General features: G+C 58.3%; 40 protein-coding genes (1 of these 40 only partly in view). 24 read left to right on the top strand and 16 right to left on the bottom strand.

Annotated features, from left to right (window positions below; genetic code table 11):
* The 4 genes from EQV90_RS04135 to EQV90_RS04120 form a co-directional block, all read left to right on the top strand.
* On the top strand, window positions 1-117 hold a 117-nt coding region (locus tag EQV90_RS04135), incomplete at its 5' end, for an IS3 family transposase (RefSeq protein ID WP_139145696.1).
* Between the two features lie 768 nt (window positions 118-885).
* Window positions 886-2,994, top strand: a complete 2,109-nt coding sequence (locus tag EQV90_RS04130) for a mechanosensitive ion channel domain-containing protein (protein WP_010655451.1) — start codon at window positions 886-888, stop codon at window positions 2,992-2,994.
* Window positions 2,995-3,144: 150 nt separating this feature from the next.
* The gene (locus tag EQV90_RS04125; protein ID WP_003444326.1) at window positions 3,145-4,029 is read left to right on the top strand and encodes a sugar nucleotide-binding protein; all 885 of its coding nucleotides are present in this window, start codon (window positions 3,145-3,147) and stop codon (window positions 4,027-4,029) included.
* The gene (locus EQV90_RS04120; protein WP_240877772.1) at window positions 4,022-4,951 is read left to right on the top strand and encodes an NAD-dependent epimerase/dehydratase family protein; all 930 of its coding nucleotides are present in this window, start codon (window positions 4,022-4,024) and stop codon (window positions 4,949-4,951) included. The genes EQV90_RS04125 and EQV90_RS04120 overlap by 8 nt, the downstream gene beginning before the upstream one ends.
* Window positions 4,952-5,011: 60 nt before the next feature.
* Here the strand turns inward: EQV90_RS04120 and EQV90_RS04115 are convergent, their stop codons facing one another.
* The 5 genes from EQV90_RS04115 to EQV90_RS04095 form a co-directional block, all read right to left on the bottom strand.
* Window positions 5,012-5,710, bottom strand: a complete 699-nt coding sequence (locus EQV90_RS04115) for an OmpW family outer membrane protein (RefSeq protein WP_003444322.1) — start codon at window positions 5,708-5,710, stop codon at window positions 5,012-5,014.
* 149 nt (window positions 5,711-5,859) lie between these two features.
* A complete protein-coding gene (locus EQV90_RS04110; protein ID WP_003444320.1) occupies window positions 5,860-6,378 on the bottom strand; it encodes a DUF3299 domain-containing protein in 519 nt (172 codons plus the stop codon).
* 16 nt (window positions 6,379-6,394) lie between these two features.
* Window positions 6,395-7,660 (bottom strand): ABC transporter permease, encoded by a 1,266-nt coding sequence (locus EQV90_RS04105; RefSeq protein WP_003444300.1) that lies wholly within the window; start codon window positions 7,658-7,660, stop codon window positions 6,395-6,397.
* Window position 7,661: 1 nt separating this feature from the next.
* Window positions 7,662-8,372 (bottom strand): ABC transporter ATP-binding protein, encoded by a 711-nt coding sequence (locus EQV90_RS04100; RefSeq protein WP_010655453.1) that lies wholly within the window; start codon window positions 8,370-8,372, stop codon window positions 7,662-7,664.
* An 83-nt stretch (window positions 8,373-8,455) separates the two neighbouring features.
* Complete coding sequence (locus EQV90_RS04095) at window positions 8,456-9,019, bottom strand: DUF2796 domain-containing protein (RefSeq protein WP_003444294.1); 564 nt, start codon at window positions 9,017-9,019, stop codon at window positions 8,456-8,458.
* A 136-nt stretch (window positions 9,020-9,155) separates the two neighbouring features.
* Here EQV90_RS04095 and EQV90_RS04090 point away from each other — a divergent pair, with 136 nt between their 5' ends.
* The gene (locus EQV90_RS04090) at window positions 9,156-9,497 is read left to right on the top strand and encodes a hypothetical protein (protein WP_127196859.1); all 342 of its coding nucleotides are present in this window, start codon (window positions 9,156-9,158) and stop codon (window positions 9,495-9,497) included.
* 45 nt (window positions 9,498-9,542) lie between these two features.
* Here the strand turns inward: EQV90_RS04090 and EQV90_RS04085 are convergent, their stop codons facing one another.
* The 3 genes from EQV90_RS04085 to EQV90_RS04075 are packed head-to-tail and all read right to left on the bottom strand — an operon-like array spanning window position 9,543 to window position 11,588.
* Entirely contained in the window at window positions 9,543-10,421 is an 879-nt protein-coding gene (locus tag EQV90_RS04085) for a co-chaperone YbbN (RefSeq protein WP_003444289.1), read from the bottom strand.
* A 31-nt stretch (window positions 10,422-10,452) separates the two neighbouring features.
* Window positions 10,453-11,142: a 50S ribosomal protein L11 methyltransferase gene (locus EQV90_RS04080; RefSeq protein WP_003444287.1), complete on the bottom strand. Its 690-nt coding sequence runs from the start codon at window positions 11,140-11,142 to the stop codon at window positions 10,453-10,455.
* A complete protein-coding gene (locus EQV90_RS04075; protein WP_003444285.1) occupies window positions 11,139-11,588 on the bottom strand; it encodes a YbaY family lipoprotein in 450 nt (149 codons plus the stop codon). The genes EQV90_RS04080 and EQV90_RS04075 overlap by 4 nt, the downstream gene beginning before the upstream one ends.
* Window positions 11,589-11,726: 138 nt before the next feature.
* Here EQV90_RS04075 and nrdR point away from each other — a divergent pair, with 138 nt between their 5' ends.
* From nrdR to EQV90_RS04025, 10 genes are all read left to right on the top strand, one after another.
* The gene (gene nrdR, locus EQV90_RS04070) at window positions 11,727-12,191 is read left to right on the top strand and encodes a transcriptional regulator NrdR (protein WP_003444283.1); all 465 of its coding nucleotides are present in this window, start codon (window positions 11,727-11,729) and stop codon (window positions 12,189-12,191) included.
* Window positions 12,188-13,321: a bifunctional diaminohydroxyphosphoribosylaminopyrimidine deaminase/5-amino-6-(5-phosphoribosylamino)uracil reductase RibD gene (gene ribD / locus EQV90_RS04065; protein WP_029612150.1), complete on the top strand. Its 1,134-nt coding sequence runs from the start codon at window positions 12,188-12,190 to the stop codon at window positions 13,319-13,321. Before nrdR ends, ribD begins: the two co-directional genes overlap by 4 nt.
* A gap of 46 nt (window positions 13,322-13,367) precedes the next feature.
* Window positions 13,368-14,030 carry a riboflavin synthase gene (locus EQV90_RS04060; protein WP_003444279.1) on the top strand — a complete coding sequence of 221 codons (663 nt, stop codon included), beginning with the start codon at window positions 13,368-13,370 and terminating at the stop codon, window positions 14,028-14,030.
* A gap of 16 nt (window positions 14,031-14,046) precedes the next feature.
* Window positions 14,047-15,138, top strand: a complete 1,092-nt coding sequence (gene ribBA / locus EQV90_RS04055; protein WP_003444277.1) for a bifunctional 3,4-dihydroxy-2-butanone-4-phosphate synthase/GTP cyclohydrolase II — start codon at window positions 14,047-14,049, stop codon at window positions 15,136-15,138.
* Between the two features lie 91 nt (window positions 15,139-15,229).
* On the top strand, window positions 15,230-15,706 hold the full coding sequence (ribE, locus tag EQV90_RS04050) for a 6,7-dimethyl-8-ribityllumazine synthase (protein WP_003444275.1): 477 nt from the start codon (window positions 15,230-15,232) through the stop codon (window positions 15,704-15,706).
* On the top strand, window positions 15,703-16,203 hold the full coding sequence (gene nusB, locus EQV90_RS04045) for a transcription antitermination factor NusB (RefSeq protein ID WP_003444273.1): 501 nt from the start codon (window positions 15,703-15,705) through the stop codon (window positions 16,201-16,203). The genes ribE and nusB overlap by 4 nt, the downstream gene beginning before the upstream one ends.
* A 15-nt stretch (window positions 16,204-16,218) precedes the next feature.
* Entirely contained in the window at window positions 16,219-17,181 is a 963-nt protein-coding gene (gene thiL / locus EQV90_RS04040; protein WP_010655456.1) for a thiamine-phosphate kinase, read from the top strand.
* Between the two features lie 139 nt (window positions 17,182-17,320).
* On the top strand, window positions 17,321-17,938 hold the full coding sequence (gene ribA / locus EQV90_RS04035; RefSeq protein ID WP_003444271.1) for a GTP cyclohydrolase II: 618 nt from the start codon (window positions 17,321-17,323) through the stop codon (window positions 17,936-17,938).
* Entirely contained in the window at window positions 17,935-18,354 is a 420-nt protein-coding gene (locus EQV90_RS04030) for a hypothetical protein (protein ID WP_003444270.1), read from the top strand. Before ribA ends, EQV90_RS04030 begins: the two co-directional genes overlap by 4 nt.
* The gene (locus EQV90_RS04025) at window positions 18,354-19,145 is read left to right on the top strand and encodes a cobalamin-binding protein (protein WP_240877771.1); all 792 of its coding nucleotides are present in this window, start codon (window positions 18,354-18,356) and stop codon (window positions 19,143-19,145) included. Before EQV90_RS04030 ends, EQV90_RS04025 begins: the two co-directional genes overlap by 1 nt.
* A gap of 53 nt (window positions 19,146-19,198) precedes the next feature.
* Here EQV90_RS04025 and EQV90_RS04020 read toward each other — a convergent pair whose 3' ends face one another.
* The 4 genes from EQV90_RS04020 to EQV90_RS04005 form a co-directional block, all read right to left on the bottom strand.
* Window positions 19,199-21,082, bottom strand: a complete 1,884-nt coding sequence (locus tag EQV90_RS04020; protein ID WP_240877770.1) for a TonB-dependent receptor — start codon at window positions 21,080-21,082, stop codon at window positions 19,199-19,201.
* A 92-nt stretch (window positions 21,083-21,174) separates the two neighbouring features.
* The gene (dxs, locus tag EQV90_RS04015; RefSeq protein ID WP_010655459.1) at window positions 21,175-23,073 is read right to left on the bottom strand and encodes a 1-deoxy-D-xylulose-5-phosphate synthase; all 1,899 of its coding nucleotides are present in this window, start codon (window positions 23,071-23,073) and stop codon (window positions 21,175-21,177) included.
* Window positions 23,074-23,202: 129 nt separating this feature from the next.
* Window positions 23,203-24,090 (bottom strand): (2E,6E)-farnesyl diphosphate synthase, encoded by an 888-nt coding sequence (ispA, locus tag EQV90_RS04010; protein ID WP_010655460.1) that lies wholly within the window; start codon window positions 24,088-24,090, stop codon window positions 23,203-23,205.
* Window positions 24,087-24,329 carry an exodeoxyribonuclease VII small subunit gene (locus EQV90_RS04005; RefSeq protein ID WP_003444260.1) on the bottom strand — a complete coding sequence of 81 codons (243 nt, stop codon included), beginning with the start codon at window positions 24,327-24,329 and terminating at the stop codon, window positions 24,087-24,089. Before EQV90_RS04005 ends, ispA begins: the two co-directional genes overlap by 4 nt.
* Window positions 24,330-25,238: 909 nt before the next feature.
* Between EQV90_RS04005 and EQV90_RS04000 the strand changes: the two genes are divergently transcribed.
* From EQV90_RS04000 to EQV90_RS03975, 6 genes are all read left to right on the top strand, one after another.
* Window positions 25,239-26,393, top strand: a complete 1,155-nt coding sequence (locus tag EQV90_RS04000; protein WP_240877769.1) for an efflux RND transporter periplasmic adaptor subunit — start codon at window positions 25,239-25,241, stop codon at window positions 26,391-26,393.
* A complete protein-coding gene (locus EQV90_RS03995) occupies window positions 26,390-29,530 on the top strand; it encodes a multidrug efflux RND transporter permease subunit (RefSeq protein ID WP_240877768.1) in 3,141 nt (1,046 codons plus the stop codon). The genes EQV90_RS04000 and EQV90_RS03995 overlap by 4 nt, the downstream gene beginning before the upstream one ends.
* Window positions 29,527-31,023, top strand: a complete 1,497-nt coding sequence (locus tag EQV90_RS03990) for a TolC family protein (protein ID WP_240877767.1) — start codon at window positions 29,527-29,529, stop codon at window positions 31,021-31,023. Before EQV90_RS03995 ends, EQV90_RS03990 begins: the two co-directional genes overlap by 4 nt.
* Window positions 31,024-31,083: 60 nt before the next feature.
* Window positions 31,084-33,588, top strand: coding sequence for a heavy metal translocating P-type ATPase (locus EQV90_RS03985; protein ID WP_240877766.1), 2,505 nt, complete (start codon window positions 31,084-31,086; stop codon window positions 33,586-33,588).
* 41 nt (window positions 33,589-33,629) lie between these two features.
* On the top strand, window positions 33,630-34,118 hold the full coding sequence (gene cueR, locus EQV90_RS03980; RefSeq protein ID WP_010655462.1) for a Cu(I)-responsive transcriptional regulator: 489 nt from the start codon (window positions 33,630-33,632) through the stop codon (window positions 34,116-34,118).
* A gap of 63 nt (window positions 34,119-34,181) precedes the next feature.
* Window positions 34,182-34,376, top strand: coding sequence for a heavy-metal-associated domain-containing protein (locus EQV90_RS03975; protein ID WP_003444255.1), 195 nt, complete (start codon window positions 34,182-34,184; stop codon window positions 34,374-34,376).
* Between the two features lie 446 nt (window positions 34,377-34,822).
* Here EQV90_RS03975 and EQV90_RS03970 read toward each other — a convergent pair whose 3' ends face one another.
* Entirely contained in the window at window positions 34,823-36,553 is a 1,731-nt protein-coding gene (locus tag EQV90_RS03970; protein ID WP_134327383.1) for a DUF6119 family protein, read from the bottom strand.
* A gap of 601 nt (window positions 36,554-37,154) precedes the next feature.
* Here EQV90_RS03970 and hhe point away from each other — a divergent pair.
* From hhe to EQV90_RS03955, 3 genes are all read left to right on the top strand, one after another.
* Window positions 37,155-42,899, top strand: a complete 5,745-nt coding sequence (hhe, locus tag EQV90_RS03965; protein WP_240877765.1) for a DUF4011 domain-containing anti-phage protein Hhe — start codon at window positions 37,155-37,157, stop codon at window positions 42,897-42,899.
* 18 nt (window positions 42,900-42,917) lie between these two features.
* The gene (locus EQV90_RS03960; RefSeq protein WP_240877764.1) at window positions 42,918-44,027 is read left to right on the top strand and encodes a DUF4236 domain-containing protein; all 1,110 of its coding nucleotides are present in this window, start codon (window positions 42,918-42,920) and stop codon (window positions 44,025-44,027) included.
* A gap of 204 nt (window positions 44,028-44,231) precedes the next feature.
* Entirely contained in the window at window positions 44,232-45,347 is a 1,116-nt protein-coding gene (locus EQV90_RS03955; protein WP_134327381.1) for an endonuclease NucS domain-containing protein, read from the top strand.
* A gap of 55 nt (window positions 45,348-45,402) precedes the next feature.
* Here EQV90_RS03955 and EQV90_RS03950 read toward each other — a convergent pair whose 3' ends face one another.
* The 3 genes in view from EQV90_RS03950 to EQV90_RS03940 are tightly spaced (at most 47 nt apart) and all read right to left on the bottom strand, a layout consistent with a single transcriptional unit that may run on beyond the window.
* Window positions 45,403-46,113: a SprT family zinc-dependent metalloprotease gene (locus EQV90_RS03950; RefSeq protein WP_134327380.1), complete on the bottom strand. Its 711-nt coding sequence runs from the start codon at window positions 46,111-46,113 to the stop codon at window positions 45,403-45,405.
* Window positions 46,114-46,126: 13 nt separating this feature from the next.
* Window positions 46,127-49,408, bottom strand: coding sequence for a type I restriction endonuclease (locus tag EQV90_RS03945; protein WP_134327379.1), 3,282 nt, complete (start codon window positions 49,406-49,408; stop codon window positions 46,127-46,129).
* A gap of 47 nt (window positions 49,409-49,455) precedes the next feature.
* Window positions 49,456-50,556, bottom strand: the 3' portion of a protein-coding gene (locus EQV90_RS03940) for a restriction endonuclease subunit S (RefSeq protein WP_134327378.1). Its footprint extends 177 nt past the window's final position; 1,101 of the gene's 1,278 nt are visible here — the last part of the coding sequence; the start codon falls outside the window, past its right edge — the gene reads right to left on this strand; the stop codon is at window positions 49,456-49,458.

The following is a 50,556-nucleotide window of genomic DNA, read 5'->3' as shown; positions in this document are numbered from 1 at the left end:
GATGTGTTCGATTACATCGAGATGTTTTACAACCCAAAACGACGCCACAGTTTCAACAATCAGCTGTCACCGGTAGAGTTTGAAAAGCGTTACGCAGCGAGCCTGGAGAGTGTCTAGGAAACCCGGGGCGATTCACTCATGCAGAATGACTTTCGCCCACTTCTCTGAGGTTAAGTAGTACAGCTTCAATTTTTCCCTCGCGCTCTCACGCATGTGCTTACACATTGACCCTTGTGGGCGGGCAATTTCCGGAGACTCGACCAACGTAGGTGGCTAATGTCTGCCTGATGGATTCGAGTTCGGTCAATCGCTTCCCAGATTACAGCAAATTTTTTGTTTAAGCGGCTCTGTCTCCCGAGTTGTGCCTACTCAGGGGCGCAGGGCTAGAAACTGCCACCTAGCCGAAATTGACCTCTCCAATATCTCGCAGGTCCTACATTTGTAAATGTCGCGTTTGAAGTGTTTGATATGGGCAAAAAATTGACAGAATACTTTACGTTTTTTTGCTGCGCAGTCAGCAACACATTGAGGCAGAGGTGTTTTTTAAAAAAAGACTGTTGGATAAAGTCACAAGGTGTTCGGAACGGTTTTAGAGACTAGCCTTCGGGCGACATACTCAGAACCAACAAAGGCCCGTCGCTGATTCAGCAACGGGCCTTTTGTTTGGGGCCGGAAATGGCTGCACCGCGCAGGGCGCTGACAACAGTCAGATCCGTCCTGCAAAAAATGGCAACCGGGCTGATCCGGGCAGTCCAGGTCAAAAGCCTGCGTGTTACGCCAGGCGCCTGGCGCTTCATTGACTACGCTGTACTGATCTCAAGTACCGGCGGGCCAATTGGCCAACGTCAGCGGTTCCGTCAAAGATGTCCAGGAGGACTCCCGGGTTTGTTCAATTTCAAAGCAGCGATTGTGCTTCTCATCCTGTTGCTCTCAGGCAACGGCATTCTCCAGGCAGCCCCCACGCTGGCCTCGGTTATCAAGGCAGAAGAGACGGATGGCAAGCCTCCGGTGCTGGTCGATGGCGGCTTGCTGGGTGCCTTGGGCGAGGGTATGGACCAGATCCAGGAACGGCTCGGCCTGAGCGCTCGTCTGCTGGGCTCCTGGAGTTTGCGCTCAGAGCTTGCGGTGGATGAAGTCGGTGAACTGGTCGAACAGGCATCGGCTCATCCCTCATGGGGCGCCTTGGGGGACTTCGTCCTGTTGCCAGCCATCTGGTTCGGGGGGTTTTTCGGGCTGATGCTGACGGGGCGCTTGCTGGTGCGATACCTGGATATGACGCGTGCGATCAACACCAGGCCGCGCATACAGGCACTTGTCGGTTATGTGGTGCAGTACCTTTTGCCGGCAGTGATAAGTCTGGTGCTGACCTTGTATGCCAGTCGTTATCTGCAAGACACCATTGGCCGTTCGCTGGGGATGACCCTGACCTATGCGGGCAGTGCCGGGGTGTTCAGTGTGGCGCTGGTGCTGGCACTCAGTGCGATGTTTGAAGTCGGACACAAGCGGATTGCAGTTCAGATCATTCGCAAGTATTCGCGCCGGCCACTATTCCTGATCGGCTTTTTTGCCGCGCTGAGTGACGGGATGAACAGCCCGCAAATTGCGCTGCAAATTGGCGATAACATTGCGAGCTGTCTGTCGGTTTTTGCCGGGTTGCTGGCGTGCATCATTTTTGCCTTTCTGGCCATACGGTTGCGTCGCCCCGTAGCGCACCTGATTCGGGACCGTGCACTGGCGCAGCGTCTTGGTCAGCCTGCACTGCAGGAGTCGTTGCGTATTTTTTCGGCGTTGTGGTACTGGCCGATACTGCTGATGCTGGTGGTCACGGCGCTCAATTTGCTGGGAATAGGCGAGGGCAGTGAGCGTGCCATGCGCGGTGCGCTGCTGACTTCAGGACTGATCATCGGCGCGGTTTTTTTAAGTACGATTTTGCACCACTCATTTCGTACGCCGACCCGCCGTACAAGCATCTATCGAGAGCGTTTACTGAATGTGCTTTATGCATTGCTGCGTATTGCTCTGGCTGTGACCTTTATCGAACTCCTGTCCCAGATCTGGGGGTTCTCCCTGCTGGCGTTCGCCTCAGACAGCAACACCGGCAAGGTCATCAGCGATTCGCTGGGGCGCATCCTGTTGATCCTGCTGGTGACATGGCTGGCCTGGGTGGTGCTCGATACCGCCATCCAGCAAACGCTGGAACCTACAGTGACCCGACATGGCACCCGCGAGCCGAGCACCCGCGTCAAGACCATCCTGCCGCTGATGCGCAATGCAATAAAAGTAATTCTGGTGGTGGTCTGCACCATCACCACCATGGCCAACCTGGGTGTCAACGTCGCGCCTTTCCTCGCTGGTGCCGGGGTCATAGGGCTGGCAATCGGCTTTGGTTCCCAGCAGCTGGTACAAGACGTCATTACGGGGCTGTTCATTATTATTGAGGACACCATCTCTGTCGGCGACTGGGTGGTGGTCGACTCCAACCATGCGGGTACCGTTGAGGGGCTGACCATTCGCACCTTGCGCCTGAGGGACTCGCGGGGCTTCGTGCATTCGGTGCCCTTTGGTCAGATCAAGGCGGTGATCAACCATTCCCGGCAGTTTGCGTACGCATTTTTCTCGGTTCAGTTCACCTACGACACCGACACCGATCAGGCCATCGACATGATCCGCCAGGCCGGAAGCCAGATCAGTGACGATCCTTTGCTCAGTCTCAGCCTGCAGGGCTCGCTGACGGTATTCGGGGTCGACAGCATGAATCTCGATGGCGTAACCATTACCGCTCAGTTCAGAACCATGTCCGGCGCCCAGAGCTCCGTCAGTCGGGCTTTCAATGACCGGCTCAAAAAGCTTGTGGATAAGTGTGACGATGTCCACTTTGCGCAACATTATCCACAGGGATTCCTGATGCCCGTACGCGATACCGGCGAACCGGCACCGGCTGCCGAGCAGCCGCCTTCCAGGTTGCTGCTCACTGACATGCCGCCGCAGCTGTAGTGAGCCCGTTGACCCGCAGGGGTGCAGTTTGTCAGTGACGGCGGGGCCATAAACCCGCAAAATACGGAGGTCTTGATCATGGCCAGCAGCTTTCACCGTTGGTTTTCTGGTATACATCACCGTTCTGAATAGACTGAGTCTGCACACTCTATGCGAATGCGCCTTATGTTATTGGGCGGCGGAAATGCTCTCGGGCAGGCGCTGATTCGTCAGGGTGCCGAGGAAGACATTAATTTCCTCGCCCCGCGTCCGCCGCAAGACGGCTGGGACGCTGCGAGCCTTACGCAGCTGCTGGATGACACCCGCCCGGATGCGGTCATCAACCTCGCGTATTACTTCGACTGGTTTCAGGCGCCGACAGTCAGCGAGTCCCGACTTGCTGGCCAGGAGCGCTCTGTCGAACGTTTGGCCGAGTTGTGCCAGCACCACAACATCATTTTGCTGCAACCTTCCAGCTATCGGGTTTTCGACGGTTCGCGGGCGACGGCCTACAGCGAAAAGGACGAACCCGTTCCGCTGGGGTTACGCGGTCAGGCACTGTGGCGAATCGAGCAAAGTGTGCGGGCCATCTGCCCGCAGCACGTGCTGCTGCGTTTTGGCTGGCTGCTGGATGACAGCCCGGAAGGTCTGCTCGGGCGGTTTCTGACCCAGGCTGAGAAGCCGGGAGAATTGTTGCTTGCCGATGATCGCCGGGGCAATCCGACACCGGTAGATGACGCCGCACGGGTGATTATCTCAGTGCTCAAGCAGCTGGATTGCGCCGCGCCGCTGTGGGGTACTTATCACTACGCGGGGCACGAGGCGACCACGCCGCTGGCGCTGGGGCAAGCGATCCTGAGCGAAGCGCGCACCCTGCATCCACTGGCTGTCGAAGCACCTGTACCGCAGGCGCATGCGGCATGCCCGGACGCGGCGGAAGAGCCCCAGCATGCTGTGCTGGCCTGCAAGAAAATCTTACACACCTTCGGGATCAAGCCTCGCGCCTGGCGTGCGGCACTCCCGACATTACTGGACAGACTTTATCGTCATGGCTGATTCACCCGTTTTAGTGACCGGCGGCGCCGGATTTATCGGTTCCAATCTGGTTGATGCCTTGTTGGCCAAGGGGCATGCCGTACGCATTCTCGACGACATGTCCACCGGCAAGCGCTGCAATCTGCCAATGGACAACCCCAAGGTCGAGCTGATCGAAGGCGACGTGGCGGATGCTGCCCTGGTTGCCAGGGTCATGGCCGGTTGCAGTGCCGTGGTTCACCTGGCGGCAGTTGCCTCGGTGCAAGCCTCGGTGGACGACCCGGTACGTACCCATCAAAGCAATTTCATCGGCACCCTTAACGTGTGCGAAGCCATGCGTGAATCCGGGGTCAAACGGGTTGTTTTTGCCTCCAGCGCTGCTGTGTATGGCAATAACGGTGAAGGTGAGTCGATTGTCGAAGACACCCCCAAGGCGCCGCTGACGCCTTATGCGTCCGACAAACTGGCCAGTGAATACTATCTGGACTTTTACCGTCGCCAACACGGGCTGGAACCGGCGATTTTCCGTCTGTTTAACGTCTTTGGCCCGCGCCAGGACCCGTCATCGCCGTACTCCGGGGTGATCAGCATCTTCAGCGAACGCGCGGTAAAGGGCCTGCCCATCACCATTTTCGGCGATGGCGAGCAAACCCGTGACTTCATCTACGTCGGTGACCTGGTGAACATCCTGGTTCAGGCTGTCGAAGCCCGGCAGGTTGAAGAAGGCGCGGTCAACGTCGGCCTGAACAAAGCCACCACCCTCAAGCAAATGCTCGAGGCGCTGGGCGATGTGGTCGGTGGACTGCCGCCCATCAGCTACAGTGCGGTCCGCTCCGGCGATATCCGCCATTCACGGGCAGACAACAGCCGCTTGCTGCAACGCTTCAAGCTTGGCGAAACCACACCCATGAGTGTTGGTCTGGCGCGTTTGCTCGGACGCTGACAAGCCCCTGGCTACAAAAAAAGGCGCCACCAGGGCGCCTTTTTTGAAGTTGTTTGTCGCTTAAAACTTGTAACCCAGACCTACCATGTAAACGAACGGATCCACGTCTACATTGACCTTGGCGCGGGTGCCAGGCGCTACTGCGTTGTTTTCCACCGTGGCGCGGGTATCGATATCGATATAGCGTGCCTGGGCGTTGATCATGATGTTATCGGTCAGCATGTAGTCAGCACCGACCTGGAATGCCATGCCCCACGAGTTCTTTGCCTTGAAGTTGTCAAAGCCTGCCGCGCTGGCGCTGCTGCCAACGTGCTCGTCATAGATCCAGGTGTAGTTGATACCGGCACCCACGTAAGGCTGGAACGCCGATTTGGAGTCCAGCGGGTAGTACACAACACTCAGGGTTGGCGGTAAGTGCTTGAGGCTGCCCAACTTGCCGTTTGCCGCAGACAAGGCGGTGCCTTTAAGTTTCACGTCATGCTCAAACGGCGTGGCTGCCAGCAGTTCAATACCGACATGGTCGGTGATCATGTAGGCGAAGTTGAGGCCCAATTGCGTGTCGCTGCTCATGGTCGCCTTGCCACCCAGATCCGCGCCCGCCAGCGGGCCCTGATCAACCTTGACGCTGGAGCTGTCGGCCTTCGGGTTTACCGTGATCGCACCGGCACGCAGAATGATGTCACCTTCAGTGTGGGCGTGGGCAAGCGGGGCGACGACGGCGAGCGCAAGCGCGGCTGCGCTGAGCAAAGACTTGTGCATGGGAGCTCCATTGGGATATTTGAAATTTATATAACCAATGGTAAAGAGCGCCATGCCGCGCTCAGTTGACCCAGCTCAATGAACGGTGAGTTTGTGAAAATTTCGTGAGCTGGCCCGTGCTCATCGTCCCTGCAGGAGCGATGGGGGGGTTACTCCGGCAGTTCGTACACAACGATTTTTTGCGCATCCATCTGGTAGCCCGCATCTGCCAGTTCACTGGTACTGGATTTGACCTGCATCGCGCCTTCGATCCAGTACGGCTGGTACAGCTCATCGACTTGCACCCCGACCTTGCTGGTGACATGCACGATCTGGTTCGACGGCGGTGGCGGCACGTGGATACAGGCGCCGAAGTAGGGCACCAGCAAAAACTCGGTGGTGCGGCCTTCTTCATTGACTTCAAGGGGCACGATATAGCCCGGCAAGCGAATCAACTGACCGTCCAGCGTCGTCACCACCGGCGCATTGGGCAAGTCCTGCCTGGCTGCCGGGGCGGCCTCCATGTCGCCCATCTGTGACAGGTCGTGCAGCGGTGCCATGTCCGGCACTTCAGCCGGCGCGTCGGGCGGAATCATCTCCGACCACGTCAACTCTTTCGGCTCTGCTGCCCACAAAGGAGTAGTGATCAGCACAAGCAGTGCCAGCAGCACGCGTGGCAACACGGACATTGTTATAACCCCGGGTTCATAAACGAATGGACAGACCATCGGCCAGCGATTGTCGGTAGGCGCGCCATGCCGGCACGCAGCCCATCAGCAGGGCGGCCGCAAGAATACCGCCAAGCAGCGCCCATTCATATTCGCTTGGCCAGGCCAGCGGTAAATACAGCCCGTAGTTCGATTGCACATAACCCTGGGCCACGGCGATACACAGGTACAGCAACCCCACGCCGGCCACTACACCGGCCAATGCCAGGGCAAGGGCCTCGAAGACCAGCAAGGTTGCGATATGCCATGGCCGGGCACCGACCGAACGCAGAATGGCCATCTCGCGCCGACGTTCATTGAGGCTGGTCAAAATCGCAGTGAGCATGCCGATCAAGCCGGTCAGCACCACAAACAGCGACACCACGAACAATGCTTTTTCAGCGGTGCTCATCAGGCTCCAGAGTTCCTGCAGCGCCACCCCGGGCAAAATCGCCATCATCGGTTCACCGCGGAAATCATTGATTTCACGCTGCAAGGCAAAGGTCGAGATCTTGCTGTTCAGACCCAGCATAAAGGCGGTGATGGCCTGCGGGGTGAGGTCCATGTTGCGCGCCTGATCGGCACTTACCCGCCCGGCGCCACGGGCCGGAACACCGTTATGCCAATCGACATGTATCGCTTCCATACCGCCCAGGCTGATATGCAGGGTACGGTCAACCGGGGTGCCGGTGCGTTTGAGAATTCCGACCACGGTGAACGGTTTGTCATCATGCTTGACCAGACTGACCGCGGCCACGCCGTGGGCCAGCACCAGCTGGTCACCCAGTTTGTAGTGCAGTGCATCCGCCACTTCGGCGCCCAGCACCACCTCAAAAGGGTCGGTGGCAAACGCCCGGCCGGCAGCCAGTTCCAGGTTCTGCCGACGGCCGTATTGATAGTGCTCGAAATACGCCTCGCTGGTGCCCATCACCCGATAACCGCGATGGGAGTCGCCCAGTGACATGGGAATCGCCCATTTCACTTTCGGGTTGTTGGCGAAGTGCTCAAAGCTGTCCCAGCGAATATTGTTGGTGGCATTGCCAATGCGAAATACCGAGTACAGCAGCAGATTGACCGAGCCGGAGCGGGCGCCCACGATCAGGTCAGTGCCGCTGATGGTGCTGGCAAAGCTGGCGCGGGCTTCGGTGCGTACCCGCTCGACCGCCAGCAACAGGCACACCGACAGGGCGATGGCGAAGGCGGTCAGGATCGCGGTGAAGCGACGGTTAGCCAGGCTGGCCAGGGCTAGTCGAAACAGATACATCTCAGACCTCTGCCGACGTGGCGGCACGATTGAGTTCGGACAACGACAGATTTCGGTCGAAGAGGGGGGCCAGACTTTGATCGTGGCTTACAAACAGCAGGCTGGCGCCCGCCTCGCGGCATTCAGCAAACAGCAACTGGATAAACGCTTCGCGGGCGTCAGCGTCGAGGGCCGAGGTCGGCTCGTCGGCAATTACCAGCTCGGGCTGGCCGATCAGGGCGCGGGCAGCGGCGACCCGTTGCTGCTGGCCAATCGACAGGGAGTCTGCACGTCGCTCCAGCAACGCCGGGTCTTTGAGACCCAGGTGCGCCAGCAGGGTTTGCGCGGCGTTATCCACACTGCCGTGGCGTTGCACGGCGCGGCTGGCGCGCAGTCTGGAAAAGTGGCAAGGCAGTTCAACGTTCTCGCGTACCGATAAAAACGGCAGCAAATTGAATTGCTGAAAGATATAACCGGTGTGATCGACCCGAAAGCGATCGCGGGCGCCCGAGCCGAGTTCGCCCAGTTCTTGGCCGAGTAGACGGATCGTGCCGCTATCGGCTTTTTGCACGCCGCCGAGCAGGCCCAGCAACGTGGTTTTACCGCTGCCGCTGGGGCCCTTGAGGAACAGGGTTTCGCCCGGCTCAAGGCGAAATGCCGGAATATCCAGCAACACGGGCTGCCCCGGCCAACTGAAACTCAGGTCATTGAGTTCGATAAGTGCTTGGGTCATGGGGAAGAGAAATCGCCTGTATGGGGTGCCAATAGCGGGGCGGTATCTGCAGGAGCGAGCTCGTTCCTGCAGGTTTAATCCGGTCAGAACTTGACGGTGGGGGCTTGAGGTGTGGCTTCTACACCTTGCTGACCACTTGCGCCAATCAGTTGTACCTTGATTTTATGGGTGCCCGGGAACGTCTTGAAGAACGTGCTCAGATCCAGCGTCTTCAGCGCCTCGGGTTTGCTGCAGGTAAAGGCATAGTGGGCTTCGATATCGCTGTGATGGTGCTCGCCTTTTGCCACGCCGGCAGCCTCTTCAGGGGCGGCTTCAAATAGTGGGCTCTGCAGGTCCTGGGCTTCAACGCTGCACTCGGCAGCTTTGGGCAGGTTGAACAACACCAGCGGATTGCCCAGCTGGGCCTGGGCTGCCGCGACTTTGGCTTTGTCAGCGTCGGTAGTGGCAAGGTGCTCAAATCCGACCAGGTTCATTGACGGGCCATCCAGGTCAAGTTCCAGAGTCTGGCCATCGAGAGCCACATCGAGGCTGCCTGCGCCATGCTCGTGGGCTCCCAGGCTGGCGTGTTCATGGTCGTGATCATCTGCAGCATGGGCCATGGCCAGCGGCAACAGGGCAAACGGTATAGCAAGAAGCAAACGGCGCATAGCGTGACTCCAGCAGAAGGGGGAGGACCAGTTTGTTATGTGATCTTATAACAATATTTGCGAGAGTTTGCCCGTGTGCTTGGCGTTACGCAATACGCATGGGAGCATGGTTTGATGAAACTTGAGGAGTAGAGCGATGGTGCGCATTCGCGGAACAATCGGCGACTGGCCGGTGGATTTGACGGTGGAACTGGATGCCGGCGACTGGGCTGCACTGGGTGCACAGTTGCAGGTCAGTGACGCGCCTGTCAGCCAGCCGCCTGCCAGACCGGTGAATCATGACGATGCCGTGTGGGAAACGACTAAAGACTTGTTGCGCAAGGCCGGGCAGATCAGCGGGCCTGAGCTGCTCGGGCAGCTGCAAGCCCTGACCGGCAGCACCGGCGCGGGCAAGCGGCTGCTGGTACGCCTGCGTCATTGCCCCGAGGTGAAAGTGGTGAGCGGCACAGACTCACCGATTTACAGCTGGATCGAATAGCAAAGATGACGCAAGACCCGCAAACGCGCTCCTGCAGCCCGATGCCTAGTACAGCGCAGCAAACAATTTGCGGCGGTAGGTGGTCACCAGCGGATGATCATTGCCCAACAAGTCGAAGACCTGCAGCAAGGTCTTGTGGGTGATGCCTTCGTTGTAGCTGCGGTTGCGGGTGAACAGCTTCAGCAACCCGTCCAGAGCACCTTCATATTGCTGGCGCGCCAATTGCTGGATCGCCAGTTGGTAAGCGGCTTCGTCGTCCTGCGGGTTTTGTGCAACGCGGGTTTTCAAATCCGCCACATCCGGCAAATCCGCGGCCTGACCCAGGAACGTCAGTTGCGCCTTGGCCCCGGCCAGTTCGGCTTTGTGCTCGTCACTTTTAACCGCGTCCAGCACGGCTTGTGCTTCGGTGAGTTCACCGCGTTCGGCGAGGCAGCGGGCATACAGAATCAGTGCGCCGGCGTTGCTGTTGTCATCGGTGAGGATGTTTTTCAGCAGGGCTTCGGCGTCAGCAAAGCGGCTTTCGGAAAACAGTGCCCGGGCTTGCAGCATCGGGTCTTCGGCCTCTGGCTCGGGCATCACGACATGGGGCGCGAGCATCGCGCGGATTGCCGATTCGGGTTGCGCTTCCTGGAAGCCATCCACCACTTTGCCGTCTTTAAACAGCACCACTGTGGGCAGGGTTTGAATGCCGATACGGCCCACGATGTCCTGCTCGACTTCGCAATTGACCTTGGCCAGTAACAACTCGCCCTGATAGTCCACCGCGATCTGTTCCAGAATCGGCAGCATCACCTTGCACGGTGCACACCAGTCGGCCCAGAAATCCACCAGAACGGGCTGCTCAAAAGAGGCCTGGACAACCAGTCTGTCGAAGTCCGCGGAGGTTACGTCGAAGCTATGGGAAGAAGGCGTAGGCTGATTCATTAGGTGTCTCGAAACAGGTAAATGAGGGCAACTATAAAGGCTGTACGGGCAGGCCGAAAGCCATAGGCTCGCGTTGCGCGTGATACAGGCTCACGTTACGAAATTCATGGGGTTCGGCCAGATCGGGCAAGGTCAATGCCTTGAGGCTGTCCAGCTGGCGGTACAGCGGATGCTTGAAGTCGCGCACCCGGGAATCGGCGACCAGAACCTGTTGGCCGCGGGTTAAAAACTGATCCAGCAGTGGCAGGTTTTCACGGTCGTAAAGCACGTCCGCCACCAGGATCAGGTCGAAGCGGTCGGCTTCGGCGAAAAAGTCGCTGGAATAATGGAGCTGCACATCATTGAGCTCGGCATTCGCCCTGCAGGCAGCCAGCGCCAGCGGGTCAAGATCGCAAGCCAGCACCTCGAGTGCCCCGGCCCTGGCCGCTGCAATTGCTGCCACTCCGGAACCTGCGCCAAAATCCAGCACGCGCTTGCCTTGCACCCAGTGCGGCTGCTCGGCCAGATAACGTGCCAGAGCCAGACCGCTGGCCCAGCAAAACGCCCAGTACGGTGGCTCGTAAAGAATGCGCCGGGTCTCGTCGGCCGTGAAGCAACGATCCATCCGTTGCGGGTCAAGCAGCCATAACTTGAGTGTCGTGTCCGGCAAATCCGTAATGATCAGCCGGGCATCGCCCACCAACTCGCTCAATGACTGTTGCAGATGCAGCGGTGTATTCATGGTGCCTGGACAAAGGCCAGGGTACCCATGGCCTGGGTCGCAGGCTGGCTGATGATTTTTGAAGGTAGATGCAGGATCAATTGCCCGGACTGGCTGGCGCGTCCGCGCAGTTCAACCCGCGCTCCGGCGGGGAAGGCTTCGGGGTTAAAACGCAGCTTGAACGGCAGCGGCTGGCTATTGCCGATGATCTTGCTGCTGGCCATCAGGCCTTGGGGGCGTCCACGTTCGTCAATGATCAGCATCGCCAGTTCAACCTCGGCCCCTGCGGGTACGCCGGTCAACACGCCGCTGAGTTCACGCTGATAGGCCGGCAGTGGTCCGAGGTCTTTTGGAGCATCAGTTTTTGGCTGTGCCAGCACCTGAGTCTGCACCGGTTTTGGCGGTTCGCTGCTACAGGCGCCCAGGAAACCGGCGAGGCACAACAAAAAAAGCGTTCGTAGCGACATGGAAGGCTCCAGCGGCAGGTCTGTCGATGTATCAGATGGGTGAAACATAGTAGGCGGACTGTATACCGTAAAGGCTATGGCTTGTCTTGCCAGTGGGATGCGCTACCATGGCACTCCCCATTTTTTGTTGCCGCCACCATGCACTGTCCTTTCTGCGGTGCCAACGACACTAAAGTCATCGACTCGCGTCTGGTCGCCGAGGGCGACCAGGTGCGCCGCCGGCGTGAATGCCTGGCCTGTGGTGAGCGTTTCACCACCTTTGAAACAGCCGAGTTGGTGTTACCGCGCCTTATCAAGCAAGACGGCAGTCGTCAGCCTTTCGACGAAGAAAAACTGCGTGCCGGCATGCAGCGGGCGCTGGAAAAGCGCCCGGTCAGCGTCGAGCGACTCGAAGCCGCGCTGGCCCATATCAAGAGCAAGCTGCGCGCCACCGGTGAACGCGAAGTCAAATCGCTGGTTGTCGGTGAGCTGGTCATGGGCGAGCTGCAAAAGCTCGATGAAGTGGCCTATATCCGTTTTGCCTCTGTCTATCGACGCTTCCAGGATCTCAACGAGTTCCGCGAAGAAATCGACCGACTCGCCCGTGAGCCCTCCAAAGAATGACTGTGACTACGCAACAATCAATTTTAGACGCCCATTACATGGCGCGTGCCATCGAACTGGCGCGCAACGGCCTGTATACGACCCATCCCAACCCGCGAGTCGGTTGCGTGATAGTGCGTGACGGACAGATTGTCGGCGAAGGCTGGCACGTGCGCACGGGTGAACCCCACGCCGAAGTCCACGCCTTGCGTGCGGCGGGCGAGCTGGCCCGTGGCGCCACGGCTTACGTCACGCTGGAACCGTGCAGCCACCATGGCCACACTCCGCCCTGTGCCGACGGCTTGCGCCATGCCGGCGTGGCGCGGGTGGTGGCGGCCATGCAGGACCCCAACCCGGAAGTTGCCGGCCGCGGCCTCAAGCGTCTGGCTGACGCCGGGATTGAAGTGTGCAGCGGCGTGCTCGAAAGCGAAGCGCGGGCGCTGAACCCGGGCTTCCTCAAACGTATGGAGCACGGCCTGCCGTTTGTGCGGGTCAAGCTGGCGATGAGTCTTGATGGCCGCACGGCCATGGCCAATGGCGAAAGCCAATGGATCACCGGCCCTGCGGCACGCTCTGCGGTGCAGCGGCTGCGGGCGCAGGCCAGCGTGGTGCTGACCGGTGCCGACACGGTTCTGGCCGATGGCGCGCGCCTGACCGTGCGCGGTCCGGAGCTGGGCCTGAGCCCCGAGCTCACGGCGCTGGCATTGAGCCGTCCTCCGCTGCGGGTATTGATTGACGGGCGTTTGCGGGTGCCGCTGGATGCGCCGTTTTTCAAGGCAGGTCCGGCGCTGGTTGCCACCTGCGTACCTCCCGCCGAGCAATACCGCACGGGGCCGGAATGCCTGGTGATCCACGGTGCCAACGGCCAGGTCGATTTACGCAAGTTGCTGGTTGCACTGGCCGCACGCGGGGTGAACGAAGTATTGGTGGAGGCCGGGCCGCGTCTGGCCGGGGCTTTTGCCGAACAGGGGCTGGTGGATGAATACCAGATTTTCATCGCCGCCAAGTTCCTCGGCTCCACTGCCCGGCCATTGCTTGAGCTGCCGTTGACCCATATGAGCGAAGCGCCTTTGCTCAAAATCATTGAAATGCGCGCGGTGGGTGATGACTGGCGAGTCACCGCCATACCTGTGCCATCCGCGAGCGTATAATTCTCAGCCTCCGTTCTACGCAGGTTCTGTTCTCAAGGGGAACGCCATGTTTACCGGCATCATTGAATCCATCGGCAGCATCCGTGCACTGACCCCCAAAGGCGGCGATGTGCGGGTTTATGTAGACACCGGCAAGCTCGACCTGAGCGACGTCAAACTCGGCGACAGTATTGCAATCAATGGCGTGTGCCTGACTGCCGTGGAACTGCCGGGCAACGGCTTTATGGCTGACGTCAGCCGCGAGACCCTCGACTGCACCGCGTTCAACGATTTGAAAAGCGGCAGCCGGGTCAACCTGGAAAAGGCCCTGACCCCGACCACGCGTCTGGGTGGTCACCTGGTGAGCGGGCACGTTGACGGTGTGGGTGAAGTGATCTCGCGGGAAGAGAACGCCCGGGCTATCGAGTTCCGCATCCGCGCTCCCAAAGAGCTGGCCAAGTACATCGCCCATAAAGGCTCGATCACCGTCGACGGCACCAGCCTGACCGTGAACGCGGTCAATGGCGCCGAGTTCTCGCTGACCATTATTCCCCACACCCTGAGCGAAACCATCATGGACGACTATCGTCCGGGTCGCCGGGTGAACCTCGAAGTGGACCTGCTGGCGCGTTACCTTGAGCGTCTGCTGCTGGGCGATAAAGCCGCCGAGCCGACTTCGGGCGGCATCAGTGAAAGTTTTCTGGCCGCCAACGGCTACCTCAAATCCTGAATTAAGGGGGTGCCGCGTGGCGCTCAACAGCATCGAAGAACTGGTTGAAGACATCCGCCAAGGCAAGATGGTCATCCTGATGGATGACGAAGACCGCGAGAACGAAGGCGACCTGATCATGGCTGCCGAGTGCTGCCAGGCCGAGCACATCAACTTCATGGCGCGCTTTGCCCGTGGCTTGATTTGCATGCCCATGAGCCGCGAGCGTTGCGAGCTGCTGCAACTGCCATTGATGGCGCCGCGCAACGGTTCCGGCTTTGGCACTAAGTTCACTGTCTCGATCGAAGCGGCTACCGGTGTGACCACCGGCATCTCGGCAGCGGACCGTGCGCGCACCGTGCAGGCGGCTGCGGCCAGGGACGCGAAAGCAGAAGACATCGTGAGCCCGGGGCATATTTTCCCGTTGATGGCACAGGCGGGCGGTACTCTGGCCCGCGCCGGTCACACCGAAGCTGCCTGCGATCTGGCACGTATGGCCGGGTTCGAGCCAAGCGGTGTTATCTGTGAGGTGATGAACGACGACGGGACCATGGCCCGCCGTCCGGAACTAGAAACCTTCGCTGCCGAACACGGCATCAAGATCGGCACAATTGCCGACCTGATCCACTACCGCATGATCCATGAACGTACCGTTCAGCGGATTGCCGAACAGCCACTGGACAGCGAGCTGGGCCAATTCAACCTGGTGACCTATCGTGATTCAGTCGAAGGCGATGTGCACATGGCACTGACCCTGGGCAAGATCTGCGCTGAAGAGCCGACCCTGGTGCGTGTGCATAACATGGACCCGCTGCGTGATCTGCTGATGGTCAGGCAACCGGGGCGCTGGAGCCTGCGCGCCGCCATGAGCGCGGTGTCAGCGGCCGGCAGTGGTGTAGTGCTGTTGCTGGGCCATCCGCTGGATGGTGACGTATTGCTGGCCCATATTCGCGAAACTGCTGACCAGGTGCCGGTGAAAAAACCGACCACTTACAGCATCGTGGGTGCCGGTTCGCAGATCCTGCGTGACCTCGGCGTGCGCAAAATGCGCTTGATGAGTTCACCAATGAAGTTCAATGCCATATCCGGTTTCGATCTGGAAGTTGTAGAATACGTGCCCTCCGAATAAAGACCGGTCGTGTCCTGTCCGAATTCGTGGCCCAATATCCTTAAAGAACGCACGCGAGTGCGTTCTGGCTCTTTAATACGAGACATACCGAATGACCCTGAAGACCATCGAAGGTACCTTCATCGCCCCCAAAGGTCGCTACGCTCTGGTAGTTGGCCGCTTCAACAGCTTCGTCGTCGAAAGCCTGGTGAGTGGTGCCGTTGATGCCCTGGTTCGCCACGGTGTGAACGAAAGCGACATCACCATCATCCGTGCTCCGGGTGCGTTCGAAATTCCACTGGTTGCGCAAAAGGTTGCCCAGCGCAACGAATTCGCCGCCATCATCGCCCTGGGCGCCGTGATTCGTGGCGGTACTCCGCACTTTGAATACGTTGCCGGCGAATGCACCAAGGGCTTGTCCCAGGTGTCCATGCAGTTCGGCGTACCGGTTGCATTCGGTGTGTTGACGGTCGATTCGATCGAACAGGCCATTGAGCGCTCCGGCACCAAAGCCGGCAACAAAGGCGCTGAAGCTGCCTTGTCCGCCCTTGAAATGGTCAGCCTGTTGGCACAGTTGGAGGCCAAGTGATTTCCGACGAAAGCGATCGTTTTAACCCGCGCGATCCTAAACCTGCGGACGCCGGCAAACCATCCAAGAGCGCCAAGCGCCGTGAAGCGCGTCAACTCGCGACTCAGGCCTTGTATCAATTGCACATGGCCAAGCAGTCCCTGAACGAAATCGAAGCCCAGTTTCGGGTCGATAACGACTTCACCGACGTTGATGCCGCGTACTTCCGTGAAATTTTGCACGGCGTACCTGCAATCAAGGCTGAAATCGATACCGCCCTGGCACCATGCCTGGACATCACCATCGAAGAGCTCGACCCGGTTGAACTGTGCGTTCTGCGCCTGTCCACCTGGGAGCTGATCAAGCGTGTCGACGTGCCTTACCGCGTTGTGATCAACGAAGGCATCGAGCTGGCGAAAGTGTTTGGTTCTACCGACGGCCACAAGTTCGTCAACGGTGTGCTCGACAAACTGGCGCCACGCCTGCGTGAAGCTGAAGTAAAGGCTTACAAGCGCTGATCAGCGCTGTCGGCCATGGGCGAGTTCGAGCTGATCCGTAACTTCTTCGCTGCCGCGCCTTGTGCGCAAGGCGGCGAAGGTGTTGCTCTGGGCATCGGCGACGACTGCGCCCTGCTGGATGTTCCTTTCGGGGAACAACTGGCGATTTCCACCGACACCCTGGTAGCCGGGGTGCACTTCGCAGATCCATGCGACCCTTTCTTGCTCGGTCAGCGTTCGCTGGCAGTGGCGGCCAGCGATCTGGCGGCCATGGGCGCAACTCCCCTCGCGTTTACCCTTGCCCTGACCTTGCCTGCGGTTGAAGCCGACTGGTTGCAAGCGTTCGCCCGCGGTTTGAACCTGATGGCTCAGGGCTGTGGCTTGCGTCTGATTGGTGGCGACACCACGCGCGGGCCGCTATGCCTGACGCTGACTGTTTTTGGCCGCGTACCTCGGGGCCAGGCATTGACCCGCAGTGCAGCCCGGCCCGGCGACCTGCTGTGTGTTGGCGGCGAGCTGGGCAATGCCGCTGGCGCCTTGCCTCTGGTGCTCGGCCAGCGTAGCGCCACACCCGCCATCGCCGAGCCGTTGCTGGCGCACTACTGGTCGCCGCAACCGCAATTGGCGCTGGGCCAGGCACTGCGCGGCAAGGCCAGCTCGGCGCTGGATATCTCCGATGGCCTGCTGGCCGACTGCGGGCATATTGCCCTGGCGTCGAAAGTCGGCTTGCTGATCGAAAACGACCGCGTGCCGGTTTCCCTCGCCTTGCAGGAATTTCTGGGTGACGCCGCTGCGCAGCAAGCGGCGTTGAGTGGGGGTGACGATTACGTGCTGGCGTTCACTTTGCCGGCCGTTGAGTTGCCGACCCTGCTGGCAGATGGCTGGCCGATTCATGTGATTGGCCGAGTGGTCGAAGGGCAGGGCGTCGGTTTGCTGGACGTCGATGGCCGGGACATCACCCCGGGCATACGCGGTTATCAGCATTTTCGCGGTGAATAACTACGTGGCCAGCTGCTGCAAGAGCGATCAAACTTTTAGATCTTTATCTCCGATAATTCAGCCTAAGCGTCTATAGGAACGTCCTGTTACAATGCCGCCTCTGCGAATTTCCAGTACTCAAACTGATCAGGAGCACACGGTGCCCGTCGTTTTCGTTGCCGCTTGCAAGCTTCCCACCCCCTTTGCCGAATTCACCATGCATGGCTTTCTCGAGAAAGCCACGGGTCGTGAACACGTTGTGCTCAGTTTGGGCGACGTGGCGGACGGCGCTCCGGTACTAGGCCGGGTGCACTCTGAATGCCTGACCGGCGATGCCTTGTTCAGCCAGCGCTGTGACTGCGGTTCGCAGCTCGAAGCCGCCATGCAGGCCATCGCCCGCGAAGGCCGTGGCGTGTTGCTGTACTTGCGTCAGGAAGGCCGGGGCATTGGCTTGCTGAACAAGGTTCGTGCTTACGAACTGCAGGATGGCGGCGCCGACACGGTTGAGGCCAATGAGCGTCTGGGATTTGCCGCCGATCAGCGTGACTACGGGATCTGCCTGCCGATGCTGGAGCACATGGGTGTGAAGTCGTTGCGTCTGATGACCAACAACCCGCGCAAGGTCAAAGCCTTGACCGACATGGGCATCAACGTGGCCGAACGGGTGCCTCTGCACACCGGGCATAACCCGCACAACAAGCTGTACCTGGCGACCAAAGCCAACAAGCTCGGGCACATGATGGGCAACCAGCATCAAAGCGAGGCCGACCCGGCGTGACCCGTGGTCAGATCCGTCGCCGCATGAGCTTCAGCTGGTGGCAGCAATTGGTGCTGACCCTGCTACCGCTGGTATTGGCCAATTGGTTGTTCGGCAAGTCCGAGCCCTTGTTGCCCGGGCTGACGATGCCGTTCTTCATTGCCGGTGTTGCGTCGATGTTTGTCACGCTGCGCTTTTTCGGGCCGTACAAACATGGGCTGATCGCATTGCAAAAAGCCCTTGATACGCCCCAGGAACCCGCTGCCTGGGCCGAGCTTGCCCGTGCCCGCTACCGCGCCTTGCTGGCTGCCGGCCTACCGGTGTGGATCGCTGCGCTGGCGGTGTTTGTCGGGCTTGAAGGCGTGCCGTTGCTGCTGCTTTCAGTGTCGACGCTGGTACTGTTTTACCTCTATCGCATCCCGCGCCAGATCGGCTGATGCGCGCCTGGCTGGCGGTTCTGCTGCTGGCCATCGGCACCCCGGCCGGGGCGGCTACACGGGTGATCAGCCTGTCACCCTCCTTGTCAGAGATGGTTGTCGAACTGGGCGCCGCTGATCTGCTGGTGGGTCGCCTGGAGGCGGGTGAGCCTTTGCCGCAGCTGCGCAGCGTGCCTTCCGTGGGCCGTTACGGCCAGCTGGACATGGAGCGCCTGATCAGCCTGCAACCCGATTTACTTTTGCTCTGGCCGGGTAGCGTTGCCGCTGCCCAGCGCGAACAGCTGCGCCATCTCGACATCCCGACTTACACCGCCGAGCCTGCGAGTCTCGAGCAACTGGCCGATCAGGTTGAAGCCCTGGCCGTGGCGCTGAACCGCCCTGAGCGTGGCAGTGAACTGGCCGCGCAACTGCGTCAGCGTCTGGCCGGGCTGCGTGGGCAATATCGGCGCGACATACCGCTGCGGGTGTTTTACCAGGTGTGGGATCAGCCGCTGTACACCGTTGGCGGTACGCAGATCATCAGTGACGCATTGGCGGTGTGCGGGGCGAGCAATGTATTTGCCGACCTCAAACTGCCTGCGCCGCAGGTCAGCGTGGAGTCGGTATTGCAGCGCAATCCGCAAGTGATCATCGCCAGCAGCCAGGCGCAGCTGGATGCCTGGAAAGCCTGGCCGCAGATTGATGCGGTCAAGCACGGACGTTTACTGTTATTGACCGACAAAGGCCTTGAACGCCCAAGTGCGCAGATGCTTGAAGCAACGGCCCGACTTTGCGAGCAACTGGCTGACTGACTCTCACCCTGTAGGAGCTCGCTCCTACAGGGGATACGGGGGATATCGGGTTTTTAGAGCGTCGGGGTCCAGGTCACGGCCAGTTGCACGCTGCGGCTTTCTTCACGGTAGCCGTAGTAACTGCCGTCATAGCTGTAGAGCGCGCGGGTGAAGCTCTTGTCCAGCAAGTTGTCGACTTTTAAATCAAGCCTCACTTCAGCGCTGGCTTGCCAGTTGCCACGCACCCCCAGCAATCCATAGCCGGCAATCGGCTGCGTATTGCCGTCGTCATTAAAGCTGCTGCTCACCGCCTGCCAGCTGGCGCCGACACCTACCCGGTCGAACTGGCGATCCAGATCAAGGTTCAGGGTGCGGCGGGCACGGCGGCTCAACGTATGGCCGGTGTCGCGATCACGGGGGTCGGTAATGGCGACCCCGAGGCTGCTCTGCCAGCCGAACCATTCTTGCTGCAAGGCACTTTCAAAACCGATGATCCGGGCGGCGCCAATGTTCTGCTGAATGAAATCGGCATCGGCCACAATCGCATCACGAATGTCGGTCCGATACAGCGAGGTTTCCAGGCGGCTGCTCTCGCTCAACTGGCTGCGCCACTGCACCTCGTAGCTTTTGGAATGTTCGGGCTTCAGGGCCGGGTTGCCGTACTGCGGGTAGTACAAATCGTTAAACGTCGGCGCCCGGAACCCTTCGCTGTAAGACAGCAGCACATCGTTGTCCGGGTTGAGCGGTACCGTCAGGCTGGCGCTCCAGGTGTTATTGCTGCCGAACTGCTGGTTGTCGTCGTGACGCAGACCCAGTTCGGTAGAGAAATAATCGCCATATAAGCGGTGCTGAATAAATACGGCACGATTCCAGCGGCTGTCCTGGTCAAACAGCGTGCTGCTGCGCACGCGATCTTCATAGGCATCGGCACCGAGTATCAAGCTGTTTTGCCCGTTCAGCGTGAGGTTGTTTTGCCAGTTCAATGAGTCGCGATAGGTGTTGAAGCTGTAGTTGTCTGTACTGAGCTTGTCGCGGGTTTTTTCGCGATTTTCGCTGTGGCCCAGCTCCAGGCGCGAGTTCCAGCGCTCGCTCAGTTGGGCGTCGATAAAACTGCCCACACTGCTGATATCGAAGTCGCTGTAGAGCTGCTGACCACTGACCGTCATGCTGTCCGGGTCCCAGCGGCCAAAGGAATTATCGAGCTCGGTCTTGCCCATGTTCTTCATCGCCGTCAGGCCGACTTCCAGATCATCCCTCAAGAAGTGGCTCAGATTCAGGCTCAGGGACTTGTTGCGATAGGCATCGTGATCGTCGTCGCTGGGGAAGGACTGGTGCGTGCGATTGATCCCGGCCGTCTCTTCCAGGCTGCCGCTGAGGTTGTAGCGGGTCTGGGCATCGCCGCCGGACACGCCCAGGCTGTTGTCGGAGCTGCCATAGCTGCCCACTGAACTGTGCAGCCGCAGCTGAGGGGCCTGGTCTGCGCCGCGGCGAGTGAAAATCTGGATCACCCCGCCAATCGCATCACTGCCGTAGATCACCGACCGTGAGCCGCGCAGCACTTCAACACGCTCGACCTGATCGATATTCAGGTACTGCAGGTTGCTGTCGGCCGAGGTGGCATTGGCCATGCGCTGGCCGTCGACCAGCACCAGGCTTTGTGCCGCTTTGGTGCCGCGGATGTAAATCCCGGGCAAGCCGCCACGGCCACCGCTACGTGCCACCTGCACGCCGGGCACCCGGCCCAGCAGGTCGGTGAGGCTGGTGGGTTGCAAGCGATCGATGTCGGCACGGGTGAACACCGTGTTGGCGCTGCTGCTGTCAGAGCGCGCTTCGACCTGGCGGTTGCCGGTGATCAGTGTTTGCGGGAGTTTGAGTGCGTCTTCCCGTTCGAGCGTGTCGGCGAGCAAAGGGCTGGCGGGGATGATGCCGAGGATTAAAGCCAAACGAAGGTGTTTCATGTGTTCTCAATTAACCCTGTAGGAGCGAGCTTGCTCGCGAGCTCGTTGGAAAGCTCGCGAGCACGCTCGCTCCTGCAGTAAGTCTGATTGGCTCAGAGCCCCAGCAGTTGCATGCGCTGGCGCACCGATGCTTCGATACCTGCCGCATCCAGCCCGCATTCGGCGAGCATCTGGCTCGGTTTGGCATGTTCGACATAGACGTCCGGCAAGCCCAGATGCAATACCGACTTGAGCACGTTTTCACGGGCCAGCAACTCGCTGACTGCCGCACCCGCACCGCCCATGATGGCGTTCTCTTCAATGGTCACCAGCAGTTCATGGCTGTCGGCCATTTCGCGTACCAGTGCTTCATCCATAGGTTTGACGAAGCGCATGTCGACCACGGTGGCGTCGATTTTTTCCGCCACTTGCAGTGCTTCGGCCAATTGCACGCCAAACACCAGCATCGCCACCTTGCTGCCTTTGCGACGTATCACGCCTTTACCGATTTCCAGCGGTTCAAGGGTTTTTTCGATGCTTGCATTCGGCCCGCTGCCCCGCGGGTAGCGTACTGCCGCCGGACCGTTGTACAGGTGGCCGGTGGTCAGCATTTTGCGCAGTTCGTTTTCATCGCTCGGGGTCATGATCACCATACCCGGGATGCACCGCAGGTAAGACAGGTCAAAACTGCCGGCGTGGGTGGGGCCGTCTTCGCCCACCAGGCCCGCGCGGTCGATAGCGAACAGCACGTCCAGATTCTGCACGGCTACGTCATGCACCAACTGGTCGTAACCGCGCTGCAAGAATGTCGAGTAGATCGCTACCACAGGCTTGGCGCCTTCGCAGGCCATGCCCGCGGCAAAGGTCACGGCGTGTTGTTCAGCAATGGCCACGTCGAAATAACGCAACGGGAAACGCTCGCTGAACGCGATCAGGTCCGAGCCTTCTTTCATGGCCGGGGTAATACCGACCAGGCGTTGATCGACAGCAGCCATGTCACACAGCCACTCGCCGAATACCGCAGAGTACTTCGGCCCGCTCGCAGCTTTTGGCGCTGCTTTCGGTGCGTCCAGCGGCTCAAGTTTGGTGATGGCGTGGTAGCCGATCGGGTCAGCCTCGGCCGGGGCAAAGCCTTTGCCCTTTTTGGTTACGATATGCAGGAACTGCGGACCCTTGAGGTCGCGCATGTTGCGCAGCGTGGCGATCAGGGTCGGCAGGTCGTGGCCATCGATAGGGCCAATGTAATTCCAGCCCAGCTCTTCAAACAGGGTGCCGGGTACCAACATGCCTTTGGCATATTCTTCGGTGCGCCGGGCAATTTCCCACGCGCCTGGCAGACGCGACAGCACTTTTTTGCTGCCTTCGCGCATGCTGGCGTAGGTACGGCTGGAGAGGATTTTGGCCAGATAGTTGGACAGGCCGCCGACATTGCGCGAGATCGACATGTCGTTGTCGTTGAGGATGACCAGCATGTTGGCATCGACTTCAGGCGCATGGTTCAGGGCTTCAAAAGCCATGCCGGCGGTCAGCGCGCCGTCACCGATCACGGCGATGGCCTTGCGCTCGCTATTTTGCAGGCGGGCAGCGATGGCCATGCCCAGGGCGGCACTGATTGAGGTGCTGGAGTGGCCGACGCCAAAGGTGTCGTACTCGCTCTCGGCGCGGCGCGGGAAAGCGGCGATCCCGTCTTTCTGGCGCAATGTCGCCATTTGCTCGCGGCGGCCGGTGAGGATTTTGTGCGGATACGCCTGATGACCCACGTCCCATACCAGCCGGTCATCCGGGGTATCGAACACGTAGTGCAACGCAATCGTCAGTTCAATGACGCCCAGGCCGGCACCAAAATGCCCGCCCGTCTGGCCGACGGTATAGAGCAATTCCTGGCGCAATTCGTCGGCCAGGGGTTCCAGCTCGGCTTCAGCCAGTCGGCGCAGGCCCGCAGGCGTGCCCGCTCGGTCGAGCAGGGGCGTAGTCGGGCGCTTGCGGGGGATCTCTTGAAACGTCGTTGGCATCAGGCGAATCGTTATAAATATAGAAGAGGTGGCAGTTTACCTTAAGGAACGTAAGCTGCCCACGCGCGGAGGTAATCGTTAGTCAGACCTTGGCATTAGACACTGCCTGAAAAACCGGATTTTCCAGGTCTAGTGGCGACGTTCGACTATGTATCGAGCCAGTGCGCGCAGCGGATCGGCTGTAGTGTCAAAAGATTGCAGCGCATTGAGTGCCTGGTCACGCAGCTCCAGCGCATAGGCTTTGGCGCCATCCAGACCCATCAGTGCCGGGTAGGTCGGTTTGTCCCGTGCAATATCGGCGCCCTGGCGTTTGCCCAGGGTTGCGGTATCGCTTTCAACGTCGAGAATGTCGTCCTGAACCTGGAATGCCAGGCCAACCGCCCGTGCATAGAGGTTCAGAGCCTGCAGATCATCAGCACTGGCATGGCCGCTGGCCAGGGCGCCCAGCTGTACGCTGGCCTCGATCAGAGCGCCGGTCTTGTGCCGGTGCATGAATTCGAGAGCGGTCTGATCAAGTTTGATTCCGACCGAACCGAGATCGATCGCCTGTCCGCCAACCATGCCCGCCGGGCCGGCAGCGAGGGCCAGAGCTGCGACCATGCGCAAGCGTGTCTCAGCATCCAGAGTATTGAGTCGCGGATCCAGCAGGGCGCTGAATGCAAGGCTTTGCAGGCCGTCGCCGGCCAGAATCGCGCAGGCTTCATCGAACGCTTTATGGGTGGTCGGCTGGCCGCGACGCAAGTCGTCATCGTCCATTGCTGGCAAGTCATCATGCACCAGCGAATAGGCGTGGATCAGCTCCACTGCACAGGCCGCACCATTGGCTTGCTCGGCTGCGGCACCCAAGGCTTCGCAGGCGGCATAGGCCAAAAGCGGGCGGACCCGTTTGCCGCCGTTCATCACGCTGTAGCGCATTGCTTCATAGAGGCGGACCAACTCCGCAGACGGAGCGACAAACAAGCGCTCAAGGGCCGCGTTGACGCGGTCCTGGCTGCTGGTCTGGTAGGCATCAATCATTCTGGCTGTTCCGCTTCAAAGGGCTCTTGGGCCAGTTCACCATCACGCTCAAGCAGAATTTGCACTTTCTGTTCAGCTTGAGCCAGTGCGCCTTGGCAATCACGGGTCAAGCGGATGCCTTGCTCGAAGGCGGTCAACGAATCTTCCAGTGACAGCTCGCCATTTTCCAGACGCTCGACCAGTGATTGCAGGTCAGCGAGGGACTGTTCGAAATCCAGGGCAACTTTTTTGCGGGCCATAGCGGCATTCTCGGTAGGCGTTAAAACCGGCTGACACTAGCAGACGGCGGGTTCCGGGGCAAATCCTCGGCCCCTGCCTGTCCGCCCTGACGGGGACCGGAATGCCCGTGATGGCAACACAATGGCCGATCTGCAAGATCGCGCGGCCTGGGGATCGCGGGCAAGCCCGCTCCTACAGGGATTTGTACTGGCTGGCGGATCTTGTGGGAGCTGGCTTGCCAGCGATGGCATCTCTGCGGTCTGGCGGAACGACCGGGGGGCTAGAGGATCGCGAGCAAGCTCGCTCCTACAGGGGGTTGTGGTGGCTGGCGGTAATCTTGTGGGAGCTGGCTTGCCAGCGATGGCATCACTGCTGTCTGGCGGAACGACCGGGGTGCCAGCGGATCGCGAGCAAGCTCGCTCCTACAGGGGTTTGTGGTGGCTGGCGGATCTTGTGGGAGCTGGCTTGCCAGCGATGGCATCACTGCGGTCTGGAGGAGCGACCGGGGTGCCAGCGGATCGCGAGCAAGCTCGCTCCTACAGGGGGTTGTGGTGGCTGGCGGTAATTTTGTGGGAGCTGGCTTGCCAGCGATGGCATCACCGCTGTCTGGCGGAACGACCGGGGGGCTAGAGGATCGCGAGCAAGCTCGCTCCTACAGGGGGTTGTGGTGGCTGGCGGATCTTGTGGGAGCTGGCTTGCCAGCGATGGCATCTCTGCGATCGGGCAACGTCCGTAAAACCTTAAACCCCGGAGCAGGGGATACACCGGGATGCTTGCTTTGGCGTTTTCAACAGCTCGTAGCCTCGCGTTGCTCGGCTGCGACTACCGAATTCGAAAATCGTAATTCAGAGCCCCAACCCCTTGACCTTCCAAACGTGGCAAGTCGGATAAGTGCATCCAGGCTACCTCCCGTTGCGAAGGGCAAAATGATGAAAGTAGAACGTATAAGGCTGATGACGGCGGCGCTGGGCGCTGCGCTCACACTCGCTGGATGCAAGGAACCGGCACCCGCTGACATTGCTGTCAGCCCTCCCGGTGTGCCCGTGGCCGAGGTGCTCGTCCGGCCGGTGACCCCCCAGGTCGAGTTCACCGGCTCGCTGAGTGCGATCAAGCGGGTCGAACTGCGCCCGCGGGTCGCCGGGTATATTCAGGCGGTGAGCGTGCCCGAAGGCCGCTTCGTGGAGAAGGGCAGCACGCTTTTTCTCATCGACCCACGGCCATTCCAGGCCGCACTGAACGCCGCCCGAGCGCGACTGCGTGAAGCCGAGGCGGCATCGATGCTGGCCCGGGCTGAACATGGACGTGCCGAGCAGCTGTTTACACAGAAGGTCATCGCTCGTGACCGACTCGACACTGCCATTGCTTCATTGAATGCCGGCAACGCCCGGGTCGATGCTGCCAAAGCGGCGCTGGACGCTGCGCAGCTGGACCTGAGTTTCACCCGTGTCACTGCGCCGATCAGCGGCCGTGTGGGCCAAACCCTGATAACCGAGGGCAACTACGTGGCCAGTGGCGTGGCGCCACTGACCACCATCGTTTCGATAGATCCGCTGCATGTTTATTTCGATGTTGATGAGCGCACCTATCTGCACTCCCTCGCCGCCGGCCGGGGCAACGGTTCACAGGCGGCGAAAGTGATGGTGGCGTTGTCCCGGGACCCAACGCATTCGCGACCGGGGCGTGTCAATTTCCTGTCCAACGCCGCCGATCGGGGTACGGGAACGGTGCGTGTCCGCGCTGTTATCGATAACCCCGATGGACAATTGACCCCCGGTCTATTTGCCAGGGTCAGTCTGCAGGTAGGTGCATCGCAAGCCAGGGTGCTGATATCCGATCTGTCGATTGGCACCGATCAGGGGCGGCGTTATGTGCTGGTGGTCGGTAAAGACGACAAGACCCAATATCGGCCCGTAGAGCTTGGCCCCGTGGTCGACGGGTTGCGGGTGATAGAGCAAGGCCTGCAGCCGGGCGAACGGATTGTGGTCAAGGGGCTGGTGGGTCCGGGCATGCAGATCACGCCTCAGTCTGCGGCAATTGACGGTACGCCCCTGGCCGTTGCCAACACCCCGGGAGGCGCGAAATGAGCCTCCCCCGCTTCTTCATTGATCGCCCGATCTTTGCCATCGTGCTCTCGATTCTGATGATGATCGCCGGCCTTGTTGCGTTATTCCAGCTACCCCTCAGCGAGTACCCGGCAGTCACCCCCCCGACTGTGCAAGTAACCGCCTCCTATCCGGGGGCCAACCCCAAAGTGATCGCTGAAACCGTGGCCGCGCCGCTGGAGCAGGCAATCACCGGGGTCGAGGGCATGCTGTACATGTCGTCGCAGTCGGCCACCGATGGCCGAATGGTCCTGACCGTCACTTTTGCCCAGGGCACGAATGCCGACATGGCTCAGGTCCAGGTGCAAAACCGGGTCTCGCGGGCATTGCCGCGCTTGCCTGAAGAGGTGCAACGCCAGGGCGTCATCACTCAGAAGACTTCGCCGGACATCTTGATGGTGGTTCACCTGCTGTCGCCCGACAAGCGCTATGACCCGCTGTACATTTCCAATTACGCCTACCTCCAGGTACGCGACGAACTGTCCCGGATCCCGGGGATCAGCGATGTGCTGGTGTGGGGGGCCGGCGAATACAGCATGCGGCTGTGGCTCGACCCGGACCTGATCGCGGCACGCGGGCTCACGGCCGGCGACGTGATCGATGCGGTGCGCGAGCAAAACGTACAGGTGGCTGCAGGCTCGGTCGGCCAAGCGCCCGATTCCAGCGCTGCGTTCCAGGTGACAGTGAACACCCTGGGGCGCCTGACCGACGAGCAGCAGTTTGGCGAGATCATCATTGGCACCGGCGCTGACGGTCAGGTCACCCGCCTGCGGGATGTTGCCCGCATCGAGATGGGCGCCGATGCCTATGCATTGCGCAGCCTGCTTGATGGCGAACCGGCCGTTGCATTGCAAATCATCCAGAGCCCGGGCGCCAACGCACTCGACGTTTCACAGGCGGTGCGGGCCACCATGCAGCGCCTTGAAGGAAACTTCCCCGAGGGCCTGGTTTCTCGTATTGCCTATGACCCGACGGTGTTTGTACGGGCTTCGCTCGAGTCAGTGGCCATTACCCTGCTGGAAGCGATCTTGCTGGTGGTCATCGTGGTGGTGGTGTTTCTGCGCAACTGGCGGGCCTCGCTGATCCCGCTGATGGCCGTCCCGGTGTCGCTGATCGGTACCTTCGCAGTCATGCATTTGATGGGATTTTCCCTCAACACCTTGTCGCTCTTTGGTCTGGTGCTGTCCATCGGGATCGTGGTCGACGATGCGATCGTGGTGGTCGAAAACGTCGAACGGCACATCGAAAATGGCGAACCGCCGGTTCAGGCAGCACGGCTCGCCATGGCTGAGGTAACCGGGCCCATCATTGCCATCACCTCGGTGCTGGCGGCGGTGTTCATCCCCACTGCCTTCCTGAGCGGCCTGCAGGGCGAGTTCTATCGCCAGTTTGCGCTCACCATTGCCATCTCGACGATCCTCTCGGCGGTCAACTCGCTGACCCTCAGCCCGGCGCTCGCCGCACTCCTGTTACGGCCACGGGAGGCGCCAGGCGAGCGTGATCCGCGGAGCTTGCGGGGGCGGGGCTATCGCTTGTTCCAGGTGCTTGCCCGGCCGTTCGGGCGGGTGCCACAGGCTTATGCCAATACGGTACGCAAGGTAGTGCGTGGCAGCAGCGTAGCGCTGGTGATTTATGGCGGCCTGGTGCTGCTCACTTACTTCGGGTTCCAGGGCGTGCCGCCGGGTTTCGTGCCCATGCAGGACAAATACTATCTGGTGGGCATCGCCCAGCTGCCCAATGGCGCATCGCTGGACCGCACCGAGGCGGTGGTCAAACAGATGTCGAAAATCGCTCTGGATGAGCCCGGGGTTGAAAGCGTCGTTGCGTTCCCGGGCCTTTCCATTAACGGCTTCGTCAACGTGCCCAACGCGGCAGTGATGTTCGTCATGCTCGACCCGTTCCAGGACCGTACCACCTCCGATCTCGCCGCGACGGAGATTGCCGGGCGCCTGCAGGCAAAATTTGCCGGTATCCCCGATGGTTTTCTCGGCGTATTCCCGCCACCGCCGGTGCCCGGTCTTGGCGCTACCGGCGGCTTCAAGTTGCAGGTTGAAGACCGTGGCGGGGCCGGACTTGAGACCTTGGTGGAGCAGACCCGGATGTTGATGCTCAAGGCTATCGAGTCAGGCCAGGTGGCCGGGCTGATGACCAGTGTCGACATCAATGCGCCGCAGCTTGACGTGGCTATTGATCGAACCCGGGCCAAAAGCCAGGGCGTGCCTCTGACAGATGTGTTCGAGTCGCTGCAGGTCTATCTCGGTTCGTTCTATATCAACGACTTCAACCGCTTCGGCCGCACCTACAAAGTCACTGCCCAGGCCGCTGCCGACCACCGCATGCAGGCCGAAGCCATAAGCCGCCTGCAAGTGCGCAATGCCGCCGGCGACATGCTGCCCTTGTCGGCATTGGTCACGATTACCCCGGGCTCCGGGCCGGATCGCGTCACTCACTACAACGGCTACCCCTCGACCGACATCACGGGCGGGGCAATACCGGGTGTCAGTTCGGGGCAGGCGGTTGCACTCATGGAAAAACTGGCGAGGGAGGAGTTGCCTGAAGGTATGAGCATCGAATGGACTGATCTGACCTTCCAGCAAAAACTGGCCGGTGATTCGGCGCTGTTTATTTTTCCGCTGTGTGTGCTGCTCGCCTACCTGATCCTCGCCGCGCAATACAACAGCTGGTTGTTGCCACTGGCGGTTCTGCTGATTGTGCCGATGTGTCTGCTGAGTGCGATCGCCGGCGTGTGGCTGGTGGGCGGAGACAACAACGTCTTCGTCCAGATCGGGCTGGTGGTGCTGGTGGGGCTGGCGGCCAAGAACGCGATCCTCATCGTCGAATTTGCCCGCAGCCGCGAAGCCCGGGGCGCAAGTGCGCTGGAGGCCGTCATAGAGGCCTGTCGGCTGCGGCTGCGGCCAATCATCATGACTTCTCTGGCCTTTGTTGCCGGGGTGGTACCGCTGGTATTTGCCAGCGGTGCCGGTGCCGAGATGCGTCAGGCCATGGGGGTAGCGGTGTTCGCCGGCATGCTCGGTGTGACCCTGTTCGGATTGTTCCTGACACCGGTTTTTTATGTGCTGATGCGCCGTCTGGCTATCCGCCTGGAGCGTCGATCATGAGAAGCCTGTATCAACGCGCTGGATTGGCCTTGAGTGTGCTTGTGCTGCTGGCCGGTTGTGCGGCGGTGGGCCCGGATTATTCACCGCCGGTACTGACTTCGGCGCAGTTTCCCGAACGCTTTGGTGAGCCCCTCCCGGGGCTGAGTTCGGGGGCTGTCGAGGTGCAGTGGTGGCGCGCCTTCGATGAACCCGGATTGACCACTTTGATTGCGCAAGCGCTGGCGGCAAACCATGACATCGCCATTGCTGGCGCACGCTTGCAAGAGGCCAGAGCCATGCTGCGCGAGAGCCGTCAGGGCTTCCTGCCGAGGGGGGCTGCGGGGCTGGGCTATGAGAGCTTCAGGCGTAGTGAAGTCCAGACGCCGGCAGGTCAGGCGCGTCATATCGAAACCTGGAGTGGCGCAGTCGACGCGTCCTGGGAAATCGATCTGTCCGGTGGCATACGGCGCTCGGTGGAGGTGGCCCGGGCACAAGCGGGATCACGGGAGGCGTTATTGCGCGGGGTGCAGGCGAGTGTTGCCAGCTCAGTGGCCGCTACCTGGTTCGAGCTGCGCGCAATCGAGGCCGAACAGGCTGTGGTCGACGATATCAGTCAAAGTCAGCGCGCCAGCCTGCAACTGGTCGAGCGCCAGGTAGGCATCGGCTCTGCCACCGAGTTCGACCGGCTTCGCGCTGTAGCCCTGCTGCGCAGTGTCGAAGTGGATGCTCCCGAGCTTGAACGTCGGCGTTCGGCAGCCGTGAATGCACTGGCGATGCTGCTTGGTAAAACGCCCCAAACGTTCAGGCTGCCCGTCGGCCCCGCCGGGGCTGATGTCCTGGCCGTAAGAACGATTGCGGTGGGCGATCCCGCTGCATTGCTGATGCGTCGCTCCGACATTGCCGCGGCTGAACGTAACCTCGCGGCAGCGACCGCGCAAATCGGGGTGGAAACGGCCGGCCTGTACCCCAGGGTTCAAGTACAGGGTTCGCTCGGCCTGGTGGCCGGGAGTCTCGATGCGATGGGTGGCAGTGGAGCCATGTCCAGCTTCATCGCGCCGGTCATTAGCTGGTCATTGCTCGACATCGGCCGTGTGCGCGCCCGGATTGCCGCGGGCGAAGCGCGTACCCGGGAAGCCCTGCTGGTTTACGAGCAGACCGTGCTGCGCGCCCTGCAGGAAACCGATGACGCTTTCAAAGCCAATGGCGCCGCTGGCCGTTCCCTTGGCCTGCGTCTGCTGGAGTCAGCGGCCAACCGTGAGGCGGCAGTGATAGCCCGGGCCCGTTTTGCGGCCGGTGAAGGGATCTATCTGGATGTGCTTGAAGCTGAGCGCTCCGACTTTGCCAGCCGCCGGGCGCTGGTGCTTGCGAGAACCCGCCAGCGGCTTGCCGTGGTTAGTATCTACAAGGCGCTGGGCGGAGGCTGGGAAGTGTGCGCTCCGGCAGATCGGGGCTACAGTTGCGCGGCTGCAATGGAGAGTGTGAAGGGGGCCAGACAAATGCCGCCGAGGTCTTGACCTTACCATGCTGGGAAGCTTCAAGATCGGCTCAATCGTGACATTCAAGGAGAGTTTCCAATGGCTAGCGTTTCGCTTCAACCAGAGTCCAAAGCATCCGCGCGCCTGAGTCTGCCGGTTGAAGGCATGACGTGCGCCTCGTGCGTCGGTCGGGTCGAACGTGCGCTCAAGGCGGTCCCGGGTGTGCAGTCGGCCGTGGTCAACCTGGCCACCGAGCGCGCCGATGTCAGCTTCAGTGGCGTGGCCGATCCGCAGGCGGTAGTAGATGCCATCGAGCGCGTGGGCTACTCGGTGCGTGAAGAAACCACCGAGCTGTCGATTGCAGGCATGACCTGTGCCTCGTGTGTGGGCCGGGTCGAGAAGGCGCTGGCGAAGGTGCCCGGCGTGCGGCAGGCCAGCGTCAACCTGGCCACCGAGCGCGCCCGGGTCACTCACCTCGCCGGTGCCGTTTCTGCTGCCGACCTTGAGGCCGCAGTGGAGCGGGCGGGGTATACGGCGCGACGCTTGTCTGCCGACCTCCCGGATGCGGGCGAGCAGGACGACCAGCGGCGCGAGGGCGAGGCCCGGGGGCTGCAGCGGTCCTTGCTGGTTGCCGCCATCCTCAGCTTGCCGGTGTTCATTCTGGAGATGGGCTCGCACCTGATTCCCGCCATGCATCATTGGGTGATGACGGTCATCGGTCAGCAGACCAACTGGTACATCCAGTTCGTGCTGGCCACGCTGGTGCTGTTCGGGCCGGGGCTGCGTTTTTTCCGCAAGGGCGTTCCGGCCCTGCTGCGCGGTGCTCCGGACATGAACTCGCTGGTGGCAGTCGGGACCTCGGCGGCATACGGTTATTCGCTGGTCGCGACCTTTGCCCCTCAAGTGCTGCCCCAGGGCACCGCCAATGTGTATTTCGAAGCGGCCGCGGTCATCGTCACTCTTATTTTGCTTGGCCGCTCGCTGGAGGCCCGGGCCAAGGGCCGAACCTCACAGGCGATCAAACGTCTGGTCGGGCTGCAGGCCAAAACCGCGCGGGTAGAGCGCAACGGTGAAACCCTTGAACTGCCCCTCGAGCAGGTGACAACCGGGGACGTGGTGCTGGTACGTCCGGGGGAGAAAATTCCCCTCGATGGCGAGATTGTCGAAGGCGCCTCCTATGTCGACGAGAGCATGATCAGCGGCGAGCCGGTGCCGGTGCATAAAACTGCGGGTGCTCAAGTGATTGGCGGCACGATCAACAAGACCGGCGCTTTCAGTTTTCGCGTGACCCGGATCGGGGCCAACACGGTGCTGGCGCAGATCATCCGTCTGGTCGAGCAGGCCCAGGGTTCCAAGCTGCCGATCCAGGCGCTGGTGGACAAGGTCACCATGTGGTTCGTCCCGGCCGTGATGGCAGCGGCCACCCTGACCTTTGTGGTCTGGCTGATCTTCGGGCCGACCCCGGCGCTGACCTTTGCCCTGGTCAATGCGGTGGCGGTACTCATCATCGCCTGCCCGTGCGCCATGGGGCTGGCTACGCCGACCTCGATCATGGTCGGTACCGGGCGCGCGGCGGAACTGGGGGTGCTGTTTCGTAAAGGCGAAGCCTTGCAGGCGCTGCGGGATGTGAGTGTGATCGCCCTCGACAAGACCGGCACCCTGACCAAGGGCCGCCCGGAACTGACCGATCTGGTGCCTGCCGAAGGCTTTGATTACGACGAAGTGCTGGGGCTGGTGGCGGCGGTCGAAACCCGCTCCGAACACCCGATCGGCGAAGCCATCGTCAGCGCGGCGAAACAACGTGGTCTGGTGATGGGTGCCATCGACAGCTTCGAGGCAACCCCGGGTTTCGGGGTGACGGCCAAGGTGTCGGGGCGGACCGTGTCGGTCGGCGCAGACCGTTTCATGACGCTATTGGGGCTGGATGTGTCGAGCTTTGTCGCGACCGCCCAACGTCTGGGGGAACAGGGCAAGAGCCCGCTTTATGCCGCCATCGACGGTCGTCTGGCGGCGGTGATTGCGGTGGCCGACCCCATCAGGGAGACCACTTTGGAGGCGATCAAGGCGCTGCACGCCCTGGGCCTCAAGGTGGCGATGATCACCGGTGACAATGCGGCCACGGCCAATGCCATCGCCCGGCAATTGGGGATTGATGAGGTGGCGGCCGAGGTCCTGCCCGACGGCAAGGTCGCAGCACTGAAGAAATTCCGGGTCAATGGTGCACGGGTGGCCTTCGTCGGCGACGGCATCAACGACGCCCCGGCGCTGGCCGAAGCTGACGTGGGGCTGGCCATCGGCACCGGTACCGATGTGGCCATCGAGGCGGCAGACGTGGTGCTGATGTCAGGCGACCTGCGTGGCGTGCCGAATGCCATCGCCCTGAGTCAGGCGACGATCCGCAACATCAAGCAGAACCTGTTCTGGGCCTTCGCTTACAACGCAGTGCTGATCCCGGTCGCGGCGGGAGCGCTATACCCGGTGAACGGCACATTGCTGTCGCCGATCTTTGCGGCGGCTGCGATGGCGCTTTCCAGCATCTTTGTGCTGGTCAACGCGCTCCGGCTCAAGGGCTTCAAGGCGCCGATGGCGGTGAGTGGCGTGTAAACGGGGGCAGTTTTTCGCGGGCAGGAGCCAGGGAGAGGAACATGATGAATATCGGTCAGGCGGCCAGTTTTTCCGGGGTTTCGGCGAAGATGATCCGCTACTACGAACAGACTGGCTTGATCCCCAAAGCCCTTCGAACCGAGGCCGGCTACCGGCTTTACAGCCCCCAGGACGCCAATGCCCTGGGCTTTATCCGGCGCGCCCGCGACCTGGGGTTCTCTGTTGAACAGATCTCGGAGTTACTGGAGTTGTGGCGCGACCGTGATCGTGTCAGCGCTGTGGTCAAGGCCATGGCGCTGACCCATGTTGCGGGTCTGAAAGCGAAAATCGCCGAACTGCAGGCGATGGCGCAAACCCTCGAAAGTCTTGCCAGTCACTGTCGCGGCAATGACCGCCCGGACTGCCCGATCATAGCCGGGCTGGCCGAGCTCAATGCTTTGGCTGCAGCGCCGCAAGCCCCGCGCCGGACACCGCGGTTCGGGCTCGACACACCGGCCTCAGCCCACCAGCGGCAGTTTGCTGAAAAGTGATTGACCTTGTCACGCTGGCAAACTTCAACGTAGCGGTTCACCTTAAATAATCAGGAGATCCCCATGCATCGTTTTCATATCCCCAACATGACCTGCGGCGGCTGCGCCCGATCCGTCACCAAAGCGCTACTGGCCGTCGACCCGCAAGCGCGAATCGAAACCGACCCGGCGGCCCGTGAAGCCAGAGTCGAAAGCCAGCTGGACGAGGGCCTGTTCCACGCAGCGCTCAGCGAAGCCGGATACCCGGACAAACACTGATCAGCAGCACCGGCGAGTTTGCAGGATTGATGTTGGCTGTCGACAACCATGTGGGAGCTGGCTTGCCAGCGATGGCGGCCTGCCTGAAGGGCTGTGGCGCCGGTGCTCGCAAGCAAGCTCGCCCCTGCAGGGCTGGCAGGCTGCGGCTTTGTGGCAGGCATTAAAAAACCGGCTTGTGGTTAGCTTTTAATCGATCTATGTTTTTGAAAAACAATGATTTAGGTGTTTTGGACAGCGCTCTGATCCCCCATTTGTTCCCCCACTTTTTTGTGGTTTTTGCACGGCATTTGAACGGCTTTTTTTGTCGCAAAACCCGTAGCGTCCTCGTTGGGAGTTTGTGCTTGGCTACGTTTATCAATTATGGGCGCAGGTTGATTATCTGTGCACCAGCATTTGGCTGGCAGATCATCATCCGTTTAGTTGAAGGCAAGGCCGAATTGAAGGGGTTAAGGTGCAACAGAGACCTTATTGGAGCTGGAGGTCGGCTTTTTGGCCTTGATCGTAGGCCGTTTTGACTTGGCCTTTTTCACCGGAGGCTTGGGCGTCAATTTCTCGATGATTTCCTTACGGACGTTCATTCCAGTGCGTCTAAGCCTATCGCAGGCGGCCATCAAACTGACCTTACTGAAAAACGGAATGCCGATAGTACCGTCAACATACCTGTGACGCATGATCCCATAAACAACGGTGTACTCGCCCCGATCCACCTCTCGCTTGCGCCCGTCCGGCAGGGTTCCGACGAAGGCCGATCCGCCTTTCGTCGCCGCGACCGTATCCTTTAGCTTTCGGCGAAACTCGCTGTCGGCAACAAAAGCCTCGGCGCTGACGACACCCTGCATCCACAAGTGACTGATTGGCCCAGATGACTCCCCATCCTTAAGATGAATGAAGTGTTTATCGTTTGAATAGAAGTCGCAGGGCTCCAGATTGGCGGCGACAACGCCTTCCGGATTGATTTTTGTACGATCAAGCTTGATCAGATCCGACCGATTTTTTAACAGATCTTCGATTAGCTCTTCTTCGTTCAGGCAGTGGGTCGGCCCGATGACTACGAAGTCCTCAATACTGTCAAAGTGCTCATCGACCCTGTCCTTGAATTTTTTCGAAATTTTGTACCATTTGCCTGCGAACAATACGTAGTTTGTAGGCGTTGGTGTTGGCAGGGTCGCCTCCCAATTGAGGCAATCATAAACCTTCCATCCGGGCTCAATAACTCCGGTCTTCAGGTTTTCAGTGCGGATTTTGTGAGAAGTTTTTATCTCTTGAATCGTGTGTGTGCAACCCAGTCGATTAAGCTCGGCGGCGTAATCCTCGATCGAAAGCTTAGTGAATTCAGGCTTGCGACTGTTGAAGCCTGAATATTGGAGGGCGGCCCCCTCAACGTAGTTTTGGATCTCCGGAGGGGACATATGCAGCAGGCTGTTTGAGCCGCTCCGGATGGTTTGAATTTCCTGGAAGAGAAGTCTGTCCAAGCGTCTAAGGCGAGATGGGTTAGTCTCAACTTTGACGTTGTCAAACCAAGCATAGTCTTTCTTATATGCCTTCGATTTGAAGGCATTCAGGATCTCGACGCACTTGCTGTGGAACTGCGACGGCGTGAGGGGAGTGTCCAGGCTGAGGGCATCTTTTCCTGCAACGAATTTGGCGAAAGCGTCGTCTTCGGGTTTGCCTCCTGCAACCCTTGCGAGATCTCGCAGGGTGTCTACCCCGAATTGGCTAAAGTCGGAAAGCTTACTGGCTTGAACCCGCCGCTGAAACGTGACCGCATCCGGAGTCGCGAGGTCGAGACTCAGAAGACTCCCTCGTCTTACAGTATTTAAGGCAACCTTCAGCCCGAATTGATGCACGAAAGCATCCTCGTTCAGCGCGATGTGTGCATATCCAAAGCACAGCGCCATCCACCTCTGCTTAACGCTCAAGAACAAAATCGCCGCTGAACCACTCGAATGCAGCGCGTCGAAAGGATCGCTGACAAAGCCCTGCAGGAGGCTCAGCCACTCAGGTACAGTGTCGTAGACTTGGCCATAGTAGACGATGCCTTCACCGTCGCCATCCCAGTCCTGATCTTTCAGCGCTCGCGCGCCACCTGGCCCATAGGTGGCGCTGATTGCATCTGCCGGTGTTTTTGTAGGCTTGAGTAGCCTGACGGTGATCGAGTTAACAGCGTTCCGTGCCATCTTGGATCTCTACTGAAGCGTCAATGCCAATATCTTGCGGTGGATCAGATTCTGATGGCCGTGATGGCGAATTGCAATGCAGTTTCATGTGTGTCACGTGATCACTGAGTCCGACAAATCTTGATTTCCCATCGGTAGATGCCCACGTCGCAAAGCCGTGGCGCATTGAGTGTTGGCATCCCTTTGTCGATGACGTGCGCCTTCAAAGGGCTCAATCTGTAAGCGTCTGTCCAACATATTTGCGTGGTTAAACAGGCGCCACCTCTGGGGGAGCTGAACGATCAGTTTTTTAGAGGGTAGAAGACGACCTAAGACCAAGCTTTCTAATAAGTGTAGGGGGATTTACTGACCAATCGTCGAGGAAATGGGGATTTGTTCGGCGTCAAGGCACTTTGCCTTTACCTTGCTCCGAGTGCTGGATATTGTGACATCCATCAATCTCCAGGCAGACCGCTGTTTCCCAAGGATGGCATCTCGAGCGCACCGAAAAATCGGCAGCGCCCCTACAAAGCCTCTCTTGTTATCGCGGCCAGCCGAAGCTGAGCATCGGTTTACCGTGCCCAGAAAAAACTCATTAGGCAGTTGCCCCAAAAAATTAGCGGTGATCGACGTGAACTCAGGCCCTGAAGCATTGGCTATCCAGCGGTATGAACTTGTTCTGCAATGGATACTGGAACTGGTCCCCGCAGACGGGACGGCCGTTGGCAACAAGTCACTCAGGGACCGGATCGATCGGCGAGCTGAGCTTCAGAATTTTGCCGTCTCTGAGGAAGAGTACTGGAGCCTGCGCGACGAGCTCATTACCCAGGGACTGCTCAATAAAGGCGGCGGCCGGGGAGGGTCGGTTTATCGGTTCGATACCGAGTCCAAGGGACGTTCAAAGTCCATTGATCCAGCGCCTCTTACCGATTGGGATGACCTTGATACCCCCCCAAGCGAGATACCGGAAAGCCTAGAGAAGCTGAGAAGCAGGCTTCTCGACCTCAGCGCCCGCAATCGGCTGCTGAACTTTTCACATGCGCGCTCCAAACGTTTCGTACGGATTATTGATGAGTTGCCGGATCACCTGTTCGATACCTTGGCAGATGAAAAATCCATGCGATTTGCTGCTGTTCCTGAACCAACGGAAAGGCAGCTACTTACCCACGGCTTTTTGAAGTTGGACGAAAAGACAGGCGCAGTTGTTGAGCTAAAGAAACAGCCTACGGCAGAAGTCTGGGCGCAGATCCTTGGTATCGCGACCAGCTATGAGCTACCACTGCCCCCTGAAAGCGGGCAAACAGGTAAGCATTCTGACGACGCGATTCAGACGCTCTATTACCCCGTGGAGATGGAGTCGCGGCTACAGATTCTGTATACCCAGTCGCGATCGGCTCTCGAGGAAACGGGTGCGAACATTCTTTATCTTGCGCTCGGGTTCCTGGAGTGGGATGACTCAGTCGCAGGTAAAGACAGCACCCGCCTAGCGCCGCTGATGCTGGTGCCAGTGAATCTGGAGAAAGGCAAGCTCAATCCTCAAACTGCGACGTTCGAATACCGCGTACATCCTACTGGCGAAGACATTCTTACCAACCTTTCATTACGGGAAAAGCTTCGCGTCGATTTTGGTATCGCGCTACCGCGGATAACCGACGACAGCACGCCCGAGGAATACTTCGAACGCATTGTTGAAACGGTGCTGAAGGTTAAACCTGACTGGAAGGTTCATCGTTACGCATCGCTTGGCTTGTTCGAGTTTGGCAAGTTGATGATGTATCTCGACCTTGATCCAGGTCGTTGGAAAGACCAATCATTACTGGATCACGGTCTGGTTAAGCGGCTTACAGGGATGGACGGTTTGCCGGCCGATTCGTCAGGAAAGCAAGGCGCATTTTGCGTCGAGCATTCAATAGACGACATTGAGCAGGTTCACCTGCAGTTTCCTCTAATCGATGACGCCGACAGTTCTCAGCACAGCGCATTGATAGACGTGATTCGCGGGGATGATCTTGTGATCGAGGGGCCGCCCGGTACCGGTAAGTCTCAGACCATCACCAACATGATTGCGGCGGCGCTGGCCCAAGGCAAAAAAGTGTTGTTCGTGGCGGAGAAGCGCGCAGCGCTTGAGGTGGTCAAGACTCGACTTACGAGAGCAGGCTTGGGCGATTTTTGTCTGGAGTTGCATAGCCATAAGAGTCAAAAGAGCGCTGTTATCGATAGCATCCGGCAGCGGATTCAGAACAGCGGTGGCTTTCGCTCGCCCAAGCAGCTTACGGATCTGATTGCCAACTATGAGCGATTGAAGCAGCAACTCAACAAGCACGTGCATCACTTGCATGCCCAGTTCGAAGAGTCGGGAATGAGTGTTCACGAGGTGCTAATGCAGGCAACCCGTTTGCGTGAGGCATTGTCGATTAAACCTTCCGATCTGCATCCGCAGTCGGAGGCGCGAATCGATAAAACGCATTTGCAGGAGCAGGCCGGCTTTTATGCACACATCTATCGCAAGACGGCTGAGGAAGCTGGTCACGCTGGCAAACTTGAAACGCACCCATGGTTTGGTAGCACAAAAACTCGCGTGACTGGCGCTGAGCGCTCCGCACTTCTAGAAAGTCTCTCCCAGGCTCAGCAGGCGCTGCATCGTCTAGCCGCTTTCCGTCCTCGATTAGCAGAACAGCTGCAGGTATCTGTTCTGGAAACCTACAGCCCAGATCAGCTGCGAGGCTTAGCAGCTTCAATTCCGGTACTTGCATTACCTAAAGGTGATGAGGACTGGGATCTGTTGGGGCGACTGGATATCGAGTCCTGTGAGGCGTTGAAGCTGTGGCTGCAAGGTATGGACTCCTTGTTGGACGAGCAAGGCGTACTAGCTCGATCGTTGCGCGCGGATGTCATTGGCTCTGGGCAAGCGATAGTCTCTATCAAAAATGCATGCGCGGCCATACGTCTGCATAACGGCGATGAGGCCCTATCCCTCAATGCTTTGCTGGATGTGATCGAAGAGGCTGAGGAGTTACTGGAACTGGCCCCACGCGTTCAAATGCTAATTCGGCTGTTAGCGGAAGGGGCTGCGGTTCAAGGCTTGCGAAGCGATTTTATCGGTATTGAGCAAGTGGTACTCTTTCTGCAAATGCTCGCGGCGATGCCTGAGGATTTGGCATTTCTTCGCCATAAACGCTTCGAAGACGAGACCTTGGACGGATTGCTCGTAGAGTTGGACAACGACATTCCGGTCATCAGGCAGTTGCAGGAGCAGGCTGCGCACCATTTCACTCTGGATCGATTGCCTGGTCATACACGACTGGAAGACTTGAATCGGGTTCTGGCAGATAAATCACTTTTTCGCTGGTTCAAGGGGCAATGGCGCTCTGCTAAAACCGAGATCTTGGCTATGGCGCGACCAGGGCTCAAGTTGAACCAGCTTCTGGTGGTCTTGCCAGATGTCATCGCTTATCTGAAAAAACACAGTCAACTGAATGAAAGCAAAGTGCTCACCGAGAAGCTGGGTGAACACTTCCAAGGGCTTGATACTCCGATCGACGCACTCAAGCGCTTGCGGGGTTGGTACAAGTTCCTGCGTACAGAATGCGGACGTGGATTCGGTGCAAAAGTATGGGTTGCGGAGTACCTGCTTAAGACAGATGGGGCGCTACTGGCCGGCATTTCGAGTGATAGCGCAGAACTCGAGCCCTACCTGTTGGATGTTCTGGAGCATCGACTGGACCTGGAAGAACTGTTGCCCTTTGACAGTCATGATTTGCGTTCGGAAGATTTGCTCGCTCCAGAGGGTCTGTATGCTCGCCTTATCAACGACATCGGAACCGCGCTGCGCTCGTTGTTACCCGTAATCAGCGAAGAGAAGCCCACGATGGGGCAAATACTGCAGCTGATTCAGTCGGTGGAAAGCTGGCAGGCCCGCTCGGCAGCACTGCAAAGCGACTCAGTGCTACAAACCTGCTTGCCGGGTGAAGAGCTTCCTCGGATAGACAATCTTTCAGCGGCCCGACCTCGTTTGACGACCTGGCGGCATACCGTTGCCTTCGTTCAACCCATTTTGGCGTTGCCGATTCGGGATATTCTTATTCCACAGTTGACCGCGTGCATGCCAAAAGAAGCCGAGTCGCTGATTCTCCATTGGCATCAACAAGGTGCTGCGCTCGCTCTAGCTGTAGAGGCCTGGCAGCAGTCCTTGGAAGCGTTTTTCCAAGGTGCTGCGGTTATTTCCGGTCAGTGGTGGCAGTCCATTGAGAAAGCAGATTTCGAGCCCATGGCCAGCCGTCTGGCCTGGGCTGCTCAGAACCCCGATCTGCTCGACCATTGGTTCGAGTACCGCCGTTTGCGTTCTCACCTGGTTGAGCTGGGGTTCGAGATTGTCGTCGAAGCAATCGAAACGCAGAACCTGGTTTCTGAGCGCTGCATCGATGCCTGTCTGCTCGGGCTTCTTGACAGTTGGGCCTTGCAAATCCTTGAGCTTGATCCCGCGCTGGGGCAGTTTTCGGGCAAAGAACAGGAGGCTATTCGCGCTCGGTTCGCTGATATCGATGAGCAGCTCAAGCATCTTCAACGTGAGCAAGTTTCGTCACGTATTAGTCAGAACAATATTCCTGTCGGAAATAGCCATGGAGCGGTCAGAGACTTTACGCAACTGGCTTTGCTGCAGCGCGAGGCTGAGAAAAAGACACGGCATGTCCCGATCCGCAGCCTGATGAACCGTGCAGCTGAAGCGCTGCAAGGCCTCAAACCCTGCTTCATGATGTCGCCAATGGCTGTTGCTCAATACTTGCCGGCAGGGCACGTTGAGTTCGATTTGGTCGTAATGGATGAAGCATCCCAAATGCGCCCGGAAGAAGCATTGGGTAGCATCGCCCGTGGGAAACAGCTAGTGGTCGTGGGTGACCCGAAACAGCTGCCGCCGACGAACTTCTTTTCCCGCAACGGTGGCGATTCGGATACCGATGAAGCTGATGTTTCATTGGCCGAGGACTCGGAAAGCATTTTGGAAGCCGCCATGCCGCTGTTCAAACTGCGACGTCTACGTTGGCACTACCGTTCCCGTCACGAGAGCCTGATTGCCTTCTCCAACAAAGCGTTCTATGAAAGCAATCTGGTGGTGTACCCATCACCACACCGTGAGTCCGCAGAGTTCGGCGTCAAGTTTGTCAGAGTGCCCCGCGGGCGTTTTGTCGAACAACGCAACATTGAAGAGGCCGAGGTTGTCGCCAAGGCCATTGAGCACCACGTAATTCACCGCCCTGATGAGTCGCTGGGCGTGGTGGCTATGAACGTCAAACAGGCTGATCAGATCGAGCGGATGCTTGAACAGCTGGCCAAACAAAGCCCGCAACTGCAAGTCGCATTGGACCGTAATCAAAGTCAGGATGAGCCACTGTTCATCAAGAACCTGGAAAACGTCCAGGGCGATGAGCGAGATGTTATTTACATCTCCGGTACCTACGGCCCTATGGAGGTAGGCGGTACCGTCCCTCAGCGTTTTGGCCCGATTAACGGTGCCAGCGGATGGCGACGTTTGAACGTGCTGTATACCCGCTCCAAGAAGCGCATGCAGGTGTTCTCCTCGTTTAGCTCGACCGATGTAGTGGTGACCGGTACTTCCAGCAGAGGCGTGCAGGCACTGCGTGACTTTCTGCATTTCGCTGAGTCCGGTCGCATGCCGCACATCAAAGAGTCTGAACGTGCTCCCGACAGTGATTTCGAGGTGGCTGTCATTGAGATGCTGTCTCGTCATGGCTATCAATGCGAGCCCCAGGTTGGTGTTGCTGGTTTCTTCATTGATCTGGCGGTACGTGATCCAGGGCAGCCCGGTCGCTACCTGATGGGGATTGAATGCGACGGTGCGGCATATCATTCGGCCAAGTCAGCGCGTGACCGTGATCGTCTGCGTCAAAGCGTGTTGGAGCAATTGGGCTGGAATATTCGGCGCATTTGGTCGGTGGACTGGTTCCGTAATGCCCGTGTGCAAATCGAACCCATCCTTCAGGAGCTTGCGCGGTTACGAACCGAGCCAGCTGTAGAGGTCGAGGGGATGAGTACGGAATCTGAAGAGGTTTCGATCCAGCAAGTGGCAGATGAGCAGAGCGAGCACGCTGAGCGTATTACCCTTGAGGGTAACTACAGCCTGCGAGAGAAGTTGGTCTGGCTTGAAGAGAATGTGATCCGGCCGAATTTGCCAGAGGTTCCTGTTAACCAGCGGCTATTGAGGCCAGCGATGTTGGAAGCATTGCTTGAGTTTCTTCCTGCAGACCGTATCGAATTTCAGCAGATGATTCCTGGGTATTTGCGTAATGGTACCCATGGTGCGGAAGGGCGGTATATCGACGATGTATTGCTTGTGATTGGCGAGCAGTGAGTCAGCTACTAACAGTGGATGTTCAAGCTGTATCAAGGAATGGTAATGGGATTCTATATTCGTAAGAGCATCAGAGTAGGGCTATTTCGTTTCAATCTGTCCCGGCAGGGTGTGGGCGTTTCGGTGGGATTGAAAGGCCTACGCATCGGGACAGGACCTCGGGGCAATTACGTTCATATGGGGCGGGGAGGCCTGTACTACAGGGCTACCGTACCAAGGACCAACGATAAGCCGCCTTTTTTGCCTCACGTTGAAACTACGGTAATACCTGAGGGTACTCACGCCCCTTTAGTCGAGATCGAGTCCGCGGATGCTTCGCAAATCGTGGATTCATCCTCACGTGATTTGCTCGATGAAATGAATGCGAAGCAGGCAAGATGGCGGCTTTGGCCATGGGTTGGTGTCCTGGGAATCCTCGTAGTATTTCTTGGCCTGCGTAATGGTTGGTCCATTGGGGCTATATGGGGTGCGCTTATCCTCGGTTCAGTCCTAACCATTGCCTCTGCAGTACGCGATACGATGGCTAAGACGGTTGTACTGTTTTACGATTTTGACGCCGAGATGGAAGAAGCTTACGAAGCACTGCACAGCAGTGGCCAGCAGGTTTCGGCAGCAGATGCGGCCTGGCATATTGAGGCCGAAGGCGCCGTTCATGATCGTAAGTATCACGCTGGTGCGAGCAATCTTGTACGTCGGAAAAAAACGACTATTGCTCGGTCTTCACCACCTTATGTAAAAACCAATATAGAAACCATCTCCATGGTTGTTGGGCGCCAAACGCTGCATTTCTTCCCTGATCGTGTATTGATTTATGACGAGAAAAGTGTGGGCGCGGTTAGCTATCGAGAGCTGCAGTTGCAGGTCAATGCGAAGCGGTTTATTGAAAGTGCTTCGCCTCCCAGGGATGCCACGGTAGTCGACAGGACGTGGCAATTTGTTAATAAGAAGGGCGGCCCTGATCGTAGATTCAAAAACAATCGTGAACTTCCTGTTTGTCTTTACGATGAATTGAAATTGTCTAGCACCACGGGTCTGAATGAGGTCGTACAAATCTCGCGAAATGGTGTGGGAGAGGCTTTTGCCAAGGCGATTCTCGACCTTGCACGGGTTATGCCTTCTGAACGGTAAGCTGATGTGGCCCGAGGTGTCGCGTATATTTGGTGCGGATTTCGGACGTTTTATGCGCTGCGAAATTAGCCAGCAGGCTGCTGACTAATTTGGACCTGACAGCGTATCGCCAAGTGGCTTAGTCCCCATGGAGATTGTTGCGCCGTTAGAGTCTCGACGACGAAATGCAGTTTTCTCATAAATAACTCCATCAGGACACACGACTTGCCTATCAAAACGGATGTCTGGACCGTCGGCCTTACACCGAACAAGCTGCGTCAAAGCCGATTGGCCAGCGAGCAGTTGTTGGAAGAGATGATCATCAACTCCCCAAGTATTCTCTCGGATGAATGGATGCTCATCGGCAGACAAGAAAACACTGGGATGGGTGGACGTATCGATCTATTGGCCATCGCACCTGACGGCGCACTAGTGCTGATTGAACTCAAACGCGACCGCACGCCCCGTGACGTGGTCGCTCAGACTCTCGATTACGCGGTTTGGGTAGATAGCCTGCGCGAGGAGGAAATCGCAGCGATCTACAAACGGTTCCGGCCTGGATGCAGCCTGGATGTAGATTTCTTGGTGCGCTTTGGACGCGTACTGAACGAAGACGATTTGAACAAAAGCCACCAACTAATCATCGTTGCCACCGAATTGGACGCCAGCAGCGAGCGAATCGTTGAGTATCTCAGCAAGCGAGATATTCCGATCAACGTGCTCTGCTTTCAGATTTTTCAGTCTGGTGATCAACAGCTGCTGAGTCGATCCTGGTTGCTTGACCCTGTTCAGACTCAAGTGAACGCCGTGTCGACGAGTGAAGGGCATAACGAACCCTGGAATGGCGAGTTCTACTGCTCATTTGGAGACTCCGCTTCACGCTCATGGGCCGATGCCGTGGAGTTTGGTTTCATTTCCGGTGGCGGTGGGGCGTGGTATAGCAAAACCCTACAGCTTCTGTCTCCGGGCGATCGCATCTGGGTGAATATTCCGCAGCAAGGCTATGTCGGCGTCGGGCGTGTTCTGGGAGCGTCAACACCTGCAAGCGAATTCACCGTGATGCAAGACGGGGTGGAGCGACCGGTGCTTGAGGTCGCGACGCGGGGCAACTATCACGCTGAGTTCGCCCACGATCCGGAGCGTTGTGACTATTTTGTTCCGATCCAGTGGCTGCAAAGCGTGCCTGTGAGTGAGGCGGTGCGGGAGATTGGGATGTTTGGTAACCAGAATACGGTTTGTCGTCCGACTACGCCGAAGTGGCGGTGGACGATTGAGCGGTTGAAGCAGCGCTTTCCGCGTTTTGATGAAATGTCGGCGACTGAGGTTGCGAGCATGCCGTAGCAGCGGCCAGAACCCTGGCTGTGTCGCCGTAATTGTCCAACAGGCTGTTGAGCAATTACACCGCGTCCCCAAACACAGCCCGCTCCAGCACCCCATGTTGCTGTTGCCAGCCTGGCATATGGCTGGCTACCAGGGTCCAAAATGCCTTGGTGTGATTCTTCTCCACCGTATGGCAAAGCTCATGGACAATGACGTAATCCTGCACGCTGGCCGGCAGTTCCATCACCCGAGGATGAAACTCCAGGGTGTTGTTCGCATCACAGCTGGCCCAGCGACTTTGGAAGTGACGGATACGAGTTCCATTGGCTTGCAGACCGGTCTGACGCTGCCAATGGCGAACACGCACCAATAGCTTTTCATGAGCACGTTCCCGGTAGAAACGCTCCAGCAATGGCATCAAAGATTCGGGTTTGATGCTGACACCCTCCGGGTTATCAACAATGAAACGTGATGCAGTGAAAGTTAGCCGGGGCTTGAGGATCTCAGGTGTATGCCTTACCTCGGTGAAATAGGTACGACCGGCATAGCGTAAGCGGCTGCCTGTAACGATGGCATCGTTAGTCAGGGGGAGATTTACCTGAGCCAGCTTTTCGCGAATCCAGCGGGCACGTCGCAGCACCAAAACTTGTTGCTCCGAATCATCCACCTGCGGCCCACGCAGCAGAACAGGCTGCCCTCGTTCCACGGTCACGTAGTGCCGCTTCAGATTTGTATCAAGCTGAAAGTGCCACTCGATAGTCGTTTGGCCGTACTGCAAAACAGGCATGGTCAGCGTCGCATTAGTTTTTTAGCAAAATAGCCAAGATACGCTTGGCGTGATCACGCGCAGTTGAACGCTCCCAGCCCGCCAGCGGCATTAACAAGCCTCGTAGATGGTCTCTGATGTCAGGGTGCATCTCTGGCATTTTCTTCCAGTTGTCACTGGCCACTGTGCGGCTCAATTCCACATCCTCAAATAGCTTAGTCGTCGTGATCCTGGCGGTGTCTTCAGTCAGCAGGGAGGCCAGATAGTGATAAACAGCAGAATGTGCAGGTTTGTTGAAGCCGGTGTTGTTCTTATTCTGTATGCGCTGACTGAATAACTCCAATTGCTCCAGGAACTTGGCTTGGGTGATGCGACCAGCTTTTTCCTCCAGTAGCAGCTTTTCCAGCTCTTCTGCCAGCTTATCGAAAAACGCCGGATCTTTATCCTTGCCAGTGGCAATGGTGTGTTTGAGCTGGTTCTTCATCACCAATGCTTGGCTACCAGGGCTGGCCAACTTTTTCAAACGTGCCATATCGCTTGCATCAAGAATCGAGACCTCACGGCCCAACAGGCTCTTGGCCGGGCTGGCGGCAATGTACTCATCCAGCAGTTGTTGTAGCAGTACAGACTCCAGCTTGGTGATGCGCTCCTTGTAGGTACTGCCCGGCAGCTTGTCCCGCAGCATCAGCCGAATCTCACCAAATAGGGTGAAGTAAGGTTTGAAAGGCAAGCCGCGCACATCGGGCAGAATGATGTCGACGGACCGGTTGAACTGCTTCACCAAATCCAGAAATTCTTCGACCACATCCAACCTTGTGTCAGGGTCAAGGAAGCGCTCGGCGTCATCCTTGTAATCCTCGCGCTGCGCCACTGGATCATGCTTTTTTGGCAGCAGCTTGAGTATGCGGTCGAGCGTGGCTTGTAGCTTGGGTAGTTCGGTTCCGACACCTTCCCAAACCTGCGAAGGTTTGACCTCACCTCCGTAGATTTTCAGGGCATGGTCAAGGTGCTCAACCACTCCGTGGTAATCCACGATGTAACCGGCATTCTTGCCTGGTAAGGTGCGGTTCACCCGGGCAATGGCCTGCAACAGGGTGTGTTCCTTGAGCGGTTTCTCCAAGTACATTGTGCCCACAATGGGGGCATCCCACCCGGTGAGCAGCATGTCGGAAACGATGATTAGCCCAACATTGTTTGCGTGCGACTTACCGTCCAGTCCTTTGCTTTCATCGCCGTAGGGCAAAGGGAACAGTTTGCTGACGAAATTTGCGATCTGCTCTGAGGGCATGGCAACCGGTTCTTTTCCCGCTTTCACTTCGGCCTTAACCCGCTCCTCAATGGTTTGCATCTTGCTGATGCCAACTTCGTATTGCTCTGCCTCCTCCATAACGGAAGCCCCGGTGCGGGATGAGGTTATGCTAGCGAGTGAAATGACCACTTTGCTATCAAAGGTCGGTAACCCCTTTTGCGCGCGTTCAGTCATGATGACGTCGAGCAAGTCCTTGTAGCGCACAGCCATGTCACGACCATCGCACACCAACATGGCTTTCAAACCCTTGGCCTTTACGTTACTGACGAAATGTTCAACTAGATGCTCGGCCACCTGCTCCATACGGTCACCAGCTTTGCGCCACTTGCTCAGCAGCGCCCGTTTCAAATCGTGCTGTCTGATTTCGCTCTCGTTGGCGAACTGCTCCTGGAATGCCTCATCCAGTTCACTATCGGCAGACAGCGCCACCCAGGCATCCTGGTACTTGATCGGGAGGGTTGCACCATCGGCCACTGCTTCATGTAGGCGGTATTCGTCGATGTACTCGCCGCCGCCAAACTCACCCAGCGTGTGTTTGTCGTCTTGCAAGAGCGGGGTGCCGGTAAAGGCAATGAACTTGGCATTGGGCAGACTGGCGCGCATGAAGGCAGCAAGGAAGTCGTATTGGCTGCGATGGGCTTCATCGACCAGCACATAGAAGTTCGGCTTGGTACTCAGTACTCGGAAATGCACCTTTTCCCGGCTTACCTCTTCCCATTTAGCTGGCAACGTTGTGCCGTGGACATCAAATTGGCCGTGGTGGGAGTTTTGCTCTTCCACCACGAAAAAGTCTTTTCCTTCACGTACCCGTTTATGTCGGGTTGTTTGCGAGGTGTCGTCTTCTTCAGGCGCTGTGTCGGGTTGATAGTTCGCCTGATCGCTCTCCTGAAACTTCTGAACTGTACTGGTGAATACGCTGCCGTAGTCGTTCGACAGCATTTTCATCAGGCCATCAACGGATACCGCTTGAATGGCCTTGATACCCACCGCATGGAAGGTATCGAAGATCTGTTTGTCGAGGTCTTTGCGGTCAGTCAGCACCAGTACCGTTGGGTTATTCAATCCCGAGCTGTCGGCCCGCAACATGCGGGCAAGTAGTGCCATAGTTAGAGATTTGCCACTGCCCTGGGTATGCCAGACCACCCCTCCCATGGGCTTGGGTGCTGAAAGGCGCTTTACCGTTTTACATACTGCACGCCATTGTTGGTAGCGCGGTAACTTCTTCGTTGTTTTGCCGTCACGGGTTTCGAACAACACAAAATGAGTAATCAGTTGCAGGAAACGACTTGGCTCGAAAAGCGCCCAAAGTAGCTGCTCTTGCTCGCTAGGCGCATCCCCCAGCAACGCTGCCACAGTGGCTTTTTCGTGCTCCTGCAACCGATAGCGATTGTAGTACGCAGGCTTTGTGAGGATGGCCCCATATAAGCCTTCACGCCGATTGAGTCCGACACACACCTGGTTGAACACAAATTGAGCTGAAAATGTTCGCTGGTAACCATCCAGTTGCCCCAGCGCTTCATCCAAGCGGTGATGGCTGGCTTTACATTCGATGATTGCAAGGGGGAGGCCATTCACAAACAGCAGCAGGTCAGGTCGGAAGATCTCGCCATCAGCATTACGCCCGACGTGCTGATCGACCACATGAAAGACGTTGCTGGCGGTGTCACTGGCGTCGAGGAAACGCACGCTGCGTAACTTACCTTCGACATCCTTCACCTGAATATCGGAGCGATGAACCACTTGTTCCCAGAACGCCTTATTGGCCGGCAACAACTCATCGTTGACCCGCTTGCGCAACTCGATAAGGGTGGCACTGATGCCACCGGGCGCACTCGTCAGCCAAGGGTTGAGTGCCAACAATCGAGACTTCAGAACATCCTCCAAAAGCGGAGCAAGATGTCGATGTTCAACCTGTACCTGACTGCCAGAAATGTGGGTATAACCGAGCTTTATCAGCCATGCGATGGCTGGCAGCTCAACACCAGCTTTCTCGGATGTTTGGCTCAATTGCTTACTCCTGTTCCTTGGAGGTTTCCCTCGGGCTACTTCGACACTTATGTGTTTCGAACTGCTGAGAATCGTGAAGCTACTTTGGCAGCACTAGCTGCACTATCGAGTTTGACCCTCCACTCGCCGGTCAGCAGCTTCTGCATCAGGCCACGTTTGAGGGTTTGGCAGTTCGCTTGTTTCAACGCTAATGAATTCAGCTTTTCGTCCACGCCATCCAGAATCTGTGTGATTCTCTTTTGTTCAGCTAACGGAGGGAGCGGGATAACTATTTTTTCCAACGCAGCTAGGCCCAGCGTTTTATTTCGACCTGCCCCCCCTGGTGAAGCCAGTGTTAGCAAACTGATACCTGTTGGGGTAGTTAGAAATCTAAAGATGAATGATGTATCAGCGCGGGTTTGATCAACGACGCACGTGATGTATCGGTGAGACCCAAAGCGCCCATTATCTTGAGGCTTTGCGATGGCAACAGCCCCCTCCCATGCGAAAACGTTCGACAGTAACAAATCCCCGGTTTTGATCTCGAATAGGCGCTTATTACCGACTTCCCTACCTAGCAAGGCTGGCTTGTGAAACGTACCTTTTCCATAGGAGCGTAATCCGAGTTCTGGATAGAATGCGTCCAGATTGATATCAACAGGTCTTCTAACTAATGGGGCAATTTCTCCAAGTGCTACCTCTTCCCAGATTGCTGGAGTTTGCCCATTAGTGCCCTCCTTGAACTCGGAGTGTTGCTGCCAGAGACCTTGGTCATTTTGAGTGCCTACGCCATTGCTAAGCAGGCTTTGAGTCAGACCTTTTTTGAGGTTTTGGGTGGTGGCAATCTGCTGGGTAATCACGTCCAACTTGCCGTCCACTACCGTGAGGATGGCGGCGATTTTTTGTTGTTCGGGAATTGGGGGGGTGGCAATATCCAGTACTTCTAGTGAAGCTCTGCTCAAACTAGGTACACCTGAAGCTTCATTTAATTTTCTCAGGTCAAACGAAGAAATTGCGTAATACAGCCATGACCAATCAAAAGCCTGTTTCGGTCTTGTGTAAAAGGTCGTGTCAATTGCCCAGAAGGGCCCCTCGCTACGCTGAACCTTATCAATCGTGCCTTTACGGCCAAGAATAATGCTTGGCCCATCACATAGGGACGCATTGGT

It is taken from the genome of Pseudomonas sp. TMW22089, assembly GCF_022496645.1.
Taxonomy (GTDB): Bacteria; Pseudomonadota; Gammaproteobacteria; order Pseudomonadales; family Pseudomonadaceae; genus Aquipseudomonas; species Aquipseudomonas paraversuta.
The sequence above is the reverse complement of the archived record's forward strand: the minus strand, read 5'-3'. Positions and strand labels throughout refer to the sequence as shown.

Excerpts from the sequence above, each read along its gene's own strand:
- EQV90_RS04125 (WP_003444326.1), top strand. The coding sequence starts at position 3,145 with ATGCGAATGCGCCTTATGTTATTGGGCGGCGGAAATGCTCTCGGGCAG.
- EQV90_RS04120 (WP_240877772.1), top strand. The coding sequence starts at position 4,022 with ATGGCTGATTCACCCGTTTTAGTGACCGGCGGCGCCGGATTTATCGGT.
- EQV90_RS04115 (WP_003444322.1), bottom strand. The coding sequence starts at position 5,710 with ATGCACAAGTCTTTGCTCAGCGCAGCCGCGCTTGCGCTCGCCGTCGTC.
- EQV90_RS04110 (WP_003444320.1), bottom strand. The coding sequence starts at position 6,378 with ATGTCCGTGTTGCCACGCGTGCTGCTGGCACTGCTTGTGCTGATCACT.
- EQV90_RS04105 (WP_003444300.1), bottom strand. The coding sequence starts at position 7,660 with ATGTATCTGTTTCGACTAGCCCTGGCCAGCCTGGCTAACCGTCGCTTC.
- EQV90_RS04100 (WP_010655453.1), bottom strand. The coding sequence starts at position 8,372 with ATGACCCAAGCACTTATCGAACTCAATGACCTGAGTTTCAGTTGGCCG.
- EQV90_RS04095 (WP_003444294.1), bottom strand. The coding sequence starts at position 9,019 with ATGCGCCGTTTGCTTCTTGCTATACCGTTTGCCCTGTTGCCGCTGGCC.
- EQV90_RS04090 (WP_127196859.1), top strand. The coding sequence starts at position 9,156 with ATGGTGCGCATTCGCGGAACAATCGGCGACTGGCCGGTGGATTTGACG.
- EQV90_RS04085 (WP_003444289.1), bottom strand. The coding sequence starts at position 10,421 with ATGAATCAGCCTACGCCTTCTTCCCATAGCTTCGACGTAACCTCCGCG.
- EQV90_RS04080 (WP_003444287.1), bottom strand. The coding sequence starts at position 11,142 with ATGAATACACCGCTGCATCTGCAACAGTCATTGAGCGAGTTGGTGGGC.
- EQV90_RS04075 (WP_003444285.1), bottom strand. The coding sequence starts at position 11,588 with ATGTCGCTACGAACGCTTTTTTTGTTGTGCCTCGCCGGTTTCCTGGGC.
- nrdR (WP_003444283.1), top strand. The coding sequence starts at position 11,727 with ATGCACTGTCCTTTCTGCGGTGCCAACGACACTAAAGTCATCGACTCG.
- ribD (WP_029612150.1), top strand. The coding sequence starts at position 12,188 with ATGACTGTGACTACGCAACAATCAATTTTAGACGCCCATTACATGGCG.
- EQV90_RS04060 (WP_003444279.1), top strand. The coding sequence starts at position 13,368 with ATGTTTACCGGCATCATTGAATCCATCGGCAGCATCCGTGCACTGACC.
- ribE (WP_003444275.1), top strand. The coding sequence starts at position 15,230 with ATGACCCTGAAGACCATCGAAGGTACCTTCATCGCCCCCAAAGGTCGC.
- thiL (WP_010655456.1), top strand. The coding sequence starts at position 16,219 with ATGGGCGAGTTCGAGCTGATCCGTAACTTCTTCGCTGCCGCGCCTTGT.
- EQV90_RS04025 (WP_240877771.1), top strand. The coding sequence starts at position 18,354 with ATGCGCGCCTGGCTGGCGGTTCTGCTGCTGGCCATCGGCACCCCGGCC.
- EQV90_RS04020 (WP_240877770.1), bottom strand. The coding sequence starts at position 21,082 with ATGAAACACCTTCGTTTGGCTTTAATCCTCGGCATCATCCCCGCCAGC.
- dxs (WP_010655459.1), bottom strand. The coding sequence starts at position 23,073 with ATGCCAACGACGTTTCAAGAGATCCCCCGCAAGCGCCCGACTACGCCC.
- ispA (WP_010655460.1), bottom strand. The coding sequence starts at position 24,090 with ATGATTGATGCCTACCAGACCAGCAGCCAGGACCGCGTCAACGCGGCC.
- EQV90_RS04005 (WP_003444260.1), bottom strand. The coding sequence starts at position 24,329 with ATGGCCCGCAAAAAAGTTGCCCTGGATTTCGAACAGTCCCTCGCTGAC.
- EQV90_RS04000 (WP_240877769.1), top strand. The coding sequence starts at position 25,239 with ATGAAAGTAGAACGTATAAGGCTGATGACGGCGGCGCTGGGCGCTGCG.
- EQV90_RS03995 (WP_240877768.1), top strand. The coding sequence starts at position 26,390 with ATGAGCCTCCCCCGCTTCTTCATTGATCGCCCGATCTTTGCCATCGTG.
- EQV90_RS03990 (WP_240877767.1), top strand. The coding sequence starts at position 29,527 with ATGAGAAGCCTGTATCAACGCGCTGGATTGGCCTTGAGTGTGCTTGTG.
- EQV90_RS03985 (WP_240877766.1), top strand. The coding sequence starts at position 31,084 with ATGGCTAGCGTTTCGCTTCAACCAGAGTCCAAAGCATCCGCGCGCCTG.
- cueR (WP_010655462.1), top strand. The coding sequence starts at position 33,630 with ATGATGAATATCGGTCAGGCGGCCAGTTTTTCCGGGGTTTCGGCGAAG.
- EQV90_RS03975 (WP_003444255.1), top strand. The coding sequence starts at position 34,182 with ATGCATCGTTTTCATATCCCCAACATGACCTGCGGCGGCTGCGCCCGA.
- EQV90_RS03970 (WP_134327383.1), bottom strand. The coding sequence starts at position 36,553 with ATGGCACGGAACGCTGTTAACTCGATCACCGTCAGGCTACTCAAGCCT.
- EQV90_RS03960 (WP_240877764.1), top strand. The coding sequence starts at position 42,918 with ATGTTCAAGCTGTATCAAGGAATGGTAATGGGATTCTATATTCGTAAG.
- EQV90_RS03950 (WP_134327380.1), bottom strand. The coding sequence starts at position 46,113 with ATGCCTGTTTTGCAGTACGGCCAAACGACTATCGAGTGGCACTTTCAG.